Source organism: Pseudoalteromonas rubra, from assembly GCF_001482385.1.
Classification (GTDB): Bacteria; Pseudomonadota; Gammaproteobacteria; order Enterobacterales; family Alteromonadaceae; genus Pseudoalteromonas; species Pseudoalteromonas ardens.
The window spans coordinates 519,043-576,713 of the sequence record NZ_CP013612.1; the positions used below are offsets into that span (position 1 = coordinate 519,043).

Sequence of the window (57,671 nt, forward strand, 5' to 3'; positions counted from 1 at the left end):
CATTCCAGTCCTGCGTGGATCACCATGATATCTGGTTTGTTACCATAAATCCCTTCGTACATATCACGGAAAATGTGCACCAAATCTGAGTCCGGGTCGGGTTTCCAGCCAGGATATGCGCCTGAAAACTCAATCTCTGCACCTGCCAGGCTTGCCAGTGAGCTTAGCGTGCCTTCGACATCTGTGCGACCTGAATCAATCAAAGAGCGGATCAGGCAAAGCACTTCTACTTTGTCGGCCTGAGTGGTGATCACACCCAGGTTCAGAGACGTTTCAACCACGCCCTGAATATCATCACTCATGCGTACAACGCCATTCGGGCAGGCATTGAGTAGCGCAAGCAGGCTGTCTTTAGAGTGTTCAGACATTGCATCAAGCGTATTGTCCGTATCGTTGACTGAAAAGCTCAGGCTGGTTTCAATGGCACCCAGCTCATTGCTCAGTACCGCTTCGAACTCACTCAGACGCTGTTCCAGCACACTGCGTTGCGCAGGTGAGATGGCGATAGTTGCATACGCTTCTCGCGGAATAGCATTACGCAGTGAACCACCTTTAAAGGCCACCAGGCTAAAGTCTACCCCACTCAGGTGATGCTTTAATGCACGCGCCAGAAGCTTATTTGCGTTACCGCGTCCGGTATGAATATCAACGCCAGAGTGGCCGCCTTTCAGGCCTTTTAAACTGATCTCTACAAGTTGACTGCCTGCCGCTACAGCTTGACGCTCAATACTTACAGTCATGCTGGCATCTACGCCACCAGCACAACCCATGTAAATCTCACCTTCCTGCTCAGAATCGGTATTGAGCAGAATGTCGCCTTCCAGCCAACCGGCTTGCAGACCAAATGCACCAGACATTCCGGCTTCTTCATCTACCGTCAGTAACACTTCCAGTGGACCATGCGGGATGTCAGAAGATGCCAATACGGCAAGGCAAGACGCCATACCCATGCCGTTGTCAGCACCCAGGGTGGTACCTTGGGCTGTAACCCACTCACCATCTATGTAAGGACGAATTGGGTCTTTGGTAAAGTCATGAGCTGTATCGTCATTTTTTTGCGGCACCATGTCTATATGTGCCTGAAGTACGACAGGTTTACGATTTTCCATACCGGGCGTGGCAGGTTTTTTGATAAACACGTTGCCCGTTTCATCGCGACGAACGGCCAGGTCTTGTGACTCTGCCCAGTCAACAATAAAGGTCGCTAATGCTTCTTCGTGTTTTGATGGGTGTGGGATTGAGCAGATCTGATCAAAGAATTGCCATACGATCTGAGGCGCCAAATTGGCGATGTCGGAATGAGGTTTAAACACCGGGTTCCCCTTATTTGAGCTATTGTCTTCCAGCCTGAACGTTTGGCGGTTCAGTATTGCTGGTAAGTGGGTAAAAAGTAGGGGGAGTTTACCACTCGTGCGTGTTCAGGGTCGAGTAGATAAGGCCAATTCAGTGTGAATGCTAAATTGGCCCTGTAAAGGAATTAGCCCTTTACTGTTGGCATGCCTTGACGGCATCCGTTATTAATTCCACACCTGATTTTTCACAGGCTGGCAGTGTCTCTTCGCAGTGTGCCAGAGGCGTGACACGCTCACCCCATTTTATGTAGCTGGCAGCCCAGGTCAGGCCCGCCCCGAAGGCGGCTGACATGATATTTGCGTGCGGTTTAATTAACCCTTGTTCAACTGCTTCACACAAGGCAATGGCAATGGTCGCTGCGGAGGTATTACCGTATTTGTTGATATTGACCATTACTTTATCGTCAGCAATGTCGAGTTTTTTCTGGATTGCCTGAATGATCCGCAGGTTTGCCTGGTGTGGAACCAGCACATCTATATCAGACAGAGACAAACTTGCTTGAGCCAGGACATCATCGCACGCAACGCTCATACCGGTGACCGCTCGTTTAAAAATCTCTCGCCCTTCAAAAGCTAAGTCTGAAGGGCCTGCAGGTTCATAGCGGCTCAGATCTGTGCCGTAATTCGGAATATGCAAAATGCCGCGATCTTCACTGTCACATCCGGTTTTCGTGCCCAGCAGTCCACAGGGTTCATCGCAGGCTTCCAGAATAACCGCGCCGGCGCCGTCACCAAATAGCACAGCACTGTCGCGTTTTGCCCAGTTGACGTACCAGGTCATACGCTCAGCTGCCACAACCACTGCACGCTTGATCATACCCGCCTGGATCTGAGCCGTAGCATTTTGCAATGCGTACAGGAAGCCTGAGCAGGCCGCGTTGGTATCGCAGGCAGCTGCACCAACAGCACCGATGTTTTTTTGCACCAGGGATGCGGTATTGGCCACCATAGTGGAGGGGGTACAGGTTGCCAGCAGAACGAGATCAATGTCCTCACCTTTGAGGCCGGCGCAGGCTAGCGCCTGTTTACTGGCAAAGGTGGCTAACTCTGCAGTACTCACATGGCTGACACGGCGAGATTTAATGCCCGTTCGGGTGCTGATCCATTCGTCATTGGTGTCAACAATGTTGCTTAGTTCGTCATTACTGATAGAGGCGGGGGGGATTGCTTTTCCCCATCCTGTTATTTTTGCGTACTTCATTTTATCTCTTATTCAAATCCGACCAGTAGGCTAAGGCACAGTATATCGTAAACCGCCTTAGGTTACATCCAATTATCCCTTGTCGAAATCGGCTTATTGACTAGACTGATAGAAGGTGGTGGCGTTAATTGCTTGGTTTATAATGCAAAAACTTAAATTTGAAACGCTGGATATGCTCATAAACCTGGAGCGTGAGCTACTGGACCCGGCCGTGCGAGAAAATCCGCAGAGACTGGCCCAGTTGTTAGATGAGGATTTCTATGAAATTTCAGCTAACGGACTGATGTTTAATAAATCTCACGTATTGGCCAGGTTGCCCAGGGAGAAAGTGCCACAGTTTTATAACCAGGACTTTCAGGGCCAGATGCTCGCCGACAACTTGGCTCAGATCACCTATCATGCTGCTTATCGTCGAAATGCCTATTCTAATTTAAATTATTCCGTCAGAATGTCGATCTGGCGCAATAAGGGAGCGAGTTGGCAATTAATGTTCCACCAGGGAACGCCTTGCCCGGAATTTAAGCTCAAATTTGAATAAGCGCCACCATATATCTTAATCCACTCAGCTCGTCGGCGTTACGTAGTCCGAGCACTCACAGAGGTATATAGTGAATTACCTGGATAAACTGAGCGAATGGTTGAACTTTTCACTATTCACTTACGCAGAGCATTCTTTCACAGTCGGGAAGCTGTTACTTGTTCCGCTGCTGTTGATATTGGGGGTTTGGCTCACCCGTTCTTTGGTTGGTAAATTAACCAACAGCCTCAGAGCTAACAATACCGACCCAAATATGGTGCATCTGGTGCAAAGAGTGTGCTACGTCCTGGCAATTGCCATTACGGTGATCACTATATTAGATGTGATTAATGTACCCATTACGGCTTTTGCTTTTTTGTCAGGCGCGATCGCCATAGGGTTTGGGTTTGGGGCCCAGAATATCATCAACAACTTTATCAGTGGGTGGATCCTGATGTGGGAAAAGCCTATCCGTATTGGGGATTTTCTTGAAGTGGAGGGCACCAAAGGGATCGTTGAAAAAATTAATACGCGGTCAACTCGGTTGCGCCGGGTAGATGGGGTACATATGCTTATCCCCAACAGTAAATTGCTGGAAAACACGGTTATCAACTGGACTTTGGTTGATAAACTTATGCGTACATCGGTGCGTGTAGGAGTGGCGTATGGCTCGCCCGCAAAACAGGTTGCAGCTTTGATCCAGCAGGCAACCGAAGAGCAGCCTGAAGTTCTGAACGATCCTAAACCCCAGGTTACGTTTGAAGACTTTGGTGACAACGCGCTGATATTTGAAGTCAATTTTTGGCTCAATTCTACCGTCGAAGGCGGGCTCAGGCAGGCGAGAAGTAAAATCCGCTTTCGCCTTGATGAGTTATTTGCCGAGCATGATATTGTGGTGGCCTTTCCACAGCGTGATGTGCATATCGACGGTCAATTGGCCATTGTCAGGCAACCTAAGCGTTAAGTAATCCAGGTGTAACTGTTAGGCACACCTGGAGTCTGCGTATTTATTGAGTGTAAAACGTAAAATATTATGTTAATTAATTTTTCTCCTAACTCGGCGCTTGGTCAGTTATTATTGCTGCGCTCCATCGCCATTGTATTGCAGTTGGTTCTGGTGCTCATTTCGCTGTGGTTTTTAGATAAAAACTTACCTGAACAACCTATTTTTACAGTCATAGCGCTGGAGTCTGTGTTTCAACTGGCGAGTATTTATGCTTATCGCAAAGTGAGTGATGTTTCACCCGGGGCTATGGTGATGCAGCTGGTGGCTGATATTTTATTTTTGACCGTTCTTTTATCCTTTCTGGGTGGGGCGAGCAACGCGTTTGTCTCTTTGCTGCTGTTACCCTGCATCATTGCAGCGGTTACGGTGCCACCTAAGTTTGTGGTATTTATCTGCGGTGCATCCTTAGCTGCTTATGGGTACTTGTATACGGTGGTCCCTATGCATCACCATGGCATGCATATGGGGCAGCACTTGCTTGGCATGCTGGTGAATTTTGTGTTTATGGTCATTGTGATTGTGACGATAGTGACTTTTCTGGCCAGCCGCATCCAGCAGCGAGAACTGGCGTTGGCTAAAAGCAGAGAAAAGCAGTTGCAACAGGAGCAGGTGCTCGCATTAGGCAGTGCCGCTGCTCAAGTAACCCATCAACTGGCGACACCCATCGCGCATTTGAGTTTGTTGTATGAAGAGTTAAGTGAGGATTTTCCGCAGCACCCGGCCGTGCAGGATATGCAGGCTCCTCTGGCTCAATGTAAGACACAGTTAGATGGTTTCAGGGCCCAGACCGAGCTACTTAAGCCGCATGCCCAGGTTAACAGCCAGTCATTTACAGCGCTCTGGCAGCAGCTTCACGAACTGCTGACGCTGCAGTTTCCTGAGCAGGTCATTACCTGTCAGTTACCCGATCAGTCATTTTCAGTCAGTGGCGATCCTATGCTGATCCCGGCTTTGTTTAACCTGTTTGTGAATGCGGCGAAGGCCAATGAGAAGTGTTCTGCGCTCAGCCTGGAAGTGAGCGTGAGCTTGTCAGAACAGACCTCAGCTGGCGGTGACCGCACATGGTCTTTGTCTATCCGAGATCACGGTCCGGGCATTGCAATGGACAAACTGGCTTTGATAGGTAAGTCAGTGGTCGACAGTTCATCTGGTTTGGGCATGGCGCTGCTGCTTTCTCATGCTACAATCGAGCGACTTGAAGGGACCTTACACCTGTCTAACCATCAGACTCAGGGTGCCGTATCTGTGGTGACTTTACCTGTAGTATAAATTATGAAGTTATTGATTATTGAGGATGATGTACCATTTGCCACAACGCTGTCGCGCAGAATGACGAAACTGAACTTTGTATGTCAGTGTGTGCATGATGAACTGGATATTGCGGCGCAGTGTCAGACATTTTTGCCGCAATATGTGTTGTTGGATATGAAATTGACAGCAAGCTCTGGTTTGCAGCACATCGCATTGATCCGGGGCATCGTCCCGGACGCAAAAATTGTACTCCTGACCGGGTTTGCCAGCATCGCGACAGCCGTTGAGGCAATTAAGCTGGGAGCCGATGAATACCTGACCAAGCCTGCGGACACTCAGTTGATAGCCAAAACGCTGTTAGGCACACAGGCTGTAGTGACTGAAACTGCAGAGACGACCATGTCACCAGAACGGCTTGAATGGGAACACATACAGCAAACCCTGAAATCTAATGATGGCAATATTTCTGAAACTGCCAGACAGCTAAATATGCACCGACGAACATTGCAAAGAAAACTTCAGAAACGCCCGGTACTTAAATAATCCATGCACAGCCTGGTTTGCTCTTCCAAAGGTTATTAACTAAATTGAAATTAGTGAAATAATCGAGGTAAGTGCTGTGACTGTGTTTGATGTAGATGTGGTTGCCGTTGTGATTGCGGCAATCTCCTCCTTTGCTTTAGGGGGAATATGGTACTCACCGTTACTATTTCATAAACCTTGGTTGGAAGAAGCGGGTCTTACTGAGTTGGATATCCAAAATGCCGACCATAAATTGGTCTTTAGCGGCGCGATGTTTTTGTCCATACTGGCGGCATTGTTAATGGCTGCGCTGTTGGGGAAAAGCCCCGCAATTGTAGATGGAGTGTTGTTGGGCTTAGCCGTTGGGGTGTGCTTTGTTGCTAGTACTCTGGGCACCAGCTATTTGTTTGAACAACGCCCTCTGAAGCTATTTCTTATCAATGCGGGTTATCATACCGCTCAATTTTGTTTGATAGGGTTTATGCTTGCCATACTGAGCTAGTCTTGAATTATCTTACTTGGGTGCCATCATACTGTTACAGATAAAGGCCAACCTGAATGGTGCGGTGGTCCGACAGAGGCGGACAAATATCCTGTTATACGCAGGCCTGGCAACATATGATAAAAAGGTTTGTGCTGTTTCAAAGACTGAAAATCACCCTACCCATGGATCCGGGCCAGCGTGTTTGGGTGAGCCTATTTTATATGGACAAAAACATGATAGACATATTGTTTGACATCATTGGTATGACGGGTACTTTCCTGGTGGTTGGTGCGTTTTTTTTACTCCAGTTGGACAAAGTAAGCCCTGACGGTATTAAGTACAATATGATGAACCTCAGTGGTGCCATTTTGCTGCTTATCAGTCTTTGCTATAACTTTAATCTGGCGAGTTTTGTCATCGAGTTATTCTGGATAGTGGCTTCATTGATTGGCCTGTACAAGTACTTCAAAAAACGCAGACTTGCGACAGCCTAATTGATTGACAGGGCGGCGCATCCAGGATGTGCTGCTCCACAAAGCGCATAAAACCAATTACTCTATTTTTTGTTATTTATGCAACATATATTCATATTCAACTATCTTTCCTCGCGCTTTATTACTAACATTTCTCATTAACTTACTAAAATGTCACAAAAAACTTGCGAACTGTCCCTGTCTGCGTAATATTAAAATTGAAATAAAAATCGCTGTTTGATTTTTGTGTTACATGACAACTGTTTAGCCGTAATTGTGTCGTTGAGCGAATGAGTATGATAAAAAGTCTGCTACCTGTAAGTTTAATCTTGCTCAGTTTACCTTTAAGTGCCCGTCAGGAAGCGCTGTTCGAACTGTCGTTTGAAGAGCTGATGGACGTCACGGTAGAGCTTGCGAGCAAAACTGCCGAAACAGCCCAGTCCGTCCCTTCCAGCGTCACCTCATTTTCTCAACAACAAATCACTTTACTTGGTATTCGTAACGTTTATGAATTAATGAACTTTGTTCCCGGGTTTCAGTCAACCCGTGGAGATTGGGTGGGCAGCGTGCCCAAAGAACATGCCAGAGGTGTCTATCTCGACAATGGTAATATTCTGGTGATGTTAAATGGTCAAAGGCTCAATGACTCATCGTTCGGTAAAGCGTCTGTTTATGCCCCTTTTATTCCTGTGGATGTGGTTGAAAAAGTTGAGTTTATTCGCGGCCCTGGTTCAGCCCTTTACGGCAGTAATGCGTTTTTGGGGGTGATGAATATCGTGACGCGCCAGTCGGCACGTCAGATACAGTTTGGTGCAGGCCTGAACCAAAGCAGACATGCCTCATTGAATTACAGCCACAGCCCTGATAGCGAACGTCACTTTCATGCCAATGTCAGTGCCTTTGCAACGGATGGAGAAACCTATCGTGCCCAGCAAGCCCGGGACCCACAGTCGAATCTTTTTGTCGAGTTTGGTGGCAAGTGGGGGGCATTCAGTGGGTCACTTCACGTGGTCAGAACGACGTTAGACGAATTTATGAATTTGTCCAGTTACAGTGAGGACAACTTTCATACCAGTCGTAACATTGGGGCAAAATTGAATCATCAGGCCCGACTATCAGACAAATTGGACAGCGATTTAACGTTGAGTTTTATCCGTCATGATATAAGCAGTGCCGGACTGATAGCGACAGCAGAGGAGCTGGGTCTGCAGCAGGATTTTTTTAATGGGCCAAAATGGCGTTCAGAAGACCTGACGCTTAACTGGGACCTGGCCTATCAGTATAGCGCGGGATTGGCGCTAAATTGGGGAATGGAGTATTCGCTGGAGGAGCAGTCCAGAGCTGGCACTTATACGTCACATTTTGACCCTGTTAGCGGGCAAATAATTCTTGAAGATCAATACTATTTGGGCGGTATTAAGCCGCTTAATGAGTTTGCAGCGTTCGATAGCCTGAAGCAGGATTTTGATTCTTACGCCACTTATCTGCAGCTGAAATATGTATTGACTGAGCAATTGACACTGTTTACGGGGCTGCGTTTTGACGAGTTTATCGACATAGACAGCAAATTGTCCCCGCGTGTTGCAACCATTTATCAGTTCAATCCGCAGCATGCATTTAAGCTACAATATGGGGAGTCATTTCGGATCCCGGTGAGTAATGAACTCAACTCCAATGACGATATCACCCAGGGCAATGCGCAGCTCAAATCAGAAAATATTAAAACGACGGAGCTCGTCTGGCATATAGCTTACCCAAGCTGGCAGTTAGACCTGGTGTTATTTGAAAACCAGCTGGATGATTTTATCACTCTAGAGCCGGTTGATATGGCACAAAGCCGTTTTACGTTTAATAATGCTTACTCAACGAACATGCAGGGGCTTGAGGTCAGTGCTTCATTCGAGTTGAGTGATGCTAGTTGGTTCAAATTCAACTACACCCAGCATTTTGACGATCCGTTTAGTGCCAGCTATAAACGTTTTGGTTCGTGGCAATTGCACCATAAGTTTGATCGCTGGCAGGTTGGCCTTAACGGCGTGTGGCGTTCTCAGGTTAAAGTTTTCCCTGTGTTCTTACTGGATGGTCTGGGCTTTCAACATTATGAGCAGGAAGCACATTGGCTAATTGGAGGCACAGTTACCTGGCACCTTGCTACAAATAAGCTAATCAGGATTAAGGCGCAAAACTTGTTTGATAAGCAAACCAGTGCGTTCGACCCCAGAGTGTCTGATGGCCGTGTACCACAAGCAGGGCAGCAACTATCCGTGGAATATTCATACTCATTTTAATTTGTTGACGCGCCCTCACACCAGTTTGTTACTCGACGGGTCTGATTCACTCGTCTTTTACTTAATTACAGCGGCTGCTTAAGCTTTATTTATAAAGGCTTGATTATACTATGCATAATTGCATAACCCTCATATAATATAGGTACCGATTCTCTTTTTGTATTTACTACTAAAATGAAACTATTTATCTGTTTATTGCTATTTGCCCTGCTGAGTGCCTGTTCATCTGTGCCGCCTAAACCTGTTGTAAAGTCTGAGATGCCAAGTGTCTCTTATCAGGGAAGGGGCGCTGCTGCTGGTCCCATGTTGATGGGTGCGTTGGGTCCTGCCGGCATTGCGGTTGGATTCGCCATTGACGTTGGAATAGGTAAGGACATAGCTGCGGCGCTGGAAGAATCAAAAGATCAGGGGTTCCAGCTGGTAACAACCCAAATTGCACAGCAATACCCTGATGTCTCTTCAGCCACTTTATTGAAGGTGGATTTTCAAGCTCAGCGTGGAGACGATGAACTGGCTTTTGCGACCGTTGAGCTATTGTTGGTAAGCGCTGAGGGAGAGCAATTGTTATGCTTGCAAACAGAACCCGGTAATTTGCCCCAATTGAAGGAAACGTCACTCGGCTGGTCACTGATTACTAAAGCAATTACGGCTCGCCAAGCGTGCCCAAATGACTAGCTGCGGATCTAGACAATACGCTTGGAAAAGTGTTTTGTTATAGTATAACAAGTTTGATTTGGCAACCCTAAGGTACATTTATCAAGTGCTAACATTAGCTTGTGTGTAACAACATGTTTACACTTGGTGTTTGGTAAATTCAATTTCACGCTGGCAGGTTGCCTTCAAGCAAATGTAAATAAAGCTAATTTTAAATTTTAAAGAGGTGTAAACTGCGGAATAATTAAAAGTTAACAAAAGTTTATTTTTTTAACTTTGTCACTAGTCTCTATGTTGCGCACTCGTTAAATGTGCGTTTGCGCTGTGGGTAGCAATATCCCGGCTGCACATAAAACAACAAGTAATTATGGAGCAAATCAAGTGAAACTATCAAAAATAGCTTTGGCAACAGCGGCCGGTTTGGTACTGGTGTCAGGCGCTGCGAATGCAGCTCAAAAGCGCTTCCTCAACACACATAATACCATTTCCGCGATGCTGGAATCTGCGGCTCCGGCTGTTTTGTCGGCACAACCAGAGCAGCTTATCGGGCTCGATACAGGTAGCACATTGGTTGAGCTAAAGTCATACCCTCACGCGAATGGTGCGGTTACGACACGCTATCAACAAATGTACAAAGGCTTGCCAGTCATCGGCGACACAGTCAGCCTGACTTATAACAATGCTGGTGCACTAAAGCGGGCTCATGGTGCTGCTGTCTATGAGATTGCGGCAGATCTGAATACAGTTACGCCGAAATTGTCTATGCAGGCTATGCAAAGCCAACTAGAGGCTCAATTTTCTGCACAACAAAATGGCGAAGAAATCGCGTTGGCTAAGCATAATGAAAGTAGTCGACTAGGTATCTGGCTTGATGACCAGTCTCAGGCCAGACTGGTTTACGAGGTGACGTATGTTACCTACGGTAAGTTGCCTTCACGCCCTTACAAAATTATTGATGCCAACAGCGGTGAGTTGTTGATGGAGTTTGACAACATCCAGCATGCTAACGCAACGGGACCGGGTGGCAACCAAAAAACAGGTCGTTACCAGTATGGCACTGACTATGGACATTTGGATGTGTCTCAGTCGGGCAACACCTGTACGATGAATAATGCTAACGTCAAGACTATTAACCTCAATCATGGCAGCAGCGGGTCTACGGCACACAGTTTTACCTGTCCGGAGAACACGGTTAAGGAAATTAATGGAGCCTATTCCCCGTTAAATGATGCACACTATTTTGGCAATGTCGTTTTCAATATGTACAACGACTGGTTGGGTACAGCGCCGTTAACTTTCCAGCTTAAAATGCGTGTTCATTATGGCAATAACTATGAAAATGCGTTTTGGGATGGCAGTGCGATGACATTTGGTGATGGCCAGAATCGTTTCTATCCTTTGGTTAGCCTGGACGTGTCGGCACACGAGGTCAGTCACGGTTTTACCGAGCAAAACTCCGGTCTGGTTTATCGTTATAAATCAGGTGGCCTGAATGAAGCTTTTTCTGACATGGCAGGTGAGGCCGCTGAGTTTTACATGAAAGGCAGCAATGACTGGATGGTCGGTGAAGAGATCTTTAAATCCACCGGTGCACTGCGCTATATGGATGACCCGACTAAAGATGGAAACTCTATTGGCCACCAGTCAGATTATACCTCCAGCATGGATGTGCACCACAGCTCTGGTGTGTTCAACAAAGCATTCTACACTCTGGCGAATAAAACAGGCTGGGATACTAAGAAAGCTTTCATCATTATGGCGAAAGCAAACCAATTATACTGGACGGCCAGCACTGACTGGGATACGGCGGGTAACGGTGTTATGGACGCAGCTTGTGACCTGGGGTACAACCATGAAGACGTTAAAGATGCGCTGGCAGTTGTGGGTGTTACTTCTCAGCTAAGTCCGGGTAGTTCATGTGGCACTACTGAGCCCCCACAGGATGAACTGTTGACCAATGGTGTCGCCCGCACAGGGATCAGCGGTGCGTCTAAAGCACAAAGCTTCTTCCGCTTGGAAGTTCCGGCTGATGCGACTAATCTGTCATTTGTGACTTCAGGCGGTACTGGTGACGCAGATCTTTATGTTAAGTTTGGCAGTCGTCCTTCCTTGCAAACTTATGACTGCAATAGTACGACCTCCAGTAGTAACGAAACGTGTAACATCAGCAATGTTCAGGCTGGCACCTATTATGTGATGGTCGAGGCGTGGAATGCCATTTCTGGCGTGTCGCTAACTGGCTCATATACCTCGGGTGGCACAGGTACGCCCCCAATTGACCGAACTGAAAGCAATGTCAGTGTAGGATCAGGTCAATGGCAACGCTTTACGCAAGACTTGAGTGCAGGTTATTCTAATCTAACAGTAACTATCTCCGGTGGCACAGGCGACGCTGATCTCTATGTCAACTTTGGTAGCCAATCAACCACATCCACTTATCAATGCCGTCCTTACCGCAACGGCAATAGTGAGACTTGTACCTTTACCAACCCTCAAGAGGGTACGTGGCACATCGACTTACGTGGCTACTCAGCTGCCAGCGGTGTCACAGTAAATATTCAGGCTAATTAATCATCGACTAAGGGAGCATATCGCTCCCTTTTTTGTTCAATCACATTTATTGAGGGGTGTTGCGATGACTGCTCAACGACCCGTTCGTGTGCTGAGCTTTTTAGTGGCCGCGAACTTTACACTTTTCTCCGGCGGTGCAGCGTTTGCTGGTGTACCATCGGAGCCCGAAAAAACCTGGATCACGATTGATACCATGGCGGGACAACATTATCAGTTACAAAACCTGCTGACAGGTAAACATGTTAGCGCGCAGGTGAGCACGATCCCTGGTGTCAGCATAGCGCAGCTCGATGAAATCGAGCATGGTGAACTCAGTCATTTTATGCATGAAAACTACCACCGTTGTGGTGGGTTTGTTGCTCATGCATCGAAAGCTGATGCTGAGGTGTATCTGTCACAACTGAGTCTGGCGCATACCAGCCAACCATTACAGACGTACACCATAGATAATCCTGCTATGGTCAACGCTATGATAGGGGAGGTGAGTACGACGAGCCTGGATAGCACGGTGGCAGAACTGACTGCGTTCCATAACCGTTATTACACACAGCAAAGTGGCGTGGATGCGGCTCAGTGGATTAAACAAAACTGGCAATTAATCACACAGTCTCGCAGTGATATCAGCGTAGACTTTTATAACCATAGCTGGTCTCAATCATCGGTTGTTGTGACGATCAACGGAGCTGAGAATGCCAGTGAAATCGTCGTCATTGGTGGACACCTTGACTCCATCAACCAGTCTAGCCCTGCTGCTGGCAGAGCGCCAGGTGCAGACGATAATGCATCCGGAATTGCTGTGTTAACTGAAGCGCTAAAAGCCCTGGTTGCGGCGGATTATAAACCTCAACGGACGATTCAGATAATGGGCTTCGCGGCTGAAGAAGTCGGCCTGAGAGGCTCTAAAGCCATTGCGCAAGATTACAAGTCTCAGGGCAAAAATGTGGTCGGCATGGTGCAATTTGACATGACCGGAAATAATGGTAGCACGCAGGACATCACTATGATTACGGACTACACCAACAGTGGTCAGAATCAATTTTTGTCGCAGCTGCTTGACGCCTATTTACCCAACTTAAGTTATGGCTATGATCAGTGTGGTTATGGTTGTTCAGATCATGCTTCCTGGTATCAACAGGGGTTTGCAGCATCTATGCCGTTCGAATCTCGGATGTCTGAGATAAACAGAAAGATACACACCAGCAATGACACCTCGTTTGACGCTACGCATGCCAGTAAATTTGCCAAACTGGCGGTCGCGTATCTGGCTGAATTGGGTAAAAATGCCGGCTCTATTCCACCGCCTGATCCTGGTAAATTACAAAATGGTGTGCCAAAAACGGGGATAAGCGGTATAGCCAAGTCTCAGCATGATTTTTCTCTGGTTGTACCTGCGGGTAGCAGCAACCTAACCTTTAAAACCTCAGGTGGCACCGGAGATGCGGATTTGTATGTTAAGTATGGTTCTAAGCCAACACTGCAAAGCTATGACTGTAAAAGCACTACGTCGAGCAGCAATGAAACTTGCACTATAGGTAACGTTAGCGAAGGGACCTATTATGTCATGGTGGAGGCCTGGAATGAGATTCAGAATGTCTCTTTGGTAGGCGAGTACCAACCAGGTGGGACCACGCCAGTGCCCATCAATCGTACCGAATCTAACCTGTCTGTAGCGCAAGGCGGCTGGGTTAACTTTTCTCAATCTCTGGGGAGCGGATATCAGTCTTTGGCCGTGACACTGTCGGGTGGCGTGGGGGATGGTGACCTGTATGTTAAATATGGTTCTGCGGTTGGGGACAACAGCTATGATTGCCGTCCATATAAAAGCGGCAACGCAGAAACCTGTACTTTCAATGCTCCGGACGCAGGTAACTGGTTTATTGGTATAAAAGGTTACCAAAGTGCCAGTGGGATGACGTTGTCCATATCGGCACAATAGACAGATTTTCCATACTCTGTACTTATTTTACTGGCATAATACCCTAAGAGTGTTAAATCCAGGTAAAAATATAAGTAATGGATAATTTGAAAAAGTCAAAACTCTGGACCGACAGGCTGTGCCTGCTGCTCGGTCCAGCATTTATGCTACTAACGTGTTTGACAGCGGCCCCGGAAGGGATGAGTGTTGAAGCATGGCGTACTGCCGGACTTGCGTTATGGCTGGGGATCTGGTGGGTGAGTGAGGTTGTGCCCATACCTGCAACTTCCCTTGTGCCTTTGCTTGTGGTGCCTCTGGCGGGGATAAACGATATTAAATCTGCTTCGAGTTTATATGCACATCCGTTGATCTTTTTGTTTTTGGGCGGTTTTTTGATCTCTATTGCCATGGAAAGGTGGCAGCTACACAAACGTATCGCCTTGCATACCATGCTACGCAGCGGTAACAACCCTAAGACACAGATCCTGGCAATGATGCTGGTCAGTGGGTTTTTATCTATGTGGATCAACAATACTGCGACCACTTTAATGATGCTGCCAATTGCTTTGTCAGTGATCCATGTACTCAAGGATAATCAATCTCAGGATAATAATTATGGTATTGCCCTGTTGCTGGCGATTGCTTATAGCGCGAGCTTGGGGGGCGTCGGGACTATTATTGGCACTGCCCCTAACGCGTTAATGGTCGCATACCTGTGGGAAAACTATCAGATCAAAATTGGTTTTGCGCAATGGATGGTGATGGCTGTCCCATTCACATTTGGCATGATTTTGCTGTGCTGGGTGTGGTTGACGCGCTTCGCATTTAAAGTGCAAAAAACCAACAATGACACAGATTTGACGCAAATTTTTACTAAGCAATTGGGTGAATTGGGTCGCATGAGTCTGGCCGAAAAAAATGTGCTGCTTGTTTTTGTTTTTGCTGCAGTTAGCTGGATCAGCCGTCCATACCTTGCGAGCTGGACAGGTCTGGATATCACAGACACGGGAATTGCGATGGCGGCTGCACTGCTGTTGTTTGTACTGCCAGCAAAAGGTGGCAGTGATACACGCTTAATGGATTGGCAAGCTGCGCAGCAAGTGCCCTGGGGGATCTTGTTGCTGTTTGGTGGGGGGTTAACGCTGGCGTCTCAAATTAAAGGGTCAGGGCTGGCTGAGTATATTGCCAACATGCTGGCTGGCGCCAGTGCGATACCTTTGGTACTGGGTGTATTGGCTGTTGCTGCGCTCATAACCTTTTTAACGGAGCTGACCAGTAACACGGCAACTGCTGCGGGTTTTTTACCTTTGCTTGGTCCCGTTGCTGAGCAAATTGCCGGTACACCCCTCATTTGGGTCATACCTGCTGCTATGGCAGCAAGTTGCGCCTTTATGATGCCAGTGGCAACACCGCCCAACGCCATTGTGTTTGGTTCTGGAGAGATTAAAATCCGAGATATGATCAAGGCGGGCTTTGTGATGAACCTGTTTGCTATTGTGGTGATAACGACGCTGACTATGACAGTCGGTAGTTACATGTTTGGTTATTAGTGTGGCTAAATAAGAAGAAATCAAAAGTCAGGCCCTGCACTGAGAAACTCAGGCAGGGCCATATATCATATTAATCGATATAGAGTGTTTTAACCCCGGTTGAGATTTCAGTATCAGAACCCGGTAAACGATAAGTGATGTTGACATCTACGCTGTTTGTTGCGCTATCGGTATGGTCCATGAAATGAGCATTTCCTGCCCAGCTTCCATCTTGTTCATACTGGTCTATGTAGCTAAAACACATAGAACGGTAGTAACCATTTGGTTGAGCTGAGCGTTTATCTAGAGTGTAATTGTATATGTTGGTTTCTAGTTGCTCATTGTCAGCTAGCGCGTATAAATAAACGTCAGAGTAGCCATGATAGCGCTGGTCGACTGTGTATCTAACACCATTGGTTGTGACCGCACTGAGCTGCGCTTCAACCAATCTCACGTCTTTTGGTGCAACAATACAAAGTTCGTAAGAGGTTGCACTACTGTTGTCCCCACTTTGCTCGCCAGCTGTGTTCTTGGGTGTGATTAGTGCACCGCTGCTGCGATAGTTCATGTTGTCAGCTTTGAACTGAGACTCATCGAATTCAAATGGTGTGTCGATTGAAAATGAAACTGACCGATTGAGGTAACCCTGAGAGTCCGCTTCTTTTCGAGTGACGTTATCCAGCTCATAACGGTACGTATAACCCGCTTCAAGTGGGGCAGCCGGGGCAATAGAGAGCTTGGTATCGTTGAATGACAGCGCGCTGTTTAACTCAACAGATTGGTTAGTACGCTTTATAGAGGTTGTTCCCGCAGCGACATCGTCACTGGCAGAGTCATTGCCTTTTACAACGGTGATTACATTCTGCTGGTATAATCGGACAGAGTCTTGCTGTAGTGAAACAGGGGCATTAAAGTAGTAAGTCAAGCCGTGTGTCTCTGCAACTTTGTCTTCAGTAGACTCAATTATCTCAAGTCCCAGATAAGGTGCTGAAACCTGTTCTACAAGTGGTATGGTGATCGCTAACGTGTTGTTGCTTAATTCTGAACTATACAGGCCTTCCTGGTGGTGGTGATTGTGGCGTCGGCTTATTTGAAAGGTATCATTGTGGTCACGGTAAATGCCAATGTTGTCGGCCTTATACGTGCGGCCATTTACTGTGAATTCATGGGTGATGAATTGCAGCTCGCCGTAGTATTTAGCTGATAAGTTATAATGGCCTTGTGCTTCATCAAATGTAAAGTTGCTGTCACCTTCATCATTGTTGATTGCAAATACAGTATCAGGATACAGTTGCTCACCTGATTCGCTGATAAAGTTAACCATTAAATCGTACTCATTGATGCTTTCAACAGTCGCATATAGCGTTGTCTGTTGTTCAGCATTAAAGTTGTGCAGGTTCGCCATGCCATTACTGGAGTAAATTACGTGGTCTGATTTATAGATTGTGTATTCGTCATTGCCATCGTTGTCGACATCTACATCAATCGCCAGATTGAAATCAATACCTTGAGGCACGATAAGCTCATACTGGTTTGTTTCAGTGCTATAGGTTGCAACAACCTTGTTTTGTTCCAGCATATGTTCCAAGTCATATCGCGCACTGGTAAAAGTGTTAAGTTCCCGCTCAGCCGTAATTTGCAAATCGGAAATGGCTTCAAAAGTGTTCCGATTGAGAATGCTAAAAGTAACGGTATGCGGTTTGGATACAGTCATTGTTTGCACAGCACTGACTACTTCAGTACGGCCACCGGCACTGCGTGTTGCATGGTCGAACAGCTGAGTAACAATCGCGTTGCTCGGGCTGCTTACTTTGAGCAAAATATTGCTGTACTGAGGGACTTTAGGAATTGAGTAGCTGCCATCTTCGGCAACGTCGACAGGCTCGTGCCACGTGCCGTCATAGTATGCAGTCACTTGCACATCAGATAAGTCAACACCGTCAACAGCGGCGACAATACCGCCCTTCAGAATAAATGGTGTTTCAAGCGCTTTGTCTTTTGCGGCCTGAGCTTCACTTTGTTTTTTGTTTTCATCAAGCTGGCTTTGCAAGATTTGATTTTGTTGCTCAAGTTTATTGACCAGTTCATCATTGTTATTGTTATCTTCTACTTCAAGACATCCGCTTAGAGCAAAACACGTCGCTAAGCCAATAGCAATTTTTGAATATTTAAACATCCATATGACCTTCATTTTAATTACAAAATGTTCCCGTTTTGGGATGGCGGGATTAAATCATATCTGAAAGTAGAAATCTTCACAGGGTTACAAAAAGAGACAGTAAAATTCTTTTCTTTACAGGCTGTTATCGTTTATTTCAATTTTAGCATCACTAAATTTTCACTGTTAATCGGGCATGGGTTAAACCGTAAGGTGAGTATTTTTCAGATGTTGGTTACACAGAGAGTAGAAAAAAGAGTGTAAAAAATAATGGGTAAAATTATTCCTGAAACCCGCACAATGAAGCCGTATTTGTGCGGGTTGTGCAAACTCCAGGCTAGTCTTCAGTAATTTGCGACCCTGCAATATAGGTCCCGGCCTGGATTTTGTGATAAATGGTATCAGCTATCTCCTGTGCATCTTCTCGCTGCGAGCGGGACATGCTTTTCTCATCCAGTCTGCGGCTGGTTGAAGCAGGGCGATAGCCATTATACTCTGCCAGCGTGTTCCAGATGTAGGAGCGCTGAATGTTCTTCTCTCCACCGAGTCCCTGATAGTACAGAAGCGCAAGATTGAACATGGCCAGTGTATAGTTATTTGCAGCAGCACGTTCATACCAGAACTTCGCCTGGTTGTAATCTTGTGTTACACCATCTCCATTGGCGTGCATAACTCCTAAGTTAAACTGGGCTGCCGGCATGTTTTTTCTGGCAGCGGCCATAAACAGGTCGACGGCTTTTTGCTTGTCTACTTTTACACCTTTGCCTTGCTCATACATCACCGCTAGTGAAAACATGGCGTCGGCACTGCCAAGCTTAACCGCCTGCTGCATAAGCTCTGCTGCTTTATGTGGATTTCTCGGTACACCGTATCCACCTTCATGCATTTTGGCTAGCTCGTAGATACCCGGTGCGTATCCCATATCCGCAAGATATCTGAATTCTTTGAGCGCAACATCAAATTGTCCGGCATTGGCTGCTGCGATACCTTCTTCGAGCCCGGCTTGTGCAGCGGGTGTGTTGGCGAGCAGGCCGACAAAGGCCAGTGCGTAAGTAAGTTTTTGCCACATGAGCGTTCTCCTTCATAACCGATGTTGTAAGTCACCAGACCTAAGTGCAGAGTATAGCAGTCTGGGGTTGAGCCGGTTTTAGCTAGTAGTAATGCCAAGTGAATAGTATAAGCGATTGAAGCAGAATAAAAAAAGCCCTTTCGGGCTTTTCTGATACATATCAACCGTCACTGATATGAACAATGTAGCAAGTAAATGAGTACGTCTGCCAACTCCCCCTGTGAAAAGTTGTTGGCATATCAACGTTAATGAAGCCGGAAACGGAGAATTGAGCAACGAGGTGTTCAGGTCTTCATTGAGAATGATTATCACTTGTGAATGCTTGTATGTCAAATACTAAATGATAATTAATTGCATTTATGGCTTTTATAACTTTTTACCACTGTCTGTCATCAAAGTATCTTTTCTTTTTCTCTGTATAGTCAGTATATTGGAGTGAGTGAAAATTGTTCAGGGAGCATGTTATGCAACAGCAATACACAGAATTGAAAAGAAACGTGAGTCTGCTTGGCGAGCTACTAGGCACCACAATCGCCCATTCCCAGGGTGCGGAGGTACTCGAAAAAGTTGAGTTGATCCGGCACCTGGCTAAATCATCACGCGGTGGTGATGCCCAGGCGAGAGAAACGTTAATTGAAACCCTGCAGTCCTTGCCTGACGAAGAGCTACTGCCAGTATGTCGGGCGTTTAGTCATTTTCTTAATCTGGCAAACGTTGCAGAGCAGCAACACACTATTTCTGATTCAGGATGCCCACAAGGTCCATTTGAGACGCTGCAAACCACCTTGTCTGAGATTACCAGAAAAGTAAATCAGGGTGAGACAGAGCAGCACAGAGTTGCCGAGGTAATTGAAAACCTATCTATTGAACTGGTACTAACGGCACACCCAACGGAAGTAACTCGTCGTACTTTGATCAGCAAGCATGTTGAGCTGAGCGATTGTTTGTCTGAGCTGGCTGCGTGCCAGGATAGCAGTTTGTGTCGAAATGAGGTCATCGCGCGGATCGAACAGCTGATCTGCCAGGCATGGCATACCAATGAAATCAGAAACAAGCGCCCAACCCCTCTTGAAGAAGCCAAGTGGGGCTTTGCGGTCATTGAAAACAGTCTGTGGGATGCAGTGCCAAAATTTACCCGCACGCTCACGCAGCTTGCTGAAGGTCAACTTGGTATTACGCTCCCGGAAGACTATGCACCGATTAGTCTGGCTTCCTGGATGGGAGGAGACAGAGATGGTAATCCTAATGTGACTGCGCAAGTTACTCAGAGCGTGCTTGACCACGGGCGCTGGATGGCGCTGGATTTGTATTATCGTGATTTGGATGTGCTGAGCTCTGAGCTGTCAATGGCACCGGCGAATGAGGAATTGAAAAGCCTGACAGGGGATCACCCGGAGCCCTATCGCGCGCTGCTCAAACAGCTCAAAGCTGATATTAATGAGACGATATTGTCTCTGGAGCACAAGATCAAACAGAAACCCAGCTCGTATCAGGACAAGATCCGCTGCACAGAACAACTGATGACACCGCTAAATATCTGTTATCGCTCACTGACCGAGTGCGGAATGGAAGTGGTGGCAAATGGTATGCTGCTAGATGTCGTGCACAGACTAAGATGTTTTGGCGTACAGCTGTGTAAACTGGATGTTCGTCAGGATTCAGGCAGACATTGTGATGTGCTGTCAGAGGTCACGCGCTATTTGGGAGTAGGTGATTACGGGCAATGGTCAGAGCAGGACAAACAGGCATTTTTGTTGTCTGAATTATCGTCTCGGCGCCCTTTATTGCCTAAGCACTGGCAACCCAGTGAGGAAGTACAAGAGGTCCTTGATACTTTTGCTGTTATAGCAAACCAGGATAGAGCAGCTCTGGGGATCTATATTATCTCAATGGCCAAGGAGGCATCAGATGTATTGGCTGTTGAACTGTTACTTAAGGAAAGTGGTTGTCAGTTTAAGTTACCTGTAGCACCACTATTTGAAACATTGGATGATTTGAATAATGCGCAGAAGGTGATGCAGCAGTTATTCGACTCCAGCTGGTATAAAGGACACGTGGGTCAGCAGCAGTATGTCATGATTGGATATTCCGATTCTGCCAAAGACGCAGGCATGATGGCAGCAGGCTGGGCACAGTATCTTGCAATGGAGCAGCTTATTGAAGTAGGTGAGCAATACCAGGTTGAAATGCATCTGTTCCATGGTCGAGGTGGTACTATAGGTAGGGGTGGGGCACCAGCTGCACAGGCATTGCGTTCTCAGCCCCCCGGGTCACTGAGTCATGGTTTACGTGTGACAGAGCAAGGAGAGATGATCCGCTTTAAATTTGGTCTGACACCGGTCGCCATTCAAAGCTTGTCTCTGTACGCCAGTGCTATTATCGAAAATAACCTTTATCCGCCACCACAACCTAAGTCTGACTGGCGAGATGCCATGGCACTGCTGAGTGAGCAGTCTTGTAATCAGTATCGGGATTTTGTTCGCGGTAATGCAGACTTTGTGTCTTATTTTAGAGCCGCGACGCCTGAAATTGAGTTGGCGAAGCTACCTTTGGGTTCTCGTCCGGCTAAACGCAAACCTCAAGGTGGGATAGAAAGTCTTCGTGCCATTCCCTGGATCTTTGCCTGGAGTCAGAATCGCTTAATGTTACCAGCCTGGCTTGGTGCTTTGGCAGGTATACAAAGTGTTGTGAAGGCGCATAGTGAGGCGTTGCTGGGCGAGATGAGTGAGCAGTGGCCATTTTTCAGAACACGTCTTGAAATGCTGGAAATGGTATTTTGTAAAACAGATCTCTGGCTAAGCGAATACTATGATGAACGCCTGGTGCCAGCACAATTGCGCCCACTTGGAGAGTCTTTGCGAAAAGAACTCAAAGAGGCTACGCTCTTCATCGAAAAATATGCGCCAAAAGGTTCACTGCTGTCAGCACAACCTTGGATCCGTGAATCAATCGAATTACGAAATCCGTATACTGATCCACTTAATGTACTTCAGGTCGAATTACTTAAACGGACCAGAGATAAAGATAATCAGGACTTAGACAGTGCACTGATGATTACTATGATGGGTATTGCGGCTGGACTAAGAAATACGGGTTAATTTCACTTGCTGCAATAGCTGTTTTATTCCCTTATAACAAAAACCAATCCTATAGGGTTGGTTTTTTCATTTTGTCTAGTTTTTTATGGTTGTTTTGTTGACATCAATTCTTAATTAACTAGAATCCCCTGCTACCTTGTAAACGCGCTTAACACTGATTAAGGCAATAGTCAGAGGCTGAAATGTCAACGCTTTCAACCAGTATCACATATGATGAAACCACAACCCTGATCATGATGACCCTCAGAGGCAAAGCAGGGGTAGATGATGTTGTTAATGCTTATAAGGTAGCGAACAATTACGCTTCTAAACACCGCAGTAGTAAGTTACTGGTGGATGTTTCTGAGTTGGAGCACCAATTTGCAGCAATAGATGTGGTTAATATCATGCCCAAAGTCGCACATCAGGTTAAAAACATGCAGATTGCGCGGGTGGTTGGTATTGAAGGGTTTATGCATGATTTGTTTTTGCAAAAGGTACAGCGATTTGGCATCAATGCGGAGAATTTCGAGTGCTTCAAAAGTGCTAAGGAATGGTTGAGTAAAAGCTGATTCAGGCGTAAACTGGTCTGCCATGAAACAAGCGCAAAACAGCGCTGTACAGGCACGAGCCTGTGCGAATAATAACGATATATGGCAGATACTGACAACAAGCTAATTCCTTCCGTACTGGAAGCGTGTAAAACCGCCAACGGCGTACTAAATTCCGAACTCCAAACTCATATTCAGGCCTTATTGGGTTGTAATAAAACTCAGCTAGGGCAGGCGTTGTTGCCCTACGCAGCAAGCTTTGCTCAGGCCCCCATCTCTTCTTTTCTGGTCGGTGCCGTGGCATACGACAAACACAGCGATCATTATTTCCTGGGTGCTAACCTGGAGTTTTCACACCGGGCGCTGTCTTTAGTGGTACATGCTGAGCAAGCTGCTATCAACAATGCGTGGCTAAATGGTGCTAGGGAAATTACCAGCCTGGATATCACAGCAGCCCCTTGTGGCTACTGCCGTCAGTTTATGAATGAACTAAGTAATGCAAAAGAGCTGAAAATCACCTTGCCGACGGGGGAGACGACGCTATCGCAACTGCTGCCGGGAGACTTTGGGCCCACAGATTTAGGCAATCTGGAATCACTATTTGACAGTGCTCCGATTGCTATCGATAAGGTGGATGAGCTATCTGATAAGCTGGTTAGCCACCTTAGCCAAGTTTATGCACCATACACTAAAAACATAGCTGCGGCTGAGTTAGTGATGAAAAACGGTAAGCGTTTTTATGGTCGTTATGTCGAAAATGCAGCATACAGCCCAAGTTTATCACCGATGCAAAGTGCACTGAGCCAGTTGGCTATGAGCGGTGAAATACTAGCTGAGGCTAAGCTGGAGCGGGCGACTTTGGTAGAAACAAATGGAAGAGAAAACCAGCGTGCGGTGACAGAAGCTGTTATAAGTAGCTTTAACGAGACGCTAAAGCTACATTATTATCTGATAGAGTCCAAGCAGGCTTAAGCCTGCTTTGCTTTTTCCAGTACCAGTTCAGCGGCTTTGATGACGACGGAGACCGCATTTTTTTCGACCATCTGATGATCCACGTTCGGGATCTCCTGACGGGTACGGTTAACCAATACACCTGCGACACAGGCCGCTTTTAATCCCAGCGCAGCACACATAGTAAACAGGGTTGCGGATTCCATTTCATAGTTCATAACATTGAGCTTTTGCCATTCTTCGCACGAGCCCTGAAATGCTTTTGGTACATATCCCGAGAAGGTGTCATATCGTTCCTGACCCGGATAGAAAGTGTCACTCGAAGCGGTAATGCCCGTGTGATAGGTGACGCCTATGTGTTCACACGCTTCGACCATGGCTGCGGTACAGTGGAAGTCAGAAACAGCCGGGTAGGCAAGAGGTGCGAAGTGCTGGCTGGCACCATCAAGGCGGACAGAAGCTGTGCTTACCAGAATATCACCTTCGTTAATATGTGGCTGGATAGCGCCAGTGGTGCCAATACGAAGGAAGGTATTTACACCCAGTTGAGCCAGCTCTTCAATAGCAATCGAAGTTGAGGGGCCACCAATACCAGTTGAGCAAATCACGATGGATTGGCCTTTGATATCGCCAAGATACACATGAAATTCTCGGGTTTGAGCCAGACATTTAGGGTTGTCGAGTTGCGAAGCAATACGCTCTGAACGTTTAGGGTCGCCAGGTACGATAGCCAGTGTTGCACCGTTGAGATCTGCTTTCGAAAGACCCAGGTGAAATACCTTTTCCATATATAAACCTTGTATAGTTCTAAACCCCAATGGTCAATTTTACCTGCTTTTAAGTACAGGACGAATGTCCTTATCTTGACCTTTGAGCATGACAAATGTGTTTTTTAATTTAAATCCTATAATTGCTCTGGATAAATTACCAATTTGAGGTGTAATGGCATCTTAAACAATAGGTTGTTCACTAATACTATACAAAGATACTAGCGCGAAACAGGGTCGTTTGTAACCTTAGTTATCATTCAAATTAACCAATTGCTTGCAACATTGTCGACTGTCTTCTAAACCTTAATAAGGAGAAGCAAATGGGGAATACCTACAATGCCTGCAACACAATCGATAGACAAGCACACCGAGTTTGCCCGCTGTTTTGAAAGCAACAAGTTAAGCCCTTTTGTGGCTTTTCATTGGCTCGCATTGGCGTTTAAAGACATCGCCAGAGCACCTTTACTCAGTCTGATATATGGACTGGTTTTCACAACAATACCTGCTGCAATTATGTGGCTGGCATTTGAAGTTGATTCACACCTTGTAATCTTACCTGCTGCCGTCGCATTTGCATTGATTGGACCCGCATTTGCCGCTGGCCTTTACGATGTAGCCTGGGAGCTGGAAAAAGGCCACAAGCCTACGCTTGGTCACAGCCTCAAATCTATGTTCAGAAATCCTGCAGGAGAATGGGGGTTCGCCATTTTACTGATGGTAATAATGATTGTCTGGATGCGTCTTGCTGCGCTCATTCATGCGCTCTATCCCAATGTGCCAAACCCCAACTTTGAGCAATTATCAGCATTCCTTGGGTTAGGGACCCTGGTAGGGGGCATTCTGGTTGTGGCTGTGTTTGCGATATCTGCGTTCACGCCACAGATAATGATGGAGCGTCGTGTCGACATTATGACTGCGGTGGTTTCGTCAATTCACGCAGTGAGATCCAATGCTGCGGCGATGGTTGTATGGGGCGCGACAATTGGTGTTTTGGTTATCGTAGGCTTCTTAACAGGAACGGCTGGGTTTATCGTGATAATGCCGCTGCTTGCTTACGCAAGTTGGCATGGTTACATTGCTACGATTAAAACTAAAAAACCCAGAAAATACGAATAAGCAAACACTTAGCCTGCATATTCAACCGCTTTGGCAAACTTTGGTGATGTCAGAGCGGTTGACTTATCTCCCAGCCATGTTATACCGACACCAGCACAGTATATTTTAGCGTTTTAAAGTCCACTTTATATTCGTAACTCTTTGAAAGCTAGGGTTTTTGATTTTTTTGTTGTGAAAGGTTTTTGAAAATTACGGGAAATTTCCCTTATCTATTCAGTGAACCTGACAATAAATCCGTGAGTAACGGTGTGGCATGTTTATGCAGTTGACTGAGGAGGTCTCAATGAGTGATAGCAAAGCAAAGTTTCATCAGAAAATAGAAAACTGTCTGTGTCCGCCCGGGGATGGCGTGTTTACCGTTAACACGGCGAAAGAAAGAAAGGCGGCGTTGCGAGAAAAACTCTACGGGCAGACAGAAAACATTGAACCTCTATGGAAAGCGTCATTAAATGCACTGGGTGAAAGTGAGCACAAAGCCGCCATTTTGGGGATCAGCTCCGACTGTGGTGGTGGTATTTTGAGAGGGGCGAACTGGGGTCCATTGTTCCTTCGTTCGACATTGCTAACACAGCAGCCACAAGTGAGTGCGTTTGATTTAGGTGACGTGCGTGTAATCCCTCATCTTCTGCATGACAAGTATCTGAATGAAGGGACAATCAGCAACTGTCAAAAGGCACTCTATCAGGACGAAAATAGCGATTACCATGTATCTCCTTTGTCTATTACAGAGGACGTTTGTGATGGTTTTTACGCGAATTATCCAGATAAAGGCATTTTTGGTATCGGCGGCGACCACTCAATCAGCTATCCTCTTACCAAAGCCTACCTTAAGGCGAAACGTGATCAGGGTAAACGTACTGCAATAATCCACTTCGATGCACACACCGACCTTCTGGTGGAGCGATTGGGTATCGATCTTTGCTTTGGCTCATGGTGTACTCATATATTGGAGTTTTTGCCAGCTCCGCACCATTTGATCCAGTTCGGGATCCGCTCAAGCGGCAAGAGCAAGCAACATTGGGAGTCAACATTCGGTGTTAAACAGCACTGGGCAAACGAGATCCGCGAGCAAGGCGCTGAGGCCATTGTAGAGCAGGTGATTAATCAGCTGAAGGAAGACAAGGTTGACGAGCTGTACGTGAGTTTTGACATTGATGCTTTGGATGAGCAGTTTGCTGCGGCAACGGGTACACCAGAATCAGGCGGTATGACGCCAGATGAAGCAATGACAATACTGACGGCTCTAAGCAAAGAGTTTCCTATCACGGGTGCTGATATGATGGAGATTGCCCCATTTACTGATAGCTCGCTGGCAGGTTTATCTAGCTCAGAAACGACGCTGCGTGAAGGCGCTAAGTTATCAGCATTCCTGATTGACGCAATCAATAAAGGCTAATCAGACGCACATAGAGGGTTCAGGCCCTCTATGTGGCCGCATATTATGCGCGTTTATGCTATCTCATCAAAAATTTACCTACTTTTATATTCACAGCATCCGAATATTTTCCTATATTAAAAATTGCATTCTGAATCGATCATAAGGAGCGATGCTTGGTACGCTGGTTTGTTTTTTTGTGGCTGGCCTTAGGTAATGCAAGCGCATCCGCTTATACACTGACTCTGGTAACTGAGAACTTTGCACATTTTCAGTATGTGAACGGAGAGGGTGAGCTGACGGGTCCAGCAGCCGAGAAAGTGATTTCTGTGCTCAATGAAGCGCAAATAGACTATCTTATCTCTGTTGATAACTGGAGTAGTTCCTACAACAGTGCTAAACGTGATCCGAATACCTGCATTTTTTCCATTGCTAAAAGTGAGCAACGTAATGCCTTATTCAACTGGGTGTTTCCTATTGGTGCCTTTACGACCTCATTTTATGCCTTGAAGACCGCAAACATCAGCATCGACTCTCTCGAACAAGCCAGACAATATAAAATAGCGGTGATACGTGACAACTTTAGCCATCAGTATCTAAAGAGTCAGGGGTTTGTTGAAGGCCAACAATTGTTATTGATCCAATCTTTTGAACGCGTTTTTCAGCTTCTTGCGACACGCCGGAACATTGTCGACCTGGTTATTTTGAGTGACGCGCAATTTGAGCATAAGAGCAAAAGTGAACCTATGAGCAGTGAACTCGAACCGGTTATGACAATAGACAACATGTACACTCAGCTCTATTTCGCGTGTAATAAGAAAGTGCCTTCACGAGTAATCGACCGTATTCAGGCAGCATACGAGCGCTTATATTAGGGCTTTTTTATCTCAGGCCAGCTGAACCCGTGGAACGTATCCAAATACAGCGCCTCAACTTTATCTCTCGCCCATGGGGTTTTACGCAGAAACTTTAGGCTGGACTTCACTGAGGGGTCCTTTTTGAAACAATTGATATCCACTGCTTCCGCCATGGCTTCCCAACCAAGTTGCTCAACCAGGCGTTCTACGATGTCCTGAAGTTTGACCCCGTGTAAAGGGTTATTGGGTTGTGATCCGCTCATACTGCATCTATTCGCTTAATTAAAAACGCCTAGTGTACCCTGATTTTGCCTTTCATTTCTACTCTGATTGGTTCGCCTTTGTCGTCCAGTTTAAGCCATATCAAGGGACTTTGCGGCTGGTTTTTATAGCGATGAGTACAGACATACAACATCTCGGCTTGTTTAATTACCGCGCCCTCAGTATAACGAAGATCCTGATACCAACACACCGCCTGTAACTGCTCGAGGTAAAGATTCGTTTCGTTGCCATAGGCCACACCTTTGAGTGGAATCAATAAAATTGTAAATAAAAAGCAAATTAGCTTATTTTTCATGGCATAACTCCAAGTTCGAGCTAAATTTAAGGGGTAAAGCTAATGTACTATACACCTTAGCTATTGGTAATGTGCTGACACACCTTTTTTGGCCTGTCAGCCGTTGTAATACATGCAGAAGTCGGGCCTATTTTATGGTCTCAGGAGGGAATATGGCATTTGATGAAAAACTAATGGCTGAGCTGGAACTACTGGTGAAATTTCCACGTAGTAGCTTGCATCAGGGGATAAAAATACACAAAAATGCAGATCAGGATATTCTATCGGCAGCCGAGCGGTTATATGCCAAAGGGGTGATTGATCAGCCTGACGGGGGTTATCTTACAGATCTTGGGCACGATTTGTTGGTGCACTTAGACCAGGTGCACAGCGCACTTAAATAGTTGGACCGGCGGTATCAGGAGCGTATTATCAACGCTCCTGAAGCCGTTTTTACTTAGGTGCGTCGGCTTGGTTTTCCGGTGCCGCATCTTTAAATGCCGCCAGTGTATTACAGTGTTCGTAGATACGCGCAATTTTAGGGAAATCATTCATATCGACTTTGAAGCGCAACGCATTATAAACCTGAGGTACCAGGCAAACATCAGCAAGCGTTGGCTTATCACCGAAACAAAACAGGCTGTCGCTTAGCATCACTTCTAACTTTTTGAACCCTTCAATTACCCAATGGCGATACCAAGTGTTTTTTTGCTCATCTGACACGGATAGCTCGTTACTCAGGTATTTTAGTACTCTTAGGTTGTCGATCGGATGAATATCGCAAGCAATAGCGTAACAGAAGTTGCGCACTTGTGCTTTTTCCCAGCTATCAGCGGGCAGTAATGGAGCAGCTTCATAAGCTTCTTCCAGCCATTCCAGAATAGCCAATGATTGAGCCAGTACGCCCTGAGCTGTTTCCAGTGCAGGCAGTAGTCCCTGATTGTTTTTACTTAGATAGTCAGCCCCTTGTTGTTCTGACTTTAGCAGGTTAACCGGTACTAATTCATGATCCAGGTCTTTCAGGTTGAGTGCAATTCGCACACGATACGCGGCAGAAGAGCGAAAATAAGTATACAGTTTCATGTTTGGTCCTTTTGTTCACGACGTTGGCTCTGCTATAAAATAGCCTGCTCAGTATTAAGGTCGAATAAAATACGATGAAAAGCGGGCATTGAGCCCGCTTAATCTGTCATATGTTATTTACCAATTTATTTTATGCACCTTTGTAGTACTTTTTGATGCCTTTCCAGCAATCAAGGTAATTTGGCTGGCGCTCTTTACCTTCCAGTGCGTACTTGGTCGGAGAAATGACGTAACGCGATTCGAACATGAAGGCCAGCGTATTTTCATAACGTTGTGGCTCAAGCTCAGCATTCGATGCTTTTTCGAATACGTCTGCCTCTGGACCGTGCGGTGACATACAGTTATGCAGACTCATACCGCCGGGTACAAAACCATGCTCTTTTGCATCATAAACGCCTTCAATCAGGCCCATAAACTCACTCATGATATTGCGGTGATAGTAAGGTGGACGGAACGTATTTTCTGCTACCATCCAACGTGGTGGGAAGATGACAAAGTCAACGTTTGCTACGCCAGGTGTACCGGAAGGTGACGTGAGCACGGTAAAAATTGACGGATCCGGGTGGTCGAAACTGACGGTGTTCATCACGTTGAAACGGGCCAGATCATATTTGTAAGGCGCACTGTTACCAGTCCAGGCAACAACATCTAGCGGAGAATGTCCGATATCGCAACGGAATAGGTTACCGTTGAACTTAGCGACGAGCTCGAAATCACCTTCTAAGTCTTCGAAAGAAGCAACCGGATACAGGAAGTCACGTTCGTTAGTATAGCCATTGGCACCTACTGGCCCACGCTCAGGTAAAATGTAAGGGTTACCATAGTTTTCACAGATGTAACCACGGACCTGGTCGCTCAGTAGCTCAACGCGGAACTTAATACCGCGTGGGATCACGGCAATTTCGCCCGGCTTAATTGCCAGCTTGCCACATTCTGTGTGAAGTACCAGTTCACCAAGCTGAGGCACAAACAGTAGCTCGCCGTCAGCATTGTAAAAATAACGGCCTTCCATAGAAGCGTTGGCAACATAGACATGGATACCTATACCAGCCTGGCCGTTCGCACTGCCGTTAGCTGCCATAGTCACTAAGCCATCGATAAAGTCTGTTTTTTCAGCCGGAACTTCAACCGGATTCCAACGCAACATAGTTGGAGGTGTCGGGACTTCAGTGATCGGCGCTGTACGCAACAGACCATTGTCCATAGACTGGTAATCACCCTGCACAACTGAAGGGCGAATACGATAGAACCAGTTTCTGCGATTTTCCGCGCGTGGAGCTGTGAAAGCAGTGGTGTTGTACTGCTCCGCATATAAATCATATTTTACTTTTTGTGGTGAAAACTGACCGACTGGCAAGGCACCAGGCAGGGCTTCAGTCTCAAATTCATTACCAAAACCACTCATGTACTCGAATTCTGCACTCATTTTGCATAGACTCCGTTGATGTTTTTTGTAAAGATACTCTCATGTGAGAGTATTTTCAATCTTTGGCCAATATTGATGTGTAAATTTTTATGTACAGGAATTGGGCCGGTGTACCTGGAGCTTGATAGTGGCATTTGATATTAATGAATTTCTTCCTTATCGCATGGTGAGACTGGCGAATGCCATGAGTGAGGCCTTTTCCGAAGTGTATGAACAAGCAGGACTGACTGTGCCGCAGTGGCGGGTATTGGTTCATCTGGCTCAGCATCCGGGGGCGACAGCTAAACAGCTATGTGATCTGGCAAGCATGGACAAATCAACGGTGTCACGCGCTATTAAACAGTTGCAGCAACAGAGTATGCTCGTGGCGCAGCAAAGTGAGACAGATAAACGTGCAACAGAAATGCACCTGACCCCGCTGGGGCTAGCTTTGTACGAAACTTTAACGCCGGAAGCATTGGCGTGGGAAAGCAAATTGTTGAGTGAACTAAATCCCGAAGAAAAGCAGGCACTGTTAGTGATGATGCAAAAGCTGGAAGGGCACTTTCTCTCACGCTAGTTTGATCTCATCTACAGTCACACTGCCAAGTGTGCAACAAAAAAGGTCAACCGAAGTTGACCTTTGAGATTATCTAATTACGTGTTTTAGATATTAGAAAGTGTACTTAACGCCTACACGCATTTCCCAAAGAGATGCATCTTTTTGGATTGTAGGTGAGATAGCGCCATCGTTGAAGTTAGAGTAAACGTACTTACCGTTAACCAGCTTAGCGTCAACAACACGGTTACCTACGAAGCCGCCTTTGTACATGGTGCCCCAGTCATCGTTAAGCAGGTTTGTCAGGTTATCAATGACGAAGAATACTTCACCTTTGTGACCTTCCATGAAACCAGGTAGTTCTTGAGTTACTTTGAAGTCGACCTTAGTCATCCACTTAGCGTTCTGTGAGTTACGGCTAAGAATAGTGCCACGCTCCAGGCCTTCAGCAGCGATGAAGTCGTTGAACTCTTTCAGCTCATCAGCAGTCATGTCGTACTCAACATTTGGATCGTTTTCCAGCGGAACGTACAGCAGCTGTCGACCGTCAGATGAGTTGCTATCGCCCCAGATGCCATCACTTTCGTTGAATGTGAAGCTGTACGGTTGACCTTCACTGATTTGGCCGAATAAGTTGAACTTAGTCGCATAACCATCGAAGAACTCATGCTTGTAGCCTAACTGCAAAGTAAAGCGGTGTGGTACTTCATAATCAGAAGTCGCCAGCTCAGGGCTCCAAGGATTAGTAAGCGCGATGTTGCCGTAGTTAGACGACGCTGTTGAGCTAGTCATTGGTGTAATGTCTTTAGCGTCTGTGTAAGCATACGACAGGGTGAAGTTGATACCATTATCGTAGCGCTTTGCAACAGATAATGACATTACTTGTGACTCACCATCTGGACCTGAAACGTTAGTCAGTAAATAGTCACGTCCGCGAGGGTTGTTAGGGTCACGCTCAACCATGATAGGACGCCCATCAAAGGTTGTTTCATCAGAAAGTTTGTAACCAATGTGACGAATGATTGCTGAGTCTTTCTTCTCAGTGTACAACCAGTCAGCACTGATGACGTATTCGTTTTCTGTGGTATACGTTGCACCTAGAGAAATCTTCCACTCAGAAGGAATTTTGAAGTTAGGCGCTGTTGCGTCTACAGAACCTTTACCGTCTGCAACTTTTGTTGCAGCAACTTTGTCGAATAGCTCTTTAGGTACGTCAAAACCAGGTGTGCCGCCGTCAAAGTTAGTCATTTCGTTGGCAAATAAGTCGTAATAACCTATGCCTCTCTCATCATTCTTTCTGTGGCTGGTAAATACCTGTGTTGCACCATCACTAGAGTATGAGTTTGACAACCAAACATTCGGGTTACCACCTGAGTACAGACCGATACCACCACGTACTTCTAGGGCGTCATCAACATACCAGTTGAAACCTACACGCGGCTGTACAAGGTCAACACCATCCATGTTAGTGGTGTTAGAGAAGCCGTAAATGCTTTCGTAATGTGCATTTGGAGTTGGCGTGTCGTCACTTGTGTATTTGTCGTAACGAATACCATAAGTTAACGTCGCATCGATATCAGAGAAGCTATACTCGTCCTGAATGTAGAACGTGTGCTGCTGGTAAGAGAAGTTAGCTGCTACATCATTCGGATCATTGGTTTCTGCTGCGTTGTTATAGTAAACCTGCTGAGCCAAGCCTTTTTCGAAGTTTTCGATAGAGTCGAAACGGAACTCACCCTGTACATGCTGCATGAACAAGTTGAATACGTTCAGATCTTCATACTCATAACCCGCAGTAATAGTGTGTTGGTCAAGGTAGTATGTACCTGCCAGCTTTACCGTGAAGTTATCCCAGTCAAGGTCATTCGCCTGACGAGAGTCATCCGGACCGATGTAGACTTTACCGCCGTCAGCGGCAGTTACCTGGAATTCACCAAAACCACTTGCTGCATCCAGTGACTGTTGACGTGCGTCAAGGTCTGCTTTACCAACACGGATTTCAGTTGAGAACTCGTCATTCCAGTCTGAGTAGATTGAAGTTACGATTGAGGTAAACTCTGCACCACGCTCATAGAAGTGGTTGCTCAGAGACAGCTCACGGCTACCAGAGTCAGACTGAGAAAGTGCAAAACCGTCATTGTAGTTGTAAACAATGTTTGCACGGTGAGAATCATTGATGTTCCAGTCAAGTTTTACTAGCAGTTTTTCATCTTCAACTGGCATGCTCGGTACCATAGTACCTGGGTCGTAGTTATAGACATTTTTAGTGATGTCGATAATACGGCTCAAGTCAGCTTGGCTAACAGTTGAACCAAGTGGGTCATAGCTAAACTGTTGAACACCTTCAAGCTTTTCATAAGATGTGAAAAGGAAAAGCTGATCTTTTAGGATTGGCAAACCAACGTTGAAACCATAACGTTTCTCATCGTAATCACCATTGTCGTACTCTCTGTCTTTAGACTTATCACCTTTCATTGAGTCACTGGTGTAGTCGTAGAATACGCCGCCGTGGATTTCATTTGAACCAGTCTTAGTTACGGCATTGATGTTACAAGACGTGAAACCACCGTACTGAACGTCGAAAGGTGCAAGTTCAACAGCAACCTGTTCGATTGAGTCAAAAGAGAATGGTGCGCGAATTGTTGGGTAACCATTTGCGTTAAGACCGAAGTTGTCGTTCATGCGAACGCCGTCCAGAGTCAAAGCATTGAAACGTGGGTTACCACCACCACACTGAATTGCGCCGCGGCTTTCATCAACGTATACACGTGGATCTGCGCGAACAATGTCTTTTAGATCACGGTTGATAGCCGGCGCTTCTTGTAGATCTTCAAGTGTAAACGTTGCAGCAGGACCTGTACCACCAGCCATTTGACTGATTGGACGACCAGTAACAACGATTTGCTCCATGCTTGATTCAGGCTGAAGCTGAACATTTACAGGGTAGTCAGAGCCCAGAGAAAGGTAAACATTCTCAAGCAGCTGATCTTCATATTTGTTTGAATCAACGATAATTTGGTAAGGACCACCAACGCGCAGACCCTTGGCACTGAAGTAACCTGCATCGTTAACACTTGTGACTTTTGTAGAGCCAGTAGGTAAGTGCATGATCGTGATAGTTGTGCCTACGGCAGGGTTGCCGTTAGGGCCAACGATCTGACCTTTAACAGATGAAGAGGTTTCGTTAGCGAATGCAGCACCACTAGCGCCAATACCTGCAATGACTGCAAGCGATAGGGCCGTTTTGCGTAGTTGCGTTTTCATTATGTTGTTTCCCGTGTTATAGGTTTATTAAATAATAATCGTCAAGTTCACTTAACTGTTTTCAATGCAGTTTCGAGTGGTCTTGAATTTTTGTCAAAAATTTGGTTTAGCAATCCAGCTAGCCTAATCCCACCGTGAAGAAGCCGAGACTTTACAACGGGGGTGTACCTGTAAATATACCCCCAGCTGATGTCAGTTTCATTGCTGTCATAAATCTTTTCAGCTATTTGATTTGACTCCAAAAGCCAGTCGGCAGGGCGGCTGTCTAACATGTGGGCAATTTTCTGCTTGTCGCGCGTGACAATAAAGTCGCTTAGCTCGCGATATGACAGAGATTGATGCTCGATGAGTTTAGTATCGAATACGGAGTGTAGATTAGTTTCTTCTTTAAAAAAGGTCACTTTAATTAAGTTACCGCCTCGATCTTCGCTACGACCTGCGTGAAATGGTTGATGAGCATCACCGACAAGATGCACCAGGAACTTTAAGGCAAACTGCTTGTCTTCTTTTGAGGCTTTGGTGTTTTTTAGTGTGGTAATGGCGTAATTGATCCCATCGAGAATATGTTTAACCTGATGTTTGTGCTCAATCGCTTTGTTGTGTTGAGCCATCTTGTTGGGATCTTTAATATTGATGTAATGCCACTTGCCAGATTGTTTTTTCCAAAACGTATCTGGGTTAGCACGCATTTCGTCTGCCCAGGTAGATACCTCGGCCAAAGAATCTTCAGATAACAGGGCATTTACCGCTTTTTCTGTGGCCGGGGTGAGGTGCTGTTGGGCTAATTCGCCCACTACTCTGTGGCCATTCATGCCCCAGGACCAAGCACTAGTGCTGATAAGCAGCGCAGATAACGCTAAACCCTTAATAGAAGCTCGTAACATCAAAATCTCTCATTACCTAAAATGGGTATTGTTTACTCATTTGGAATGCGGCCAATTGTCCGGATTTTTCAGAAAAAGAAAAGGACTCAATGAGATTCATAATTTCTTGTTAATAAAGCATTTAAAACAAAGGTTTATATCTTTTTAGTAAGATTACCTATTGCAATGAGTAATAAAAATTGATCTAATATAGGGGCGCGCAATAAAAGAAATATGATGTTTTGAAATATAATCACCCTCTAAGCAATAAAACAACTATTGTTACAGTTTTGTTTCTCTCAGTCTGGTGCTGTTGGTTACTTGCCAGTAACCTCACGGCCAGGCCCATTGGTGAGTTACCAAAACTGGTTGAAAGTAGCGTCTCATGTAAGACGCGCTCCAGCAGTAACCAGGCCGTATTTAGGGTGCATGTACCCGTTGAACCATTGGCCCGCAGGCTAGCGCCTGCCTTGTGTCAGGATGAGGTTGTAGCCAAGCAGTATGGCCGCGTCGAAGTGCGCTATAGTGGTGAGCTGGCTGAGCAAATTGACTATATCGCGAAGGGGCTTGCTGATCTGACATTGTCAAAAGACAATGTCATGGCCGCGCTGAAGGCGCAATCGACCTACAATTATATGCCAGTTGTTGGTTACCCTACCTACACAGCCTTTTTTATCTCCAATCGGGAAAAGCCGAGATTAGACAAAGCTTATTTTTTAGGTAAAAAAATCGGCTTGCTCGATTATCCCACTAGTCGTTCCGGCCACATTATTCCTAAACAGATGTTTAAACGGCTTGAACTGGATATGCGTGTTCTGGATATTCAGTACGTCAGCTCTCATCAGGTGCTGAGAGAAAAACTGTCATCTGGTGAGCTGGACATTATCGCCACTTACTGGCAGGAAAGCGACGAAAGCCGCTTTTCTGCTAATTATATTACACCGATTGGAGAGAATATTAGTGGTAGCCGTTGGTACATGAAAATGGATGTCGACAACACAGATTTGGCTTGTGCGTTACAGAGTCTGTTGCAGGAAGTTGCTAAAAACAATGGCTCAAGTTACTTTGACGAGTTAGATTTGTACTGGCAATGCAATGAGTTACCTGTTTATTTTATAGGAGAAAAAAATGAGTCGTAAAACGGGCATGCTTGCGTTTGCTGTATATAGTGTCATTTTTACGGTGATTTTTGTTTTTGCACATGAACAAGCAATTAGACATGCTATCGAGCAGGATTTAGACAGTATCAAGTTGAGAGTGGCGCTGGATAAGAACAGGCTCCCTATTGCGGTACCGCATTTGAATTACGCCGGTGACGCGACCCGGGTGCAAGCCTACATTGACGCACTCAATCACAATTTACAAAAGAAAACCAGTCGGATCCGCATTGTAAGCATCGCCAGCAGTGATGGAGAGTTAAAAGAAGGCCAGCTGCTACTGTCAGGCGCTGACGGAGATACGGCGGTTGGCTATGAGGTTAATACCAGCCATAACTATTGGTTGTACATTATTCCAATTTTAATCGCATTGTTAAATCTTGCCTTTTATAAATCTGTTTCAAATAAAAGAGAGCAAGCAAAGCGGCAAACTGCGACAACGGTGGTGGCCAAGCCTCAACCTCAGCACCTGGTTGTAGATCTATACTCAAAAACCTTATGTCTTAGCGGAGATAAGACGTGTCAGGTTCAGCTGGCTAATAAACCATTGTGTTTTTATCTTGCTTTACTGGAGTTTTGTTTACATAACCCAAAAGTGTCATTGAACCAGAATAAGGAGCTACCAGATGAGCTGTTGGATATTGCTGACAAGTATTTTCATCGCTTAGTGGCGTTAGGGCATACCATCAGGAAACGCCCTAACTTTTCGAACAGCCTGGAGAAAACCCTCAGTGAAATACGTGCCGCACTGGATGAGTTATTGACACACCAGCCCGATTTAAGAGTAAAGCTTTACCCGCCAAAAGCACATGGTGAAGGTTCACGTTCTAAACTGCATAGTTATGGGCTAAAGGCACTGGGTGTGAATGACGTTGAAGTGATAGGAAAGTAGAAGGTTGGGGTAAATACTTGGTTTACTCCAACCTTTGCTTATGATTATAGAGAAGAGCGCTTGATAGGGCTATGACGCTCAATATAGTCTTTCAGAACCTGAGCATCGGTACTGTCTGTCGTTGTGAACCCTGGCAGGTCAGTTAAGACTGGGTAGCCATCACCTCCGGCAGCGTTATAGCTATTAATACTCATACGATAAGTTTTATCTGGCTCAACGTGCTTGCCCTGGACTTTTACGTTCGCGAGCTCACCATTGCGCAAATCGAACTCGATACCGTGATATTGCAAATAAGCACCAGAGTCAGGCGGAAAGCGGCTCACAACAGATAAGTAGTCAAGCAGCTGCTCACCACGCCAATCGATGTAAGCAATTCTGTTTCCGAATGGGTGCACGGTGAGAATATCTTTATAGCTGATTTCTCCAGCTTTAATACTGGCACGTATACCGCCACCACTGATAAAACCAAAATCCGCTCCGACAGCCGCCATTTGCGCTTTGATAACTAAATCGCCCAACGGACTTTGTTGAAAGCGAACGGTGTTTCTGCGTCCATCCAGAAAGGCATCAACCTCACCGACCGCACCCGATATTTTACTTTCACCTGCTTCCTGGTATGGAGCAAGGAACGCTTTTAATTCAGGGTCATGTTCGATGTAACTTGTCGCCCATTGTCCCTGGTCGTCTTTAAGGTTAACCGGTAATAATTCATAACTTTGCAGTGTTTTTTTGCCACCTGAAATTTTGAATACCGCTTTACCGACATATTTACCCCATTCATGAGCTTGCATTATCCAGATACCGTTTTGTTGATCTGGTTTGCACGCCTTTCCTGGTACGAAATTATTGTCTTCAGCACCATTGTCGTCGATACACACGGGTTCTTGTGAATGACCACCGATGATCATATCGAGCGCACCTTCAGGCACATTGCGGGCAAGTGTCACGTCACCTGGAGCGTTAATCCCAAAAGACGCGTCGTGGTAATGGCCCATGTGGGTTACTGCAATGGTTACATCAGGGTTGTATTGTGATTTGATCTGCTTAGATAGCTGGGCTGTGATAGGCGCAGGGTCTACAAAATCTAGATTCCCAACAAACTCTGGATTGGCGATTTTTACTGTATCAACGGTCGTTAACCCAATAATCGCGATCTTTAGTCCATGCTTGTCGATAATAGTATAAGGTTGATAGGCGTGCTCGCCATTGTGCTTATGTAAAATATTAGCGGACAGAAGCGGGAAATTGGCCCAGGCAATTTGTTTATCAAGCACATCCAGAGGATTGTCAAATTCGTGGTTGCCAATGGCCATGGCATCATAGCCTAGCAGGCTCATGCCTTTGAAGTCAGGTTCGGCATGCTGTAAATCTGACTCAGGCACGCCTGTATTTATATCACCGCCAGACAACAATACAACGCTGTGGCCTTGCGCATGGGCTTGGGTTCTGAGCTGGTCAAGCAGGGTTTTTCTGGCTGCCATGCCATACTCGCCATCTTCGTTGTGCCAAAAACGACCATGGTGGTCATTGGTATGTAACACAGTAAGATAGCGGACCGTATTGTCAGTAGATTGATTAGTTGACTGTGATGTCGAATAACATGCTGTCAGCGATAGTGCCAGCAGCGACGGAATGATAAAGCGCATAAATTTACTTCAGTGGGGACGAACTATGCGCTCTAGTTTAAACTAAAAGCTCTAAGTAAACATAGCTGATTATTGAACTTTTGACTTCATTCTTGAGTCACATACCGCATTGTGTCTGCGAGTAAGTTCATCTTTAGCTAACGCCTGTTTGGCATGGCCAGTTGCGACCATCCAATTTAGGAAGCTCGCGGGTAGTTTGCAGTATGGCTCACCGCTGTGCAGCCCAAAATCGCAGATCGGTTGATTTATTTCCATTATGTACCCCTGATGATCTGTAGTTGTCATTATAATTCGCGCTTAATGTTACCAAATGGATAAACTTATGTGATAAAAAATTCTTTTAAAATTGGTGATTATTATTACTAATAGGCATAAGGGGATCGGTAGGGCCAGTCTTGAGCTGTTGAGAGGTGGGCATATTTGGCCCGTAAGTGATTAAAATATCTAGCGGAGATTGAATTGTAACGGGGTTAGATGATAGCGTTTGAGTATCGATATTAGCCTTGGACTAAACGGGCTAAAATAATGTATTGAGATGGACTGTTAATGAAAAAAACGATGTTAGTGGCCAGTATCACGCTGGCTTTGTTATCCGGATGTGTGGCAACACAAAACGGAGCGGGGAATACGTCAGTTGCCCCTTTAGCTAATGAGCTGGTTGTCAGCCCTAATGATAATCGACAGTATAAGACACTTACTCTATCAAATGGGATAGAGGTGATTCTTGTTTCAGACCCTGAAGTTGAAAAGTCTGCAGCGGCTTTGAGTGTCGGTGTTGGTCTACTACATGATCCTATGTCACAGCAAGGAATGGCGCATTACCTGGAACATATGCTTTTTCTGGGAACTGACCGTTTTCCTGATACACAGGGTTACAAAGACTTTATGAGCCGCAATGGCGGGTCTCATAATGCTTATACCTGGTTAGACATTACTAACTATATGTTCAAAGTAAATAATCAGGCTTATGACGAGGCGCTCGACCGCTTTTCCGATTTCTTTAAAGCGCCAAAGCTTTACCCTGAATATACCGACAAAGAGAAGAATGCAGTTAATGCTGAATGGTCAATGCGCCGTGAGTTGGACTTCTTTGGTCAATATAAATTGTCACGCAGTATGATGGGCTCGCACCCGGCGAATCGCTTTTTGATAGGTAACCTTGAAACCTTGGGTGACAAACCAGGCAGTAACCTGCATCAGGAAACCGTTGCTTTTTACAATAAATATTATTCAGCAAACATTATGAAGCTGGCGATGATATCTAATTTACCTTTGTCTGATATGAGTGAAAAAGCGCAGCGATATTTTGCCACGATTGAAGATAAGCAAATAGAAAAACCGCAAGTAAAGAGTGAGTTGGATTTCTCGAAGCTGGGAAAGAAGCGCATTCATTATGTGCCCAATGAAGATGTCAAGACGCTGAAGCTGGACTTCACCATTGCCAATAACCGCGAAGAATTTGCGTTTAAACCGAATTACTTCGTGACGTATCTGCTTAGTAATGAAATGCAAGGTAGCCCGGCTCAGGTGCTTAAACAAAAAGGCTGGATCTCAGAGCTCACAGCCAATGCTACGCCAGATTTATACGGTAACTTTGGCGCTTTAAGCGTAGATATCCAGTTGACCGATCAGGGTATGCAACAACGTGAGCAAATCGTTGCGACTGTCATGCAATATATTGCATTGATCAAAGAGCAGGGGATTGATAGCAAGTACTTTAACGAAATTAATACTTCTCTTGCTAATCAGTTTCGTTTTCTGGAGCGGGGGGATGAATTTGGTTATGTTTCGGACTTAGCCGATAGTATGCAAAAATACCCGTTGAACCACGCAATTAATGCACCGTACCACTTTGCCGATTTTAACGAGCAAGCCGTTGAAAACGTGCTGGAGCAGCTAAACCCACAACAGCTTCGGATTTGGTATATCAGTAAGCAAGAGCCAAATGACCAAAAACTACATTTTTATGATGGTCGTTATCAAATTACTGATATTACAGAGCAAGAAGTTGCATCCTGGCAAGGTGAACCGGCTCCGGAGTTGTCGCTCCCAAGTATTAATCGTCTGCTTCCTGAACGATTCGATATCGTCACGCACTCAGAGAATTCGGATGCAGTCGACAAAATTTATGAGGACAGCAGGGTCGCAGTTTGGCATAAGACCAGCGAAAAATATAGCGAACAACCAAAGGGTCGCTTATTGGTTCATATTAACTCCCCACTGACTTTAGAGCGTGCCCAGATTCAGGTTGCCGCAGCGCTGTGGGCCGATCTATACGCAATAGAAAAAGCGAAGTTGCAAACAGAGGCATCGATTGCGGGTATGGGGATGCGAATGAGCGTGAACAACGGCTTATTGCTCACCTTATCCGGGTTTACGGATAAGCAAGGAGTGTTGTTGTCTCAATCTCTGGCAGGATTAAAGGTGGAACCAACGGCTAAACAGCTTGAGCAGGCTGTCGATCGATATGTCCGGAATATTCAAAATCAACGTCAGCAATTTCCGTTTTACCAGGCATTCGGACGTTATCAATCTCTTGTACGGACTGGTAACTTCGATGAAACGCTGTTGATAGATACGGCCACTAAAATGACTACAGATGCTTTCAGTAAAGCGCAAAATGATATCCTGAATCATCACACGGTGCGAATGTTTGGTTATGGCAACTACGACAAGCAATTCCTTGCTGAGGTTGTGAAACAAGTGAAGGGAACGCTCTCTAAGCCTGTTGAGCGTAATGACTACGTTCGTGCTGGTTACCTAAAACCTAAACCGGGAGATGCACTGGTTTGGCAACAAGATAGTGAGACGGCGGACGTCGCCATTGTTGACATGTTTGTTCACCCAGTACCTGGGTATGCACAAAAAGCAGCAGCTCAGGTCCTGAAATCGCACTTAAGCAGCCATTTATTTAATACTTTGCGAACTGAGGAGCAGTTGGCCTACGCTGTAGGGGCTGTGGCGCAAAGTATTGACGAACACTCGGCGTTTGGCTTTTATATTCAGACTCCCGTATTAGATGCACAGTCAATGCAGGCGCGGTTTGACCGTTACCGAAATGAATATGCCCAGGCATTGAAAGAGCTCGATGAAGAAACCTTTGCACAGCTTAAGCAGGCTGCACTCTTATCTTTGAAGCAAGTGCCAAAGAACCTGGCGGAGGAGTCTCAGCCAATCCTGGTTGACTGGTATCGTGATAATCTGGCATTTGACTCTAAAGCAAAGCTCATCGCGGCGACGGAGCAGGTGACATTGGCTGATATCCAGTCTTATTACCAGCAAAGTATGCTTAATACCGATGCATCGAGGATCAATGTGCAGATCCGCGGTAAGAAGTTCGCTGATAAACCTTTCGCGACTATACCAAATGAAGTGAAGCTCGGCTCTATGGCTGAGCTCTATAAGAAGGCGCGTTTTGAGTAAACGGCTACCACCTTTGCGGGGCAAATAGTCCCGCTTTTTTAGGACGTATTATTATGTCAGAGATTGTAACGCGCACAGAGCGGTTAATTATTCGCAGAGCTCAAATTGCAGACACGGAGTTGATCTTTGAACTGCTTAACCAACGTAGCTTTATCGATAACGTTGCGGATAAAGAGATCCGAACCTTGTCCGATGCACAAAAGTATATTGAAAGTGCTTTTTTTACACCATACGACCTGGCAGCACCAAGCCCCTACATTGTCACGCTAAATGACGGAACTGCGATTGGTATTTGTGGTCTCTATCAGCGGCCTTATCTGGAGTTTCCTGATCTGGGATACGCTTTTCTCGATCGGTATTGTGGGAAAGGATATGCTTTCGAAGCGGCTGAGGCATTACTGTCATTTGTTCGCAACTGTGGCAAGTATAAGGCACTTGGGGCTATCACAACCCCTGAAAATACAGCAAGTAACAAGCTATTAGCAAAGCTTAACTTTGTTCTGGTTGGTAAGTTTGAGCTTGTGCCAGGTATGGCGCAGACTAACCTATACGTTAATCTGCTGGAGAGATAATATCACTCGCCCCGATTTCTGAGTGCAATTGTGTCATTAAAAGCTGCCAGTTAGCCTGGTGAGCGCTTATCAGAGCTGTGAAGCCATCTTGCGAGAGCGCTGATTGGTAGTCAAAACGTTTAACACGGATCAGCCTGGTCCCCTTATTGGTTATTTGATATAGGTGCCAGGCACCCCTTAAAACTGCGCCTTGCTGGTAATGACCAGCCAGATCTGAGACTTCTATCAGCAATTTGAAATCGCCGGTATTGAAATCACTGGCATGGGTGGAGAGTACGGGTGACAAGCCCTTACCTTCGAGATGCTGAAGTGTTTCTTTGGTCAGTATAAGCTTCGGGTGCTCCGCCCAATAATGATAACTAGCAATGTGAACAGTATGCTCAGAGGTGTACTGGACAAGCGCTTGCTGATCAGCAACACCAACAATATTGACCTCATCGACGTAAACTCTGGGTGCATTGACACTTGGGCTTTGTGTTGTTTTAAGCGCTGAATCAAATCGATAATACTGATATTGCGCTGGGTCTGATCCCGCACAGCCAGTCAACATGATTGTGAGAAGCGCAATAACGGCTTTCATTAGCGCTGTTTCCTGGGTTCAGGATCTGCCAGAGTCTCTTTGTCGAACAGTAGCATATTCGGCTGTTCATTTAGGCCTTTTGACACAGGTTTGAGTGAGTTACTAAGGCTTTCTAGTTCTTGCAGGGTATCTGTGAGCTGCTCGACCATACCAGACCCTTTTTGATAGTTGTTTAGTGTTTGCTCAAATTGCTTGAGGCTGGCAGTGAGTTGTGCCAGCGTTCCCTGTAATTGTGTTAGATTTTTTTCCACTTTTTCAGATACTTTCGTTGTGTTGAAACTATTAACCAGTGCTTGCGTTTCTTTTGCCAGTGCTGTAAACGCCTGCATCGTTTGTTGTGCTTCATTGAGCGAGCTATCCAGTGGCAATTTGTTGAGCTTGTTCAACAAAGCCATGACTTGCTCTGATAAAGCTGTAAATCCACTCGGTACACTCGGTAACACCGGGTACGCGAAATTCATCCCTAAGCTGGTTGGAGGGGTTGAATTGTAAAAATCTAGCTCTATATATACCGCACCTGTTAAAATATTACCACTTTTTAGTGATGCTCTCAGGCCATTTTTAATCCATTGTTCTATATTTTCCTGCCAATATTGCTTGGCTTTGGCATCGACTTCATAAATCCGCCCATATTCAATTTTGATAAGTACAGGAATCGACGTGTTACCCTGCTGGAAGTAAAGTGGCTGCCCATTTCGTTCAAGCCTGGCTGGAACCTGCTCGACAGTACCTATGCGCATACCCCGATACTCAACCGGTGCACCGGGTTTTAATCCCCGAATTGATTGTTCAAATTCAACCAAATAGTGATCAAACAAATCAAAGCGACGCTCCAATGCAACGGCGAAATTTTGATGCAGCGTAAATGCTCTGCCTTCCTGAGCAACCTCTGTGCCGTCTTGTCCGGGTGGATAATCTACGGATATTCCGCCTTTAATCATTTTTGCGAGTGAACCTGTATTGAGGTTAATGCCCTCACTGGTCAGCGAAAGCTCTACCCCTGAATTGATCCAGAAAATCGCATTGTGAGTGATTAGGCGATCGTATGGGGAGTGAATGAACACCCCGTACTCCATTTGTAAAGAGTCGGTATTAAACACTGAGCTCTCAATCTGCCCCACATGATAATTACGGAAAAAGATCCCCGTGCCCACATCCAGCACTTCGCCACTGGTTGAGCTGAGCTGATAACGCACACCTTCAATGTCTGTTGAGATAAGAGCTGGCTGCTCCTGGAGCGTATATAGACTGGTGCGCTGCTTACTTTCTCCCGGTAGCAACTCTATATATACACCAGACAATAAGGTGTTAAGTCCGCTTATTCCGGATTGGTCAATACGTGGTTTTACTATCCAAAACTTAGCGTCTTCTGTCAGCAAATTATCATAATGTTTTTCTATGCGGACAGTGGCGACGACGGCTTTCTGTTCTACTTGCAAACGAAGTGCTTCAACAACGCCGACTTTAACGCTGCGGACCCGAATCTCTGTTTTGCCAGCGATAATACCGTCGGCACTCTTCATCTTAATGTATATTTGATGGCCTTTGTTCTGCTGATGCTGATAGAGCATCCAGCCTGTTATCAGAACAGCCAGTAAGGGGACGACCCAGATGATGGAAAGCCTGGGCTTGGGCTCGATATGCGCTTCTTTATTCATGTTTATTTAAAGAGTCCCAAAGTAAACGAGGGTCAAAATTGTTCACAGCAAAGATTTGGCAAATGACCATGGCGGTAAAAAAGACGATACCTGGCTGTGGCTCTACGCTCAGTACAGTACCAAGCTGTACGAGAGAAACCAAGAGAATCACGACGAAAACGTCGATCATTGACCATTTACCCACCGCTTCGAGGGCGCGATAGAATTTAGCCGCCACTTTTGGGTTCGTTGGATAGCTAACGCGATACAGTAAATAGAACAATGTACCTGCTTTTATTAGTGGGATGCAGATACTTGCGATGAAAATCACAATGGCGATTGGGTATGAGCCATTATTCCACAGGACTTCTACACCACCATAAATGGTTGCTGGTGTATGTAACCCGAGGTTAATAGTGTCCATAATTGGAAAAGACAGGGCAGGTACCATAAATATGAGGGAAGTGAGCATCCAGGCGGCGCTTCGCGCTACAGAGTTATCTTTACGGTAACGTAATTTCGCCAAACAACGCGGGCAGTGAACATCTCGGCTGATCTGCTGGCAGACATGGCATTGTTTGAGGCTTTGTGTACTTGCACGTTTGGCGCAATGCTCTATCGAAGGTGTGAAATGCGCTTGTTGTAGTTGCCAGAGTTGGTGTTGGCTTAGTAAAGACAAAGTCTCAATAAAACACAATACAAATAAAATATAGGCCCAAAAGCCAAGTCCTACTTCAATCTCAGCGAACGCGGTAAGCTTAAATGCACTGATTAATACCGCCACGAGAAAGATATCGGCTAAGTTGAGAGGTCTTAGTGCCATGATAAATTTTGCAACGACTCTGGCATTATGAGGATTCATTTTTTGCCACACAGGCGTATGCACGACAAGAATGAGGGCACTGGCAATGAATGGCAGGATAACGATACTGGCGCTCAGCAGCGCTGCAAGGAACACACTATAGTGCTCGGCAAGTTGCATAATCGCTGCCATCAAGCTAATGGTCTGCTTCAGGCCATGTTGCGCATAGGAGATAAAATGTGGTTGCAGGCTCAATAACAGAAAGATAATAGAGGAAAGACTAAACGCGGCTATCCATTGTTTGTAGTTGCGTTGGGTCGTTGCCAGTACATTACCGCAATGCGGACAAACAGCTCTTTGCTGTTCGCCCAAATCTTGAATGGACACTAAAAAATCACAATGCTGACAGGCGACTATCACTGTTTAACCAATACCTAAGCTCACTACTGCACATAGTGTGAGTGACTTAAAGGTTTTTATCAACTGTCAAATACGGCTACTGTCTGTCTGCTCAGTGCCAGTAATTTCCCATCTTGTGAGAATAACTTAGCGTCCTCTATGGCATAGCCATGTTCAGCCTGATGCGTGACAGCTTCCATGGCGAACCATTCAGTGCCTGCTAATTCTATGTCATCTAAGAACTCAACGTACCAGGACATGCTGCTTGCGGGTGTTGGGCCTTTGCATAGTTGTAGCAGAGTTGGGGGCCAGGCATCTGCCAGCGCTAGTAAATGAAGAACTGACAAATGCGGTTGTGCGGGTTCTTTGAATTTCATCCAACCGCCTATATGGCTAGAGCTGGCGTCACTAAATGGCATTGCACCTTGTTGCAGATTCAGGTCGATGTGTTGGATAAAGGCCGGCATAACCCCTTCTATATAAGGAAGCGTCTGCTTGTGATTAACCTCTGTCAGTGTACTTTCGTCTTTTGCAGAAACTTTGATAGCAGATGAACGTGGTTTACCAAAACAAGAGAGTGCAACAAGGCAAACCTGGTCATTTTGTGTAATGGTGGTTTGCATCTGAGTTGCATTTTTACCGGCACGTAATAGTTGAGTGCTGAGTTCAAATGGCGTTTCACTTAAAAGAGGGCCGACAAAATTGCAGCTAAAAGAAAGCAAACGCCTACTTTGGTCGCCCAGTTGATTTAACATGCTTTGTAACATCAGAGCAGCTGATAGGCCGCCAAAGACTGTTCTGCCTTGTCCCCAGCTTGCAGGTAATGAAAGTTGAGCCTGAGCGAGCTTCAGGTCAGGCAGGGAAATGAGTTGATCAAACGTCATAGTATTTACTTCTGGTTGGTCTAGAATATCTTTTATCTGGTCATACCAGGGGTTGAAAGTCAAATTTAGCTGATTTTTGATGAAAAAAACGGCATGGCGAAAAAAATTCAAAAAAAACCACTTTTTTTTTGTTGTGACGCTTGAATTACAAATTGCCGCCCCTATTTATCAAGTCATCTAACAGAACAACGAATTTTTGAAGTCGGAGAAGATTCACATGGGTAAAATTATTGGAATCGATTTAGGTACTACTAACTCTTGCGTAGCGGTACTTGATGGTGATAAGACACGCGTTATCGAAAACGCTGAAGGGGATCGTACAACGCCATCGGTTATTGCATTTACCGAAGAGGGCGAAACGTTAGTAGGTCAACCGGCAAAACGTCAGGCTGTGACTAACCCTCAAAACACACTTTATGCAATCAAGCGTTTGATTGGCCGTCGTTTTGAAGATGAAGAAGTTCAGCGTGACATCAGCATTATGCCATTTAAGATTGCTAAAGCAGATAATGGCGATGCCTGGGTTGAAGTACGCGGTGAGAAGCGCGCTGCACCTCAGATTTCTGCTGAAGTCTTGAAAAAGATGAAAAAGACAGCTGAGGATTTCCTTGGTGAAGAAGTAACTGAAGCGGTTATTACTGTTCCTGCTTACTTCAACGACTCACAGCGTCAGGCGACAAAAGATGCAGGTCGCATCGCTGGTCTTGATGTAAAACGTATTATCAACGAGCCAACAGCTGCGGCACTGGCCTATGGTATGGACAAAAAGCAGGGCGACAATGTTGTTGCTGTTTATGATCTGGGTGGTGGTACATTCGATATCTCGATCATCGAAATCGACGAAGTTGAAGGCGAGCATACGTTTGAAGTATTGGCGACCAATGGTGATACACACCTTGGTGGTGAAGACTTCGATAACCGTGTAATTAACTACCTGGTTGCTGAATTCAAGAAAGACCAGGGCATTGACCTGAAAACTGACCCGCTGGCAATGCAGCGTGTGAAAGAAGCAGCAGAAAAAGCAAAGATCGAGCTTTCATCTGCACAGCAGACAGAGGTGAATCTGCCTTACGTTACTGCTGATGCAACAGGTCCTAAGCACATGAACGTGAAGCTAACTCGTGCAAAACTTGAGTCACTGGTTGAAGACCTGGTTGCACAGTCAATCGAGCCGCTGAAGCGTGCACTGGCTGACGCAGACCTGTCTGTAAACGATGTAAATGACATCATTCTGGTAGGTGGTCAAACACGTATGCCACTGGTACAGAAGCAAGTAGCAGAGTTCTTCGGAAAAGAGCCTCGTAAGGACGTAAACCCTGATGAAGCGGTAGCAGTTGGTGCTGCGGTTCAAGGTGGTGTACTTGCAGGTGACGTGAAAGACGTCCTACTACTAGACGTTTGTCCTCTGTCTCTGGGTATTGAGACTATGGGTCAAGTCATGACTGCGCTTATTGAGAAAAACACGACTATTCCTACTAAGAAGTCGCAAACTTTCTCAACAGCTGAAGACAATCAGTCTGCGGTAACAATTCATGTACTGCAAGGTGAGCGTAAGCGTTCAAGTGACAACAAGTCACTTGGTCAGTTCAACCTGGAAGGTATTCGTCCTGCACAGCGCGGTGTACCACAGATTGAAGTAACCTTTGATGTTGATGCGGATGGTATCTTGCATGTGTCTGCGAAAGACAAAGACACAGGTAAAGAGCAGAAGATTACTATTCAGGCATCTTCAGGTCTGAGCGACGATGAAATTGAAAACATGGTTCGTGATGCCGAAGCGAATGCCGAGGAAGATAAGAAGTTCGAAGAACTAGTTGGCGCTCGTAACCAGGCTGATGCTTTGGTTCACGCTACTCGCAAGCAAGTTGAAGAAGCAGGTGATGATCTTCCAGCTGACGACAAAACAGCGATTGAAGCAGCACTGTCTGAGCTAGAAACAGCCATTAAAGGCGAAAGCAAAGAAGAAATCGATGCTAAGACCCAGGCACTTGCAGAAAAATCTCAGAAGCTAATGGAAATTGCTCAGGCGAAAGCTCAGGCGCAACAAGCTGGCGGCGACGCAGGTGCGCAGCAAGCAAACAAGGCTGACGACGATGTAGTAGATGCCGAGTTTGAAGAAGTGAAAGACGACAAGTAATTGTTGACTTATCAGTGCCCACAGGCTTAGCCTGCGGTGCTAAACAGGGCCTGTTTATCCTTCAAGTTCTAACGAATGGCAGAGGTAAGCAGGCTCTGACGTATTTAAATTTAGGCGATAAGTAGATTGCAGCGGAGCTGGCAAGTCTCGTAAGCAGCGCAATCAAACACGTATTCGCCAGGCGGTCATCACAATGGCTGATCGCTCAGTAATAATTGTGTGAGAACTATGTCAAAACAAGACTATTACGACGTTCTTGGGGTATCAAAAGACGCCGGTGAACGTGACATTAAAAAGGCCTATAAACGACTTGCAATGAAGTATCACCCAGACAGAACTGCGGGCGATGCTGAGCTGGAAGCAAAGTTTAAGGAAGTAAAAGAAGCCTACGAAGTCTTATCAGATAGTCAAAAACGCCAGATGTATGATCAATACGGCCATGCTGCCTTTGAACAAAACGGTGGTGCAGGCCATGGTGGATTTGGCGGCGGTGCTGATTTTGGTGATATTTTCGGGGACGTATTCGGTGATATTTTTGGTGGCGGGAGACGTCAATCACGCCAGCAGCGCGGTGCAGATCTGCGGTATAGCTTAGATCTGAGCCTGGAAGATGCTGTGCGAGGTAAAGAAGTCGAAATCCAGGTTCCGACTTGGGTGTCTTGTAAGCCTTGTGATGGTAGCGGCGCAAAATCAGGGTCTAAACCAAAGACATGTCCTACCTGTCATGGTGCAGGTCAGGTCCAGATGAGACAAGGCTTCTTTGCCGTTCAGCAAACTTGTCCTACCTGTCAGGGAAGTGGGCAGGTTATTTCTGATCCATGTGATAGCTGTCATGGTCAGGGTCGTGTTGAAAAAACCAAAACATTGTCTGTTAAAATCCCTGCGGGTGTTGATACGGGCGACCGTATTAGGTTGTCTGGAGAAGGTGAAGCTGGCGTGCACGGCGCACCGGCAGGCGACTTGTATGTTCAGGTCAGTGTGAGAGAGCATCCGATCTTTGTTCGAGATGGCAATAACCTATACTGTGAAGTACCTATCAGCTACACGACAGCGGCTTTGGGCGGTGAGATTGAAGTACCGACTCTCGATGGCCGTGCAAACCTTAAAGTACCGTCTGAGAGCCAGACAGGCAAGATGTTCCGTATGCGCGGCAAAGGCGTGAAATCGGTGCGTAGCGGTGCAGTGGGCGATTTGATTTGTAAAGTCGTGATCGAAACGCCGGTCAACCTCAATGAGAGACAAAAAGAATTGCTTAAGGAGCTCGAAGAGAGCATGGGTAGTGATGCTGGAAAAAACCGTCCGAAGGCACAAGGCTTCTTTGATGGGGTTAAGAAGTTCTTTGATGATCTGACAAAATAGTGTCAGGGCTTAACTTCTGAGCCAGCTGGCATAACAGAAAAACAAAACGGCGCTTAACGGCGCCGTTTTCTCTCAGTTTAACAACATGAGATAATCCATATCTCCAGTACACTTACATGCCAGTACTGTTCGACTGTGTCCTGTTAAAAGAAGCCCATCGGTACAGCCTAGTCGCTTACACTTGGACGCACAGGCCACACTGCTTTCCCAAAAATAATATTCGTTAGTCAAAAAAGACAAAGCAAAGTAGCTAACCGCACATACGGCTGCGATACGAACAAGACCTTTGTTCATAACGACTCTCCCGCGCAATAAAACAGTGCGTATAGAGTTAATAAGACTTTAGTCTAATTTGGCGTTTTGTCTACCTTAAGATAGGGTTAAAAGTAACTTGCGATAAATTATTTCCAACGTAAGCGCCCAAGCTTGTCATCAGCAGGTCAGCAAAGCCTTTGCAGGCACCTAACTTGTCGGCAACAAGGCGGCAATTTTCTCATCTTAGATCGTTAATTATCCAAATGGATTTTAATGTTGATGAAGCAGAATCGATTTTTCGATGATAAGGGACAGGAAACGCCAGTATGACACCCGCTATTCAATTACTTAAAAAGCATAAGGTCAGCTTTGAAGTACTTAAGTTCGAACACGACCCGAACATCACTGAGTTTGCACAGGAAGCGACTCAGGCATTGGCCTTGGCACCGGACAAAGTATTTAAAACGCTGGTTATTAGCGTAGATGGCAGGCTCAATGTTGCAGTTACACCTGCTACTCAATTGGTTGACTTAAAAGCGTTTGCTAAAAGCTGCAAAGGCAAAAAAGCGCAACTTGCAACGCAACAACAAGCTGAGAATGCAACAGGGTACCAGCTGGGCGGGATCAGCCCCTTTGCGCACAAAAAACGTTTGCCAGTTATCTTACACAACTCTGCGCTCACTTATGACACGATCTACGTCAGTGGCGGTCGACGCGGCTTAGAGCTGGCGCTCAGTCCGACAGCACTTACAGCATTGTGCTCAGCCCAGGTTGCTGATTTTTAAGCCATCTATTGTTTATCCCGTATATGTCCTTTTCTCAGTGAACGAGATAGCATTTCGTTTTAAACTTCTGTTCTGAACAAAAAATGGCCAATCGGGTGATTTCAGCGAACACTTGTAAGCTATTAATTATTTAGTAATTTTTTTAATAACCCAGATCTTTCAGTAAAAAAGCCGTTAAAAAATAGCATAGAGCAATTGATCTAAACGGAAATTTATGCCGTAATGTAACTATATCAATCTGGTCGGATGAGTTTATTATGAGTTTAAGAACACAACTAAGAAAAATATTGCCAAGCATTTCGGTGACTGAACAAGAGGCACTCGATGCGGGTGATGTATGGCTTGAAGGCTCAATCTATCGCGGGAAACCAGACTTTGACGCATTGCGTGCGGTGCCGGAAGCCAAATTAAACAGCGAAGAGCAAGCGTTTTTGGATGGGCCCGTACAAGAATTAATGGCGATGATCGATGATTCTGTGATCCAGAACGAGAAGCACTTGCCAGAGCATATTTTAGAATTTTTGAAAAAAGAACGCTTCTTCTCTTTGATTATCCCCAAAGAGTATGGTGGCAGAGAGTTTAGTCCGTATGCGAATTCAACCATTGTAGGCACCATAGCGACAAAATCGTCTGCGGTTGCGGTTACAGTCATGGTCCCAAACTCTTTGGGACCTGGTGAGTTACTCATGCACTATGGAACCAAAGAGCAGCAGGCGCATTACCTGCCAAGGCTTGCCAATGGAACCGACATTCCCTGTTTTGCCTTGACTAGTCCAGAAGCGGGTTCTGACGCAGGTGGCATTCCAGATCAGGGTATTGTCACTAAAGGTCAATACAATGGCGAAGAAGTGTTGGGTCTGGAAGTAACCTGGGACAAACGTTACATCACGCTTGCGCCTATCGCGACAGTATTAGGTTTGGCATTTAAAGTACTTGATCCGGAGGGCTTGCTTGGTGGCAAAGAGTCTTTGGGAATTACCTGTGCGTTGATCCCTAAATCGCACCCGGGTGTTGAGCTGGGCAACCGCCACGATCCTATGGGTATCCGCTTCTACAACGGTACTACTCGCGGCGAAAAAGTATTTATTCCAATGGATTTCATTATTGGCGGTCAGAAAAATATTGGTCGCGGGTGGCAGATGTTAGTTAGCTGTCTGGGTGCTGGGCGTGGTATTTCTTTGCCAGCGCTTGGCGTATCTACCAGTCAGGTTGCATTGAAGTCGGCGTCAGAGTACGCGGCGGTACGTGAGCAATTCGGGCTGGCAATCGGTCAGTTTGAGGGGATCCAGGAAAAGCTGGCCGACATCGCTGGCAAAACTTATCTTCAGGAAGCGATGCGTGTACTGACAACAGAAGGTCTTGGTATGGGTCTAAAACCGTCGGTTGTAACAGCAATTGCAAAATACCACATGACGGAAACTGGCCGGGATGTGTTGGATTCAGCCATGGATATTTTGGCCGGTAAGGCCATCCAGAACGGTCCGCAAAATACGCTGGCCAGCGGTTATGTTGCACAGCCAATCGCGATTACCGTAGAAGGAGCTAACATCCTTACTCGTAACCTGATGATTTTCGGTCAGGGGGTTATGCGTTGTCACCCTTATCTGCAATCAATGGTTGAGGCAATTCACAGCGAAGAAGCTGATGCTGATAAAACCTTTAATAAGATTTTGCGTAAGACAGTAGGGTATAGTGTTGCGAACAGTCTGCGCGCATTTAAACTGGGACTATTGCCATTTACTGCCAGCAGTAACTCAAGCTTGCCAGAAGTACAGGCCTACGAAAAAGCAGCACAGCGTTTGTCTGCTAAGCTGGCTGTGTATGCTGATTTCTCTTTGCTGGTTCTGGGTGGCAAGCTTAAGCAAGCTGAAATGTTATCTGCCCGTTTAGGTGATGTGATGAGTTATTTGTACGCTGCTATGGCTTCTATCAAGTATTACGAGCAGAAAGTGGCAGTGACAGACCGTGAAGCTGCGGCGCCTTATTTCCATTACGCAACACGCTATGCATTAGTTGAAGCCGAGCAGGCCTTACATAAGTTCCTGGATAACTTCCCGGCGCCTGGTACACGTAAATTCATGCGAGTGTTAACCATGCAGTTTGGTCACTCAATGCCACGAATTAACGATGATATGGTACGAGAGTTGGCAACGGCAGCGCAATTGGATACTTCATTTAAGGCTCAGTTAACGCATCTGGTTAAACCACAAGCTGGTGATGGCCACGATATTAATGAACAGGCTTATAAGGCTAAGATTGCTTGTCTTGATCTGTTAGGTAAAGTTAAGCGCGCACTTAAAAAGCGTGAGATTAAAGCCGGGGTTCGTTTTTACGAAACACTGGATAATGCACTGATTGCTAAGGTCATCAACGAAACGGAATATGCTCAGTTGATTGACTACAATCGTAAGCGAGAAAAAGCAATCCGGGTTGACGAATTTGATTTCGATCTTAACCTGCTGGATGAAGTCGGTTCGCTGAATGACGTAAAATCGGCAGTAAATCAATAAATTAAATTGTAAGTTAGTCTCTTTCAAGCCCCGTTCATTCGGGGCTTTTTTGTGACTGCGCAGCGGCACAGTGTCTGGGGAGAGTTGGGTGGACGTGTTACACTGTTTATGAAAGTTTATCGGTAAATGTCACTAGAATCTCAAGGAGCGCCATGTCAACCTCCGCACTTGTCTCGCATGTTATGACCATGCTTGTGGACACACAGCAAGCCCAGGCATTATGGAGTGGCTGTGGATACATTCACAAATTTACTTATCAGGGTGAGTTGCTCGTTGCGAAAGTGGCCACTGTACCAGCACAACTGGCGCACCGCCATATAACCCAGAGCCCCCATTCTTTGCGTCGGAAATATCAATCTTATGCGAAGGAATTGAACTTTTATCGACACACAGGGCAGCGTTATACCTCAGTTTGCACATTGCCTGAGGTTAAAGCGTTGGCACATCAGAACGAGGTTTTTATTCTGGTGCTCAGTGATTTTGAAACACAGGGATACCGCAATGTAAGTGCAGCTTCTCGCGTCCATCTTGACTACATGCTTACTTGGCTCGCACGCTTTCATGCGGTTGGACTTGTTGACCCTGATGTACTGACAGGGTATGCGCGGGGAAACTACTGGCATCTGGATACACGTCCGGATGAATTTGAGCGTATGGCTTCCGGTGAGCTTAAAAATAGTGCACAAGCAATCAACCAAAGGTTACTTGATTGTCCTTATCAAACTTTAATTCATGGCGATGCGAAACTAGCCAACTTCGCGTTTAGCTCAAAGCAGGCATTGGGTTATGACTTTCAGCATGTTGGTCTGGGAGTTGGCATAGCTGATGTAATGCTACTCTTGACCAGTATATATAGTGGCCGAGAACTCGAAACACAGGCACGGGCGTGTCTGGATAGTTATTTTGAGCAATTAGGCCGTGCTTTGTCCGTGAGCTGGTCGGCCGAGCGAATTGTCGAGCTAGAGAAAAGCTGGCGGGAGTTATGGCCCTATGTGTGGGCTGATTTCCAGCGTTTTTTAATGGGTTGGAAGCCTGATCATCAAAAACTGACCGCTTACATGTTTTCTCAGAGCGAATTATGTCTTGCGCAACTTGGTGAGGTGTGATGCTGAGTGCGTTAATAAGTGCAATCTGCTGGGCTTGTTTTGACTTTTTACGGAAGCAGCTGGCTCAGCAGGTCAGTGCACCTTTGATGTCTGTCATTTTCAGCTTGCTGGTATTGCCTGGCTACCTCATTTACTGGGGGGGCTTACAAGCGCCTTTGCCAGAAGCTGAGTATTTCGTTCCGGGCATGATAAGTGGTTTACTCGCGGCTATTGGGAGTGTGTGTTTTATTCGTGGCCTGGCAGTTGGCAAAATTGCTGTGATGTTGCCACTGCTTTGTGTAACGCCTGTCGTGTCTGGAGCGTTTGCCTGGATATGGCTAGGTGAGCCGCTCGCTGAGAGTCAGGTGCTGGCCTTAGGTGCTATTACTCTGGGCTCTTTCATACTGCAAGGTGGCAGGTTTGCGATCCGCGAGCCGGGCGCCGGGTATGTCCTGATAACAGCCTTGTGTTGGGGAATGTGCATCGTGTTCGACAAACAGGCCCTGCAATATGCTGCAGTAAGCTTTCATTTGATTTTTCTTACTGCTTCAGTGGCACTAATCAATGGGATGATTTTCAGGCCTAAGTTAAGCGCCTGTGTACTGTTGAAATATAAATGGCAATGGGCAGGAGCTGCATTGGTGTTTGCCTTCGCTGTGTTGTGTCAGCTGGTTGCTTTGCAACAGTTACAGCCAGGCGTAATGGAGGCAATTAAACGTGCAATCGGTATTACCAGTGCGGCATTACTTGGGGTGTACTTCTATAAGGAAACACTTAAACACTATCAATGGTTAAGTATCGCCGTCATTTTGATCGGCACTGTCTCTTTGTAATTGATACCAATTTCACTTAATACCTGTTCTATTTGAAGGAGCAAATATGACGCTAACTGTGTTAAAGCTTCTCATTTAGAACACCTAATTAAGCAAATAGGTATAAGGAGCAAGCTTGTTTGCTTGCTCCAGGAGCGACAACCTCATCCATGAGCGCTGCCTTATATTGATTTACTTACATTGTGCGCCTTTGCGCCACACGTTGCTGAAAATGTCAGGACGTGCACCTAGTGACCACCAGGTTGCCTGATATTCGTAGCCGCTGTACGATACTTTGTCACCAGTGCTATAGTAAGTGCTGGCATTCCAAGCTTCAACGCCACTACAGCCACCGCCATTACTGCCGTCTTTAACTACTACATCCATGCTCTTTGACGCGGTTTTGTTATTCGCGCCTTTGACCGTTAATGTAACGCTGTATGTACCTGCTTGTGCGTAAGTATGGCTTGGACTGGTTTGTGTGCTTGAGTTACCGTCTCCAAAGCTCCAGCTATAAGTACCTGCGCTTGACTTGTTGCTAAATTGAACGCTCAGGCCGTTTGGTGTTGCGCTGAAATCCGCGACCAGAACTGGCCCGCCACAACCAGTATTTACCAAGTAATCATAAGCTGCTTTTGCCTGTACGATACCGTGGCCATAGTAGTTGTCACGTCCAGCTGAGCCTTTGTCTTTTGCAGTCGCATTGAGTGCCGAGCGGATTTGGTCAGCACTACACTGAGGGAAGTTGCTCCAGACTAGCGCAGCTACGCCTGACACGTGTGGGGTCGCCATTGAAGTACCGCTGATGCTCTTGTAACCTTGGTCATTCCACGTTGAATTTACGCTCACACCTGGGCCTGCAATTTCTACCTGGCTGTTGTATTGTGAGAAAGAAGCAACGCGCTCTGAGCTGTCTACTGCTGCGACAGAGACAACCGCATCATACGATGCCGGATAGCTGAATGAGCTGTTTGAGCCGTTACCCGCAGCCGCAATATGTAGCATGCCGCGCTGTGCACTTGATGCGAAAGCATTTCGCTCAGCAGTTGAGCTGCCGCTGCCGCCCAAGCTCATGCTGGTAACATTTGCGCCAGCCGCTTCACACTGCTCAATTGCTTTGATCAGGTCTGAGCCATATGCCCATCGACCCTGGTCATTGAAGACCTTAACGATATGCAAACCAAGTTGACCTGATGGGTTAACGCCTACCACACCTTGTCCATTGCCACCAAGCGCAGCAATTGTACCTGCTACGTGCGTACCGTGGCCATTGCCGTCTTGATACCAGTTACCTGTGTTGTATGAACCGTGACCGTCGT

Annotated in this window: 47 protein-coding genes (2 of these 47 only partly in view); 29 read left to right on the forward strand and 18 right to left on the reverse strand. The window is 46.0% G+C overall.

Annotated features, from left to right (window positions below; translation table 11 throughout):
* Together AT705_RS21405 and AT705_RS21410 are read right to left on the reverse strand one after the other, a co-directional pair.
* Nucleotides 1-1,313 carry the 5' portion of an aminoacyl-histidine dipeptidase gene (locus AT705_RS21405; protein ID WP_058798384.1) on the reverse strand. Its footprint begins 160 nt before the window's first position, so only the first 1,313 of its 1,473 coding nucleotides appear in the window; it begins with the start codon at nt 1,311-1,313; its stop codon lies off the left edge, out of view.
* A 172-nt stretch (nt 1,314-1,485) separates the two neighbouring features.
* Nucleotides 1,486-2,553 (reverse strand): ketoacyl-ACP synthase III, encoded by a 1,068-nt coding sequence (locus tag AT705_RS21410; protein ID WP_058798385.1) that lies wholly within the window; start codon nt 2,551-2,553, stop codon nt 1,486-1,488.
* 142 nt (nt 2,554-2,695) lie between these two features.
* On the opposite strand from AT705_RS21410, the gene AT705_RS21415 reads away from it, so the two are divergent.
* The 11 genes from AT705_RS21415 (at nt 2,696) to AT705_RS21465 (ending at nt 15,784) form a co-directional block, all read left to right on the forward strand.
* Nucleotides 2,696-3,091 (forward strand): nuclear transport factor 2 family protein, encoded by a 396-nt coding sequence (locus AT705_RS21415; protein ID WP_058798386.1) that lies wholly within the window; start codon nt 2,696-2,698, stop codon nt 3,089-3,091.
* Nucleotides 3,092-3,161: 70 nt separating this feature from the next.
* Nucleotides 3,162-4,034, forward strand: a complete 873-nt coding sequence (locus tag AT705_RS21420; RefSeq protein WP_058798387.1) for a mechanosensitive ion channel family protein — start codon at nt 3,162-3,164, stop codon at nt 4,032-4,034.
* A 69-nt stretch (nt 4,035-4,103) separates the two neighbouring features.
* Nucleotides 4,104-5,345, forward strand: coding sequence for a sensor histidine kinase (locus AT705_RS21425; RefSeq protein ID WP_058798388.1), 1,242 nt, complete (start codon nt 4,104-4,106; stop codon nt 5,343-5,345).
* A gap of 3 nt (nt 5,346-5,348) precedes the next feature.
* On the forward strand, nt 5,349-5,870 hold the full coding sequence (locus AT705_RS21430) for a response regulator transcription factor (RefSeq protein WP_058798389.1): 522 nt from the start codon (nt 5,349-5,351) through the stop codon (nt 5,868-5,870).
* Between the two features lie 76 nt (nt 5,871-5,946).
* Nucleotides 5,947-6,351: a DUF1761 domain-containing protein gene (locus AT705_RS21435; RefSeq protein WP_058798390.1), complete on the forward strand. Its 405-nt coding sequence runs from the start codon at nt 5,947-5,949 to the stop codon at nt 6,349-6,351.
* Nucleotides 6,352-6,566: 215 nt separating this feature from the next.
* Nucleotides 6,567-6,827, forward strand: coding sequence for a CBU_0592 family membrane protein (locus AT705_RS21440; protein WP_040645681.1), 261 nt, complete (start codon nt 6,567-6,569; stop codon nt 6,825-6,827).
* A 275-nt stretch (nt 6,828-7,102) separates the two neighbouring features.
* Nucleotides 7,103-9,094 (forward strand): TonB-dependent receptor plug domain-containing protein, encoded by a 1,992-nt coding sequence (locus tag AT705_RS21445; RefSeq protein WP_082669106.1) that lies wholly within the window; start codon nt 7,103-7,105, stop codon nt 9,092-9,094.
* 174 nt (nt 9,095-9,268) lie between these two features.
* Nucleotides 9,269-9,769 (forward strand): hypothetical protein, encoded by a 501-nt coding sequence (locus AT705_RS21450; protein WP_058798392.1) that lies wholly within the window; start codon nt 9,269-9,271, stop codon nt 9,767-9,769.
* A 360-nt stretch (nt 9,770-10,129) separates the two neighbouring features.
* The gene (locus AT705_RS21455) at nt 10,130-12,319 is read left to right on the forward strand and encodes a M4 family metallopeptidase (RefSeq protein WP_058798393.1); all 2,190 of its coding nucleotides are present in this window, start codon (nt 10,130-10,132) and stop codon (nt 12,317-12,319) included.
* 64 nt (nt 12,320-12,383) lie between these two features.
* Nucleotides 12,384-14,255 carry a M28 family metallopeptidase gene (locus tag AT705_RS21460; RefSeq protein ID WP_082669107.1) on the forward strand — a complete coding sequence of 624 codons (1,872 nt, stop codon included), beginning with the start codon at nt 12,384-12,386 and terminating at the stop codon, nt 14,253-14,255.
* Nucleotides 14,256-14,332: 77 nt separating this feature from the next.
* On the forward strand, nt 14,333-15,784 hold the full coding sequence (locus tag AT705_RS21465) for an SLC13 family permease (RefSeq protein WP_058798394.1): 1,452 nt from the start codon (nt 14,333-14,335) through the stop codon (nt 15,782-15,784).
* A gap of 70 nt (nt 15,785-15,854) precedes the next feature.
* On the opposite strand, the gene AT705_RS21470 is transcribed toward AT705_RS21465, so the two are convergent.
* Together AT705_RS21470 and AT705_RS21475 are read right to left on the reverse strand one after the other, a co-directional pair.
* Complete coding sequence (locus tag AT705_RS21470) at nt 15,855-17,939, reverse strand: hypothetical protein (RefSeq protein ID WP_058798395.1); 2,085 nt, start codon at nt 17,937-17,939, stop codon at nt 15,855-15,857.
* Nucleotides 17,940-18,258: 319 nt separating this feature from the next.
* The gene (locus AT705_RS21475; RefSeq protein WP_058798396.1) at nt 18,259-18,990 is read right to left on the reverse strand and encodes a tetratricopeptide repeat protein; all 732 of its coding nucleotides are present in this window, start codon (nt 18,988-18,990) and stop codon (nt 18,259-18,261) included.
* Nucleotides 18,991-19,454: 464 nt separating this feature from the next.
* Between AT705_RS21475 and ppc the strand changes: the two genes are divergently transcribed.
* From ppc to cdd, 3 genes are all read left to right on the forward strand, one after another.
* Nucleotides 19,455-22,088: a phosphoenolpyruvate carboxylase gene (gene ppc, locus AT705_RS21480; protein ID WP_058798397.1), complete on the forward strand. Its 2,634-nt coding sequence runs from the start codon at nt 19,455-19,457 to the stop codon at nt 22,086-22,088.
* A gap of 182 nt (nt 22,089-22,270) precedes the next feature.
* A complete protein-coding gene (locus AT705_RS21485; RefSeq protein WP_058798398.1) occupies nt 22,271-22,639 on the forward strand; it encodes a hypothetical protein in 369 nt (122 codons plus the stop codon).
* 81 nt (nt 22,640-22,720) lie between these two features.
* Nucleotides 22,721-23,590 carry a cytidine deaminase gene (gene cdd, locus AT705_RS21490; protein ID WP_058798399.1) on the forward strand — a complete coding sequence of 290 codons (870 nt, stop codon included), beginning with the start codon at nt 22,721-22,723 and terminating at the stop codon, nt 23,588-23,590.
* On the opposite strand, the gene udp is transcribed toward cdd, so the two are convergent.
* Nucleotides 23,587-24,357: a uridine phosphorylase gene (udp, locus tag AT705_RS21495; protein ID WP_058798400.1), complete on the reverse strand. Its 771-nt coding sequence runs from the start codon at nt 24,355-24,357 to the stop codon at nt 23,587-23,589. The genes cdd and udp overlap by 4 nt on opposite strands.
* 318 nt (nt 24,358-24,675) lie before the next feature.
* Here udp and AT705_RS21500 point away from each other — a divergent pair, with 318 nt between their 5' ends.
* The 3 genes from AT705_RS21500 to AT705_RS21510 all read left to right on the forward strand — a co-directional run bounded on the left by AT705_RS21500 (nt 24,676) and on the right by AT705_RS21510 (nt 27,705).
* Nucleotides 24,676-25,455, forward strand: coding sequence for a DUF2189 domain-containing protein (locus AT705_RS21500; protein ID WP_058798401.1), 780 nt, complete (start codon nt 24,676-24,678; stop codon nt 25,453-25,455).
* A gap of 283 nt (nt 25,456-25,738) precedes the next feature.
* Nucleotides 25,739-26,851 carry an arginase family protein gene (locus AT705_RS21505; protein ID WP_058798402.1) on the forward strand — a complete coding sequence of 371 codons (1,113 nt, stop codon included), beginning with the start codon at nt 25,739-25,741 and terminating at the stop codon, nt 26,849-26,851.
* Nucleotides 26,852-27,006: 155 nt separating this feature from the next.
* Nucleotides 27,007-27,705 carry a transporter substrate-binding domain-containing protein gene (locus tag AT705_RS21510; protein ID WP_058798403.1) on the forward strand — a complete coding sequence of 233 codons (699 nt, stop codon included), beginning with the start codon at nt 27,007-27,009 and terminating at the stop codon, nt 27,703-27,705.
* On the opposite strand, the gene AT705_RS21515 is transcribed toward AT705_RS21510, so the two are convergent.
* Nucleotides 27,702-27,950, reverse strand: a complete 249-nt coding sequence (locus AT705_RS21515; protein WP_058798404.1) for a VF530 family DNA-binding protein — start codon at nt 27,948-27,950, stop codon at nt 27,702-27,704. The two genes, AT705_RS21510 and AT705_RS21515, sit on opposite strands and share 4 nt — an antisense overlap.
* A 29-nt stretch (nt 27,951-27,979) precedes the next feature.
* Nucleotides 27,980-28,264, reverse strand: coding sequence for a DUF1496 domain-containing protein (locus AT705_RS21520; protein WP_010381046.1), 285 nt, complete (start codon nt 28,262-28,264; stop codon nt 27,980-27,982).
* 152 nt (nt 28,265-28,416) lie between these two features.
* Between AT705_RS21520 and AT705_RS21525 the strand changes: the two genes are divergently transcribed.
* Entirely contained in the window at nt 28,417-28,647 is a 231-nt protein-coding gene (locus AT705_RS21525) for a TIGR02647 family protein (RefSeq protein ID WP_010381049.1), read from the forward strand.
* A 49-nt stretch (nt 28,648-28,696) separates the two neighbouring features.
* Here AT705_RS21525 and maiA read toward each other — a convergent pair whose 3' ends face one another.
* Nucleotides 28,697-29,326 (reverse strand): maleylacetoacetate isomerase, encoded by a 630-nt coding sequence (maiA, locus tag AT705_RS21530; RefSeq protein WP_058798405.1) that lies wholly within the window; start codon nt 29,324-29,326, stop codon nt 28,697-28,699.
* A 130-nt stretch (nt 29,327-29,456) separates the two neighbouring features.
* Nucleotides 29,457-30,752, reverse strand: coding sequence for a homogentisate 1,2-dioxygenase (gene hmgA / locus AT705_RS21535; RefSeq protein ID WP_058798406.1), 1,296 nt, complete (start codon nt 30,750-30,752; stop codon nt 29,457-29,459).
* A 127-nt stretch (nt 30,753-30,879) separates the two neighbouring features.
* On the opposite strand from hmgA, the gene AT705_RS21540 reads away from it, so the two are divergent.
* Nucleotides 30,880-31,311: a MarR family winged helix-turn-helix transcriptional regulator gene (locus tag AT705_RS21540; protein ID WP_082669108.1), complete on the forward strand. Its 432-nt coding sequence runs from the start codon at nt 30,880-30,882 to the stop codon at nt 31,309-31,311.
* Nucleotides 31,312-31,404: 93 nt separating this feature from the next.
* Here AT705_RS21540 and AT705_RS21545 read toward each other — a convergent pair whose 3' ends face one another.
* Both AT705_RS21545 and AT705_RS21550 read right to left on the reverse strand, forming a co-directional pair.
* Complete coding sequence (locus AT705_RS21545) at nt 31,405-34,554, reverse strand: TonB-dependent receptor (RefSeq protein WP_058798408.1); 3,150 nt, start codon at nt 34,552-34,554, stop codon at nt 31,405-31,407.
* A gap of 47 nt (nt 34,555-34,601) precedes the next feature.
* On the reverse strand, nt 34,602-35,438 hold the full coding sequence (locus tag AT705_RS21550; protein ID WP_058798409.1) for a S1/P1 nuclease: 837 nt from the start codon (nt 35,436-35,438) through the stop codon (nt 34,602-34,604).
* Between the two features lie 269 nt (nt 35,439-35,707).
* Here AT705_RS21550 and AT705_RS21555 point away from each other — a divergent pair, with 269 nt between their 5' ends.
* Nucleotides 35,708-36,556 carry a PhnD/SsuA/transferrin family substrate-binding protein gene (locus tag AT705_RS21555; protein WP_237113873.1) on the forward strand — a complete coding sequence of 283 codons (849 nt, stop codon included), beginning with the start codon at nt 35,708-35,710 and terminating at the stop codon, nt 36,554-36,556.
* A complete protein-coding gene (locus AT705_RS21560) occupies nt 36,546-37,466 on the forward strand; it encodes a hypothetical protein (protein ID WP_058798410.1) in 921 nt (306 codons plus the stop codon). Before AT705_RS21555 ends, AT705_RS21560 begins: the two co-directional genes overlap by 11 nt.
* 44 nt (nt 37,467-37,510) lie before the next feature.
* On the opposite strand, the gene ushA is transcribed toward AT705_RS21560, so the two are convergent.
* Together ushA and AT705_RS25820 are read right to left on the reverse strand one after the other, a co-directional pair.
* Complete coding sequence (gene ushA / locus AT705_RS21565; RefSeq protein ID WP_058798411.1) at nt 37,511-39,112, reverse strand: bifunctional UDP-sugar hydrolase/5'-nucleotidase UshA; 1,602 nt, start codon at nt 39,110-39,112, stop codon at nt 37,511-37,513.
* A gap of 69 nt (nt 39,113-39,181) precedes the next feature.
* A complete protein-coding gene (locus tag AT705_RS25820; RefSeq protein ID WP_021032937.1) occupies nt 39,182-39,367 on the reverse strand; it encodes a hypothetical protein in 186 nt (61 codons plus the stop codon).
* Between the two features lie 291 nt (nt 39,368-39,658).
* Between AT705_RS25820 and AT705_RS21575 the strand changes: the two genes are divergently transcribed.
* Nucleotides 39,659-42,535 carry an insulinase family protein gene (locus AT705_RS21575; protein ID WP_058798412.1) on the forward strand — a complete coding sequence of 959 codons (2,877 nt, stop codon included), beginning with the start codon at nt 39,659-39,661 and terminating at the stop codon, nt 42,533-42,535.
* A 53-nt stretch (nt 42,536-42,588) separates the two neighbouring features.
* Entirely contained in the window at nt 42,589-43,107 is a 519-nt protein-coding gene (locus AT705_RS21580) for a GNAT family N-acetyltransferase (RefSeq protein WP_049864861.1), read from the forward strand.
* Here AT705_RS21580 and AT705_RS21585 read toward each other — a convergent pair.
* The 4 genes from AT705_RS21585 to AT705_RS21600 are packed head-to-tail and all read right to left on the reverse strand — an operon-like array spanning nt 43,088 to nt 47,409.
* Nucleotides 43,088-43,687, reverse strand: a complete 600-nt coding sequence (locus AT705_RS21585) for a PqiC family protein (RefSeq protein ID WP_058798413.1) — start codon at nt 43,685-43,687, stop codon at nt 43,088-43,090. The two genes, AT705_RS21580 and AT705_RS21585, sit on opposite strands and share 20 nt — an antisense overlap.
* Nucleotides 43,687-45,345 carry an intermembrane transport protein PqiB gene (gene pqiB / locus AT705_RS21590; protein ID WP_058798414.1) on the reverse strand — a complete coding sequence of 553 codons (1,659 nt, stop codon included), beginning with the start codon at nt 45,343-45,345 and terminating at the stop codon, nt 43,687-43,689. Before pqiB ends, AT705_RS21585 begins: the two co-directional genes overlap by 1 nt.
* On the reverse strand, nt 45,338-46,546 hold the full coding sequence (locus AT705_RS21595; protein WP_058798415.1) for a paraquat-inducible protein A: 1,209 nt from the start codon (nt 46,544-46,546) through the stop codon (nt 45,338-45,340). The genes pqiB and AT705_RS21595 overlap by 8 nt, the downstream gene beginning before the upstream one ends.
* A gap of 59 nt (nt 46,547-46,605) precedes the next feature.
* Entirely contained in the window at nt 46,606-47,409 is an 804-nt protein-coding gene (locus tag AT705_RS21600) for an acyl-CoA thioesterase (protein ID WP_058798416.1), read from the reverse strand.
* A gap of 196 nt (nt 47,410-47,605) precedes the next feature.
* Here AT705_RS21600 and dnaK point away from each other — a divergent pair, with 196 nt between their 5' ends.
* The 6 genes from dnaK (at nt 47,606) to AT705_RS21630 (ending at nt 56,373) form a co-directional block, all read left to right on the forward strand.
* Complete coding sequence (dnaK, locus tag AT705_RS21605) at nt 47,606-49,546, forward strand: molecular chaperone DnaK (protein WP_335339079.1); 1,941 nt, start codon at nt 47,606-47,608, stop codon at nt 49,544-49,546.
* A gap of 228 nt (nt 49,547-49,774) precedes the next feature.
* Entirely contained in the window at nt 49,775-50,905 is a 1,131-nt protein-coding gene (gene dnaJ / locus AT705_RS21610; RefSeq protein WP_058798417.1) for a molecular chaperone DnaJ, read from the forward strand.
* Between the two features lie 581 nt (nt 50,906-51,486).
* A complete protein-coding gene (gene ybaK / locus AT705_RS21615; RefSeq protein WP_058798418.1) occupies nt 51,487-51,945 on the forward strand; it encodes a Cys-tRNA(Pro) deacylase in 459 nt (152 codons plus the stop codon).
* A 257-nt stretch (nt 51,946-52,202) separates the two neighbouring features.
* Complete coding sequence (locus tag AT705_RS21620) at nt 52,203-54,455, forward strand: acyl-CoA dehydrogenase (RefSeq protein ID WP_058798419.1); 2,253 nt, start codon at nt 52,203-52,205, stop codon at nt 54,453-54,455.
* 152 nt (nt 54,456-54,607) lie between these two features.
* A complete protein-coding gene (locus AT705_RS21625) occupies nt 54,608-55,561 on the forward strand; it encodes a phosphotransferase (RefSeq protein ID WP_058798420.1) in 954 nt (317 codons plus the stop codon).
* Nucleotides 55,561-56,373, forward strand: coding sequence for a DMT family transporter (locus AT705_RS21630; protein WP_058798421.1), 813 nt, complete (start codon nt 55,561-55,563; stop codon nt 56,371-56,373). Before AT705_RS21625 ends, AT705_RS21630 begins: the two co-directional genes overlap by 1 nt.
* Nucleotides 56,374-56,544: 171 nt before the next feature.
* On the opposite strand, the gene AT705_RS21635 is transcribed toward AT705_RS21630, so the two are convergent.
* Nucleotides 56,545-57,671: the 3' portion of a S8 family serine peptidase gene (locus tag AT705_RS21635; RefSeq protein WP_058798422.1), read on the reverse strand. It continues 514 nt past the right edge of the window; the window shows 1,127 of its 1,641 coding nt (coding positions 515-1,641); its start codon lies beyond the right edge, outside the window — the gene reads right to left on this strand; it ends in the stop codon at nt 56,545-56,547.

Coding starts and splice junctions, on each gene's coding strand:
- udp (WP_058798400.1), bottom strand. CDS start 24,357: ATGGAAAAGGTATTTCACCTGGGTCTTTCGAAAGCAGATCTCAACGGT.
- AT705_RS25820 (WP_021032937.1), bottom strand. CDS start 39,367: ATGGAAATAAATCAACCGATCTGCGATTTTGGGCTGCACAGCGGTGAG.
- AT705_RS21515 (WP_058798404.1), bottom strand. CDS start 27,950: ATGAGCGGATCACAACCCAATAACCCTTTACACGGGGTCAAACTTCAG.
- maiA (WP_058798405.1), bottom strand. CDS start 29,326: ATGAAACTGTATACTTATTTTCGCTCTTCTGCCGCGTATCGTGTGCGA.
- AT705_RS21440 (WP_040645681.1), top strand. CDS start 6,567: ATGATAGACATATTGTTTGACATCATTGGTATGACGGGTACTTTCCTG.
- AT705_RS21580 (WP_049864861.1), top strand. CDS start 42,589: ATGTCAGAGATTGTAACGCGCACAGAGCGGTTAATTATTCGCAGAGCT.
- AT705_RS21470 (WP_058798395.1), bottom strand. CDS start 17,939: ATGTTTAAATATTCAAAAATTGCTATTGGCTTAGCGACGTGTTTTGCT.
- pqiB (WP_058798414.1), bottom strand. CDS start 45,345: ATGAATAAAGAAGCGCATATCGAGCCCAAGCCCAGGCTTTCCATCATC.
- AT705_RS21560 (WP_058798410.1), top strand. CDS start 36,546: ATGAGTCGTAAAACGGGCATGCTTGCGTTTGCTGTATATAGTGTCATT.
- ybaK (WP_058798418.1), top strand. CDS start 51,487: ATGACACCCGCTATTCAATTACTTAAAAAGCATAAGGTCAGCTTTGAA.
- AT705_RS21520 (WP_010381046.1), bottom strand. CDS start 28,264: ATGAAAAATAAGCTAATTTGCTTTTTATTTACAATTTTATTGATTCCA.
- AT705_RS21415 (WP_058798386.1), top strand. CDS start 2,696: ATGCAAAAACTTAAATTTGAAACGCTGGATATGCTCATAAACCTGGAG.
- AT705_RS21450 (WP_058798392.1), top strand. CDS start 9,269: ATGAAACTATTTATCTGTTTATTGCTATTTGCCCTGCTGAGTGCCTGT.
- AT705_RS21445 (WP_082669106.1), top strand. CDS start 7,103: ATGATAAAAAGTCTGCTACCTGTAAGTTTAATCTTGCTCAGTTTACCT.
- AT705_RS21410 (WP_058798385.1), bottom strand. CDS start 2,553: ATGAAGTACGCAAAAATAACAGGATGGGGAAAAGCAATCCCCCCCGCC.
- hmgA (WP_058798406.1), bottom strand. CDS start 30,752: ATGAGTGCAGAATTCGAGTACATGAGTGGTTTTGGTAATGAATTTGAG.
- AT705_RS21500 (WP_058798401.1), top strand. CDS start 24,676: ATGCCTGCAACACAATCGATAGACAAGCACACCGAGTTTGCCCGCTGT.
- AT705_RS21425 (WP_058798388.1), top strand. CDS start 4,104: ATGTTAATTAATTTTTCTCCTAACTCGGCGCTTGGTCAGTTATTATTG.
- AT705_RS21545 (WP_058798408.1), bottom strand. CDS start 34,554: ATGAAAACGCAACTACGCAAAACGGCCCTATCGCTTGCAGTCATTGCA.
- AT705_RS21465 (WP_058798394.1), top strand. CDS start 14,333: ATGGATAATTTGAAAAAGTCAAAACTCTGGACCGACAGGCTGTGCCTG.
- AT705_RS21475 (WP_058798396.1), bottom strand. CDS start 18,990: ATGTGGCAAAAACTTACTTACGCACTGGCCTTTGTCGGCCTGCTCGCC.
- AT705_RS21575 (WP_058798412.1), top strand. CDS start 39,659: ATGAAAAAAACGATGTTAGTGGCCAGTATCACGCTGGCTTTGTTATCC.
- AT705_RS21625 (WP_058798420.1), top strand. CDS start 54,608: ATGTCAACCTCCGCACTTGTCTCGCATGTTATGACCATGCTTGTGGAC.
- AT705_RS21430 (WP_058798389.1), top strand. CDS start 5,349: ATGAAGTTATTGATTATTGAGGATGATGTACCATTTGCCACAACGCTG.
- cdd (WP_058798399.1), top strand. CDS start 22,721: ATGGCAGATACTGACAACAAGCTAATTCCTTCCGTACTGGAAGCGTGT.
- AT705_RS21585 (WP_058798413.1), bottom strand. CDS start 43,687: ATGAAAGCCGTTATTGCGCTTCTCACAATCATGTTGACTGGCTGTGCG.
- AT705_RS21630 (WP_058798421.1), top strand. CDS start 55,561: ATGCTGAGTGCGTTAATAAGTGCAATCTGCTGGGCTTGTTTTGACTTT.
- AT705_RS21460 (WP_082669107.1), top strand. CDS start 12,384: ATGACTGCTCAACGACCCGTTCGTGTGCTGAGCTTTTTAGTGGCCGCG.
- dnaJ (WP_058798417.1), top strand. CDS start 49,775: ATGTCAAAACAAGACTATTACGACGTTCTTGGGGTATCAAAAGACGCC.
- AT705_RS21525 (WP_010381049.1), top strand. CDS start 28,417: ATGGCATTTGATGAAAAACTAATGGCTGAGCTGGAACTACTGGTGAAA.
- AT705_RS21620 (WP_058798419.1), top strand. CDS start 52,203: ATGAGTTTAAGAACACAACTAAGAAAAATATTGCCAAGCATTTCGGTG.
- AT705_RS21550 (WP_058798409.1), bottom strand. CDS start 35,438: ATGTTACGAGCTTCTATTAAGGGTTTAGCGTTATCTGCGCTGCTTATC.
- ppc (WP_058798397.1), top strand. CDS start 19,455: ATGCAACAGCAATACACAGAATTGAAAAGAAACGTGAGTCTGCTTGGC.
- AT705_RS21485 (WP_058798398.1), top strand. CDS start 22,271: ATGTCAACGCTTTCAACCAGTATCACATATGATGAAACCACAACCCTG.
- ushA (WP_058798411.1), bottom strand. CDS start 39,112: ATGCGCTTTATCATTCCGTCGCTGCTGGCACTATCGCTGACAGCATGT.
- AT705_RS21505 (WP_058798402.1), top strand. CDS start 25,739: ATGAGTGATAGCAAAGCAAAGTTTCATCAGAAAATAGAAAACTGTCTG.
- AT705_RS21600 (WP_058798416.1), bottom strand. CDS start 47,409: ATGACGTTTGATCAACTCATTTCCCTGCCTGACCTGAAGCTCGCTCAG.